Origin of the sequence: Deinococcus misasensis DSM 22328, assembly GCF_000745915.1 — a bacterium.
In the GTDB taxonomy this organism is placed as follows: domain Bacteria; phylum Deinococcota; class Deinococci; order Deinococcales; family Deinococcaceae; genus Deinococcus_C; species Deinococcus_C misasensis.
The window spans coordinates 83,181-137,844 of record NZ_KN050781.1 but is presented as its reverse complement, the minus strand read 5'-3'; the positions used below and the strand labels follow the sequence as shown (position 1 = coordinate 137,844).

Below are 54,664 nucleotides of genomic sequence, written 5' to 3'. Positions count from 1 at the left end.
ACCGGAGCCCTGACCGGACAGGATGCCGAAGACCGCAAGGTCACCGAGCGCCTGCTCGCCCGCGTGGACACCACCCTCGGAGAACTCGGGAACCCCGCCCTCCCCAGTGGCGCACTGCCTGCAGAAGCCGCCTGGGAAAGCACCATCGAAGGTGTTGCTCAACAATCCAGTGCCCTCACCAACCAGCGTGCTGCTCTGGAAGCAGATCTTGCGCTGGCCCAGTCGTTTGACGAAGTGGTGAAGGCCCTGGCGGAAGTTGCCAACGGTCTTGATGCCTCCAAGCGCCTCAGTGTGATTCCTTTCACTCTGGACGCCAAACAGGATGCCGGACTGCTGCAACAAACCTTGCAAGGCGACCTCAAAGACCGCTTCGCAATGGATTTCAAACCGGTGGGCAACCTGCGTGCTGGCGTGGTTGTGGTGAAAAACCAGGACCGTGATCTGGCCCGTCAGTCCCTCTCCAAAGCCCGTGTGGGCGAACTTCGCCTTCCAGGTCGTTTTGATGGCATGCCCCTCAGCGAAGCTGCCTCTGAACTCAGCCGTGTGCGCCGCGATGCGCCCGGTCAACTTCAGGGCATTCGCGAACAGTTGCATGGCCTTGCACACCAGCACGGCAGCGTTCTGGGTGCCATCCGTGACGCTTTGCGCGACCGCGTGACCGCATTCGAGGTGCAAACCCAGAGTGCCCGTGGCAAGTACGGCATTGCCCTGCAAGGCTTTGTGCCTGCAGACCATGTCGGACAACTCGAAAGTGCCCTCAAGCAATTCGATGTCGCCATGGAAATGCAAGCTGCCGACGAGCACCACGCTGAAAATGTGCCTGTCAAACTCAACAACAACGGTTACGTTCAGAACTTTGAGTTTCTGCTCAACGTTTCTCAGCCTCCCCGTTACGGCACTTTCGATCCCAGCTGGATTGTCAGTGTGTTCTTCCCCCTGTTTTTCGGTTTCGTGATTGCCGACATCGGTCTGGGCTTGTTGTTCCTTGCGGTCTCCCTGTGGGCCATGGGGCAAGCCAAAGCCAACAAGAGCATCACCATCGGATTCATGGGTCTGGTGCTGGATCCCAAAACCCTCGGTCAAGTGGCCACCGTGCTGACCACCATGAGCGTCTGGGCACTGATCTGGGGCGTCCTCACCGGAGAATTCTTCGGCAACTTCTTTGAGCACCTTGGCATCTTCTACATCGATCCCGAGCTGATCAAGAACGTCTGGGGTGTCGCTGTGGCACACCACGCCGAAGCACACCACGCTGCCATTTCCTTCCCCATCCTGTACCCCCGGGTGGACTCTGGCTTCGCCAACACCGTCATGCTGCACACCCTCCTGATGGGCATCGTGTTCTTGCTCTGGAGCTGGGGCCTCAAAGCCCAACTCGGCTTCAAGCACAAGCACATGCACCACTTCTGGGAAGGCGTTGGCATGATCGGCGGTCTGATCGGTCTGATCATGATCGCCTGGATCTCCGAAGCTGGCAAAAACCTTGGTGCCATCGGTGATTTCAGCGACTGGCGCGCTCTGGTGATGGCTGCAGGCTTTGGGGTGTTCATTCTGGGCGTGATCATGTCCAAGATGGGCATGATGACCATCGAACTGCTGTCTCAGGGCGGAAACATCATCAGCTTCAGCCGTCTTTTCGCTGTGGGTCTGGCCTCGGCCATTCTGGCCAACCTCGCCACCGACCTCGGCTGGGGACTGTATGAAAGCATGGGCGTGATCGGTGCCTTGATCGGCATCGTGCTGGCCCTGCTGGTGCATGCTTTCGCCATTGCCCTCACCATCATCGGTCACGTGATGCAACCCTTGCGTTTGAATTACGTGGAATTCCTGAACCCCACCGGCTTCTACACCGAAACCGGTCCCCGCTACAACCCGCTGAAAAAACTCAGCAAACAAAAGTAATTTCCGGAGGAAACACATGAAGAAACTGGCTACTGTACTCGCTGCTTTTGCTCTCGCAAGTGTCGCATTCGCTCAAGAAGCTGGCAACAGTGACGTTCTGGTCGCTGGCCTGAAAGCCATCGGCGCAGGTCTGGCTCTGGGTCTGGGTGCCATTGGTACCGGTATTGCCCAAGGCCGCATCGGTGCTGCTGCTGCCGGTGTGACCGCCGAAAGCCCCGAGAAGTTCGGTCAGATGCTGATCTGGTTCGTGATTCCCGAAACCCTGGTGATCTTCGGTTTCGTGGGCCTGTTCCTCCTCCGTTAAGGTCAGGAATTCATGTCAAACCTTGCATCGATTCTCGAAACAGAAGTCCGCGAGGAAATCGCGCAGATCAAGCGGCAATCCCAGGAGAATGCTGCCTTGATCGTGAACCAGGCCAAAGAGCAGGCCCAGGGCTTGCTCGAAAGCCGCAAGCGTGCCCTCGAAGGTGAATTTAATGCGGGAATCGTGCGGGCCAAGAGTGCTGCAAGCCTTGAAGTTGCAGCACTCCGACTCTCAGCAGCGGACAGCGTGCAGAAGCGCGCGTTCGTCGAGGCAGAACAAAAAATTCGTGACCTCGCGAACAGCCAGACTGCTGAGTACCGCACGATCCTCGGGAAGCTCATCGAGGAAGCCAGAGGGGCCATCGCTGAACCCGAAGCCATCGAAGTGAACCCTGCCGACCTGCTGCTGGCCCAAGACGTGCTGGCAGACCTCGGCATTGTGGCTGCGGTGCGTGGCAATGAGCAGGTTCAGACCGGTGTGCGTCTGGTGGCCAAAGGTGGACGCACCAGCGTGCAGAACACCCTCCTCGGACGTCTCGCTCAGACCCGCGACAGCCTTGCTTCTCAGGTGGCCCGCGTTCTCGCCCAGTAAGGAGCAGACGTGGCAGACGATTACGGATACATCAATGCACGCGTGAAAATGATGCGTGGAGCCCTGCTGGAAAACCGCCACCTTGATGAGGCGGTTTCTGCAGCGACCTACGCGGAATACCTGCGTGTGCTCAGTGAAACCCCCATCCGGGAAGACCTCGGAGAGGCCACCGCTCAGGGTGCCGGTTTGAACGAACTGGACGCTGCCCTGTCCAAAAACCTCTTCCGGGTGGTCCGCAAAGTGCAGGGTCTCGCCAGTGGCGAAGCCAAAAAGGAAGTGGATGTCTTGGTGGCCCGTTGGGACCTCCTCAACATCAAAACCCTGGTGCGCGGTGTGGTCACCGGACGTTCTTCTCAGGACATTCTGGCCGGTCTGATTCCTGCAGGCACCATCAAATGGGGCGTGCTGCAGGCCGCCGCCAACAGCACCGATCTGGCCAGTCTGGCCCAGACCCTCTCCATCGGAGGCGGATTCTTGGGTCGCACCCTGCGCGCTGCAGTGTCTGGTGGCTCAAACGAACTGCTGGACATTGAAGTGGCTCTGGATCAGGACTACTTCAAAGCGGCCCTCTCTGCTGCCCGTGGCAACAACCTCAGACGCTACCTGTCCCGCGAAGTGGACGTGCGCAACATCCTGACCGCCCTGCAACTGCGGGGTGGAACGGCCAACGCCCGTTACTTTGTGCCCGGCGGTTCTCTGAATGAAGGCGATTTCCTGCGCATTGCTGGCGGAGACAACACCGTTTCTGACCCCGATTTGCAGCGCCTTCTGGAAGCTGGCAGTCTGGACCGTGCAGAAACCATCAGCAGAAGCTTGCTGGATCAGGCCGCCAGAGGCGTCGCCATGACCGACGTGCTCGGTCCGGGCGTGGTGCTGGACTTCCTGCGCCGCAAGGAAATCGAAATTGCCAAACTCCGTTTGATCGGACGCGGCAAGTTCTACGGTGTCCCCGGCGAAAACATCAGACAGGAGCTCGGAAATGCATAAGGTTGTGGTTTTGGCAGATTCAGAAACCGCCACCGGCTACCGCCTGGCAGGTGTGGAAGTCGTGGAAGCCAGCAGCGAAACTGCTGTGAAAGCCCTCGAACAACTGATTGTGCAGGGCGATTACGGTCTGGTGGCTGTGGACTCCGGTCTGATTGCAGACCCTGCAAAAGCTGCAGAACGGGCCATGCGTGGACGGGACCTTCCCATCCTGCTGCCCATTCCCAGCCTCAAAGACGCCTTCAGCACCGACACCGTCGACGCCAAAGCCTACATGGGCAAACTGGTGCGCGACACCATCGGCTTCGACATCAAGCTTTAAGCTTTAAGCTATAGCTATCAGCCATCAGCTGTCAGCCATCAGCCCAACTCAGCACAATCCAAGCTGAAACCTGACCGCTGACCGCTGACCGCTCTTCAAGGAGGAACATGAGCACCAAAACTGGTGTAATCCTGAAAATTGCTGGTCCTGCGGTGATTGCCGGGGGCATGTACGGCGCCAAGATGTATGACATCGTGCGCGTCGGTACCGAACGCCTCGTGGGTGAGATCATCCGTCTGGACGGCGACACTGCATTCGTGCAGGTGTACGAAGACACCTCCGGTCTGACTGTGGGCGAGCCCGTGGTCACCACCGGTCTTCCCCTGTCCGTGGAGCTTGGCCCCGGGATGCTCAACGGCATCTACGACGGCATTCAGCGCCCTCTGGACAAGATCCGTGAAGCCTCTGGCGACTTCATTGCCCGTGGCATCGACGTGTCTGCCCTGAACCGCACCCAGAAATGGGCCTTCACCCCCAGCGTCAAAGCCGGCGACACCGTGAGCGGCTCCAGCATTCTGGGCACCGTGCCCGAGTTCACCTTCACCCACAAAATCCTGACCCCTCCCAACGTGAGCGGCGTCCTGAAAAGCGTGGTTGCTGCTGGTGAATACACCATCGACGACGTCATCGCCGAACTGGAAGACGGCACCAAACTGCGTCTGGCCCACTACTGGCCTGTGCGTCAACCCCGTCCTGTCGCCAAGAAGAAAGACCCCAGTCTGCCCTTCTTGACCGGCATGCGCATTCTGGACGTGCTGTTCCCTCTGGTGATGGGTGGAGCCGCCGCGATCCCCGGTCCTTTCGGATCCGGCAAAACCGTGACCCAGCAGTCCGTGGCCAAGTACGGCAACGCCGACATCGTGGTTTACGTGGGATGCGGCGAGCGTGGCAACGAGATGACCGACGTTTTGATCGAGTTCCCCGAACTCGAAGACCCCAAAACCGGCAACCCACTCATGCAGCGCACCATCCTGATCGCCAACACCTCCAATATGCCTGTGGCTGCCCGTGAAGCCTCCGTGTACACCGGCATCACCCTCGCTGAGTACTTCCGCGACCAGGGTTACGGTGTCTCCCTCATGGCAGACTCCACCAGCCGCTGGGCCGAAGCGCTCCGTGAAATCTCCTCCCGTCTGGAAGAGATGCCCGCAGAAGAGGGTTACCCCCCTTACCTCGCCGCCAAGCTGGCCGCTTTCTACGAGCGCGCCGGTGCCGTGGTGACTCTGGCTGGCGACGATGGCGCTGTTTCCGTGATCGGTGCAGTTTCCCCCGCAGGTGGAGACATGTCCGAGCCTGTGACCCAGGCCACCCTGCGTATTACCGGCGCTTTCTGGCGTCTGGATGCAGGTCTGGCCCGTCGCCGTCACTTCCCCGCCATCAACTGGAACGGTTCTTACTCCCTGTTCACCCCCATTCTGGACAGCTGGTACCGCGAAAACGTCGGTCCCGACTTCCCAGAGCTTCGTGGCCGCATCTCCAAGATCCTTCAGGAAGAAGCCAAGCTGCAAGAAGTGGTGCAACTGGTGGGTCCAGACGCCCTGCAAGACACCGAGCGTCTGATCATTGAATCGGGCCGCATGCTCCGTCAGGACTTCCTGCAACAAAACGGTTTCGACCCCGTCGACGCCAGCGCCTCCATGCCCAAAAACTACGGCCTGATGCGCATGATGCTGAAGTACTACGAGAAAGCTTCCGAAGCCGTTCGCAAAGGTGCCACCATCGACGAGATTCTGGCCAGCCCTGTGAACGAGAAGCTGTCCCGTGCCCGTTACGTGCCCGAGGGTGAGTTTGCCAACTACACCACCACCGTGCTGAACGAACTCGACACCGCCTTCGCCGTGAAAGCGTAAGAGGAGTAGAACCCGATGCTCAAAAAAGAGTACACCGATGTCAGCTACATCTCAGGTCCGCTGCTGTTCGTGAACGCAGCGTCTGACCTGAACTACGGCGCCATCGTGGAAATCAAAGACGCCAAAAACCGCATCCGTGGTGGACAGGTGATCGAAGTTTCCAGCGAATACGCCGTGATCCAGATCTTCGAAGAAACCTCCGGACTGGACCTGGCCACCGCCAGCGTCAGCCTCGTGGAAGACGTGGCCCGTCTGGGCGTGTCCAAAGAGATGATCGGTCGCCGCTTCAGCGGTCTGGGCCGTCCCATCGACGGACTGCCCCCCGTGGTCGCCGAGCAGCGCCTCTCCATCAACGGTCAGGCCATGAACCCCGCTGCCCGTGACAAGCCCGAGGAGTTCATCCAGACCGGCATCTCCACCATCGACGTCAACACCAGCCTGATCCGTGGACAGAAGCTGCCCATCTTCTCGGGCTCCGGTCTGCCCCACAACGAACTGGCTGCCCAGATTGCCCGTCAGGCCAAAGTGCCCGGACACGAAGGGGACTTCGCCGTGGTGTTCGCAGCGATGGGTCTGACCCAGCGTGAAGTGAGCTTCTTCACCCAGGAATTCGAAAGAACCGGCGCTCTGGCCCGTTCGATCCTCTTCCTGAACAAGGCAGACGACCCTGCCGTGGAACGACTGCTCACCCCCCGCATGGCCCTCACCGCCGCCGAGTACCTTGCTTTCGAGCATGACTACCACGTGCTGGTGATCCTCACTGACCTGACCAACTACTGCGAAGCCCTCCGTGAAATCGGTGGTGCCCGTGAAGAGATTCCCGGACGCCGTGGCTTCCCTGGTTACATGTACACCGACCTTGCCAACCTTTACGAGCGCGCAGGTGTGATTCAGGGCAAGAAGGGCTCTGTGACCCAGATCCCCATTCTGTCCATGCCCGACGATGACATCACCCACCCCATCCCTGACCTCACCGGTTACATCACCGAAGGCCAGATCGTGGTGGACCGCACCCTGAACCGCAAAGGCGTGTACCCCCCCATCAACCCCCTGCCCTCCCTGAGCCGTCTGATGGGCAACGGGATCGGCAAGGGCAAAACCCGTGCAGACCACAAGAACGTGTCGGACCAGCTGTTCGCTGCGTACTCCAACGGTCTGGACTTGCGCAAACTGGTGGCCATCACCGGTGAAGACGCCCTCACCGAGAACGACAAACTGTACCTGCGCTTCGCAGATGACTTCGAGGAGTACTTCCTGAACCAAGGGGATCAGGACCGCTCCATCGAAGACAGCCTGACCGTGGCCTGGGCACTGCTCTCCAAACTTCCCAAGAGCGAGCTGACCCGTATCGGCAAGGATTCCATCGACAAATACTACGGTGAGAAACTTGACGACATGTGGCGCGGCGGCCGCAACATGGGCATCTAAAGAAGCTATCAGCCCACAGCTGTCAGCCATCAGCCAGGACCCAAAGCACCAAAAGTACTATCGGGACCAATAAAAAACCCGAGTTCACAGTACAATAAGCATTTGAGAACTCAAGTGCGGAGCCGAAAGCAACACAAGCTGATCGCTGACAGCTGACCGCTGACAGCTCCTGAAAAGGAGAACCATGGCCGGACAAATCAGCCCCACCCGCACTGCACTGCTCGCCAGCAAGGCCCAGAAAAAACTGGCCAGCGACGGTGCAGACCTGCTCAAAAGAAAAAGAGACGCCCTGATCGGCGAATTCTTTGCGCTGGTCAGAGATGCTCTGGCTGCCCGTGAAGAACTCTCCTCCGTGTCCAAGGGTGCCTACTTAAGCCTCTTCACCGCCAAAGCCTGGGACAGCCCCGAAGCTGTGGAAAGCCTTGCCCTCGCTCGCCCGAGCGAACTGCAAGTCGATCTGCAGGTGGAGAGCGTCTACGGCGTGAAGGTCCCCAAAATCGACCTCCCCAAGTTCTCCACGGACGTGCCCTTCTCACCCATCGGTGTGGGTGCACGCACCATGAGCGCTGCGCAGGATTTCCAGAAGGTGCTGGCCGCCATCATCAAAGTGGCCGCCACCGAAACCAAACTGCGCCGCATCGGGGAAGAGATCAAAAAGACCTCCCGTCGTGTGAACGCTCTGGAACAGATCGTGATTCCCGGTGTGGAAGACGACATCCGTTTCATCCGTGGTGTTCTGGACCAGCGTGAACGTGAAGAGTCGTTCCGTCTGAAGAAAATCAAGGCCAAACTGGAGCGCGAAGAAGAAAACGCGCAAAAAGAGGCCCGCGAAGCGCAACAAGCAGCGGATTGAATCCCCCTGTGAAAAAAGGGCGCAGCACGCTGCGCCCCTACAGAATTGGACAGGTCCCTCAGAACACTCTGGGGGATCTTTTTTGTTGTTTGTGAGGACTGAGCGGTCAAGGCATGCCTCGCCCGGTTGAGTCTCAACGCACCACCAGACCAGAGTCCTGCCCCTGCCACATCTCATCCACGGTCACAAAATCAAATTCCCGAGCTTTCAGTTCAGGCAGCAGGGCATCGGTGATTCTGGCCACCCTCGGACCAGTGGGTTGGCCTTCGTGGAGATCCAGAATCATGCCTCCTCGGGCGTGCTGCATCACCTGTTTGACGGTGGTCTGGACGCTTTGAATCCAGTGCAAAGGGATGCTGCTGACCAGCACGGTGCGGTAGCCCCAGTGTTTCAGGCTGCGCAGGGTGGCAGGCACCACTGCGCCATAAGGAGGGCGCACATCCTTCAAGTCCTCCAAAGCAATTCCAGAGATGTCAGAGAGCAACTGGCGGGTTTGGCTCAGATCCTGTTCCAGTTGCTTCAAGGAAAGCAAAGGATAGGGGAGATGGGTCCAGCCGTGCAAAGCCAGCTGGTGCCCTGCCAGAGCAGCTTGCTGGACCAATGCTGCATTTTTTTCGAGGTGCTCTCCAAGCCAGAAAAAAGTGGCTTTGACCTGATGCCTGTCCAGCACTTCCAGAAGTTGCAGGGTGTCGATGGGGTGGGGGCCATCGTCAAAAGTCAGGGCAAATTGGGGGTGGCTCTGGCCCATCCAGAGGATCTCTGGGAACCATTTTTGCATGCGGGGGTACACGGCCAGACGGGAGGTCCGGGCATCTTTGAGGTGGGTCACTGTGGACCAGTGTACCGTGCCGGGTCTTTCTGGACTCTGTCAGGATGGGTGAAGGGGCCTTAATGGTTGTTCCTGCCTTGATCCGTGAAACAGGAGGATTCGTTTGAATCCTGTTCAAAACACCTCCCCAGATAGTGACTCTTTTTTTCTTTCCAGTGCTTTAAAATGCATCTGAAATGCTGTTCAGATTCGAGTCAGACCAGCGTCAGCCTTGTTTGCTTAAATGGGCCAACTACCCACCCACACGAACCTCAGGCAATCGGGCCTGGGGTTCTTTTTGGTCGGGGTTTCCGTCCCTTGTCGGTCGTGCACCTCTGGGTTAAAATTTGGACAGTTGCGGGTGTAGCTCAGTCGGTAGAGCGTCAGCTTCCCAAGCTGAAAGTCACGGGTTCGAGTCCCGTTACCCGCTCCAGAGAAACCCCACCAGAGAACTTGTCTGGTGGGGTTCTTTTTTCATGGGCCTGAAAACTCAAAGTTTTTCGTAAGCCTCATGGATCGAGTCTGCAATGCTGTTGGCCCATTCTGTGCTGACCCCTTCTGCCAGCATGAATTCCAGCTCATCCAGCGCTTCCTGTGTGAATGCCCGGGCTTCGGTGGCGTGCCTCTGGTACTGGCTGAAGGTCAGCAGTTTGGGTTTCAACGGATCGTGCTGAACACCAGACGTTTGGGTCAGGGTGTACGGGCGGATCAAGTCATGGGCAGTATGCAGGTGGTGCACAAGGTGGTTGTGGGCCTGCGCCGAGGGAGATTTTTTGAGGATCTCGGTGGCTGCCAACAGTTCAGCATGGGCTTTTTCAAGGGGTGTCATGCTTCAGTGTACCGACCTGAGCCCATACAATTGTCCATTTCTGGTCCTTGATGTTTTCTCAAAAGACAGGGGGATCTGTCTGGGGCTCTGGATCATCCACTGGGGCGGGCGGTTCTGGTGTGAATCCGGGCAGGGTGGGTTTTTCAGGCTGGGCAGGGTATTCGTTGATGTCGGGATGCTCGGGTTTCTCGGGTGTTTTGGGATCTTCCAGCATGCTGACCTCCTTGTGGGTTGAGGAGGTCAGTTTAGGCTTTGGGCCAGTAAATCACTGCTGGATTTCTGGCAATCCATTTTGCTCGCGGGCCTTTCGGGCTGCAACACGGTCTCTGGTGAACAGGTACAGGTGGGTCATCCAGAGAAATTTTCTCAGGCTGTAAAGCATGCACAGCAAAACCACCAGCAATGCAGAAGTGCAAGACCACCAAGTCAGCGGAGTGTTCCAGAGCAGCAAACCTGCCACACACAGCACCAGCAGGGCCACCTGCCAGAGCAGCATCACCAGTTGGGTGGTGCAATAAACCATCAATCGGTCAGGTTGTTCGCTGAGCAGGAGGGCAAAATCCACATCGGCGGTGTCGTCCACCACTTTGCGTGAACGGTGACTCGGGTGGGTTTGGGCAAGGGTGAAGTGGGTTTTCATCAGGGTGCCTTGCACAAGGAGCACAAGCAAAACCAGCAGAACAGGCCAGAGGACATCCATGGGAACAGGTTATGCAATGTTCGGCTCACACACGCTTTTTCAATCACTGCATTTCTGTGCTGGGGCATGATGTGAATGGAATGAAGGACAGCATTAAGTTTTTCTGAATTGTGATTTCAGTCAAGTTTCAGGGATATCCCTTAGCATGAGGTCAATTCAAAGTTTGTGAAGTTCACATTCACCTGATTGTTCCTTGAGTGTCCCCACCCTTTTGCCCGAGGGTGGGATTTTCATGTGCAAACAAAAAATCCCTCCTGTATGGAGGGACCAGAAATGCACAAAGGTCAGTCTTTGGCGTTCTTTTCTGCGTGATCGGCTTTGGTGTCGTGGATGGCTGCTTTTGCGCGGTCTTCCAGCTCTTCTTTTTTGTGGTGGGCTTTTTCAGCGAGGCTGTCGCTGTTTTCTGCAGCCACACGGTGGCCTTCTGCACGCAAGTTGGCAGCACCCTGATTGATGCGTTCTTTGACTGTTTCGGCAGCGTCGGTCAGGCGGTCTCCCAGATTTTTCTCGCTCATACGGTTCTCCTTGTTCAATGAATGTGTTACCACTCTAGGATTTGAATGCAGCAAGGGTTGTAGGGAAACACACATCCCGACCAGGCAGACCCCAAAAAAAGGTCCCTCTGGCAGGATTTTCTTATGCCAGAGGGGATTTTAGGGTTTCAATGGACTTCTTTCAGCTTTCTTATTTTCGGAATTGTGAACGCCGTTTGCGGTTGAAGGGTGAAGTGGTCCAGTTTCGCAATTCCTGACGGCTCCGGTAAATCACTGGCCAGACCACCAGATTGGTCAGGACCAGCAGCAATGAAATGATGTCCATAAGCCCAATATAAAAATGAACAGGTCACCTCAAGGTTACCAGAGGGTTGTTTTCAGGAGTCCTGATTGGTGGGCACAATTTTCAAGGAGGTGTTTTGCTGTCCGGGCACTTCAATCACCAGATGCGTGAGTTCGCCATTGCGCACCGAGACCAGCACCTCCTCCCAGTGTGCTTGAAGCCCCTGAGCCAGATCCTGCAGATCGGCAAGAACGACAGATGGAGCAGCCTCGTGCCCTGTCCGGAGGGTGCTGGCTTCCATGCCAGGCAACTGAACCGTGATGGTTTGATGGGGATGGTCTTTCAGGTATGCAGCAAAAGCCTGCTGCAAGCGTTCAATGGCTGGGGAAGTGTGTTGGCTCATGGGTTCAGTTTGCAGGCAAAAGCAGTCCAGCACAGTGAAGCTTTTTGCTGTTTTTGATCTGGAGATGGATCAAGAAAATGCAGAAGGAAGGTTTTGACCTTCCTTCTGCATTGGGTAGTGGGTAGTAGGGTTGGAGGGGGTGACCGGAGAACAGAGGAGTGTGCGCCTTGTGCCCGGCCTCTGGCCCAGCTGGTTGGATCAACAAGGAGGTGCCATTTGCCAGCCCATGCTTACAGCATACTCCTTTCAGCAAGGACTCAGTTCAAACTCAAGTTGTCCCCATGATCCAGTTGGGAAACTGCAGTCAAAGTGTGCACAATCAAAAACCTCTGGAACATGCCAGAGGTCAAAAGGGGTGCAGGTCAAGGTGAAGTCAGGCCACACGGATGCTGGAGATCAACAGTTCATCCACCTGGTTCACGGCATCTTCCAACCGTCCGGTGTGCTGTCCTGTGACCCGGGCGTACCCCAGAGCAGCATTGAACTCTTTGCGGGCAGCGATCAGCAATTTGCGGGCCAGATGGGGTTGGTGGGAAAGGTAAAGCTTGGCTTCTTCGAGGAAACGCTGGGCAGCGCGGATCGAAGTGTGAACGCCTTCAAAGTCAGAACGGGGGGAGACACTTTGCATTTTTGACCTCTCTGCCAGGGGATGTGACACATTTAACCCTCAGGGGCTGAAGCAGGTCTGAAAGTATGAGTTTTTTGGTCTCCAGACCCCTTGAGCGTTTGATCAGCTCTGGTTCAGGCTAACAGTCATTTGGCCCAGTACTTCAAGTGCATGTCAATGAACAGCAGCAAGGACCGGCTGATGCTCTCGGGGGTTTCCACTTCCCAGTCGATGGTGCCGTTCAAGTCGCTGAGCAAGGAGCCAAAATCCACCCCGTGCACGGTGCGGTGCAAAAGACGGGTGTTCGGATCGAAACTGTACCTCAGTTCTGCACGTTCCTGCCTTTCCCGTGGAGAAATGCTGATCTGGATGGAGGGGAACTCGGGATCTCCCACCTGCACAGAAACGGGGTAATGTTTTTCGGCCAGACGGGTGGCGCAGCCCTGAAAAATCGGTTGCACACTCTGGGTGATGAACAGGCTGACCCTTTCCATTTGCAAGGCCCGTTCGCGTTGCTGTCGTTCCATTTCATCCAGTCGGGCCTGCTCAAGGCTTTCGGTTTCTTCCAGAATCAGGTCCAATTTGTCGAGAAAAGCATCATTCATGGGTCCATCATAGAAACTGTGTTTGCCTGTTGGATGCAGTTGGGATTGAGCATCAATTTACTGATTTTGGCCTGAAGACCAGAGATGGGTTGACTGCGTTGATTCGTGGAACAGATGGAGTCGTCCTCTCAGAGAGACAACCTCTTGTTCTTCTGTCAAATGCTCTTCTGTCAAATGCTCTAAACTGAAAACCAATGAAAAAACTGTTGATGCTTGCTTTCAGTGTCCTTTCCGTGGCCCACGCTGCCGAATGGGACGTGATGGATTTGTTGAACAACCTCAAACGCCAGAGCAAAATTGCCGATGCACAGGTGGCCCCTCTGCGGCAGGTCAACCAGAAACAGCAAGCCACCTACCAGATCACCATGACCAAAGGGCAAGAAACCAACCGGTTTCAGATCATCGGCACCACTGGAGTGAACAGCAAAACCTTCCAGAGGTTTGAGTTTCAGGTGAAAAACTTTCTGAAACCGGGTGTCACACAGGGTTTTTCAAGCCAAGCGGGTTATGTGCAGGGGCTGACCCTCGCCCTTTCGCAGGTGTGTTTTTCCCTGACCGATCAGGACCATGCCACCTTGCAGAAGTTCTTCATGGACCAACTGAACCGGGCGGTCAACATTCAATCTGTGGTGAATGTCAGCAAGGGTTTCACCCGCATGCAGGCCGCCATCAGCATCGGACCCGAGAACATCCGTTTCAGCATTGAGAACCGCTCCAGAAGCACCCAAGACCAGTGCACTCTGGAGTGAGGTTAAAGCTTTCACTGCACGGTCACTTCACGGGCAATGGTGTTGCCTGCTTCATCGGTCAGCACGATTTGCACCTGAGGGGTGTCTTGCATGAAAGGGATCCGTAGGGTGCTTCCATCTGGAGTCAGGGTGTAACCCAGCACCTGCAAGGTCACAGAGGTGCTGTCTTGCACCCTCAGGTCCAGCAAAAGCCAGCTTCCTTCTTTGCGGGCTTCGAGCAGCAGGACCTCGGGTGGTGTGCTGTCGATGCGCACCGTCTGGGCCAGAGCAAACTCGCTGTTGTCCCGGTTGACCCTCAGGGTGAAGGTGTGTTCACCATCGGCAAGGTCCATGGGGACAGAGAATTTTCCTTCTGCATCCAGAGGCAGAATCAGGGTGCGTTCGCCCTCCTCGTAGCGCAGGGTTCCTGCTGGGTCGGTCTGTCCTGAGAGCACCAGTTTCGAAAGCACTTTGCTGGCAAAAGGGGCCAGTTCAATTTGCAGTTCAACAGGGTCAGGAGCAGGCGGAGGAGGCACCACTTCCGCCTCGACTTTGAAGGGCACTGCAGGTTGCAACTGCACTGCTGTGACAGGTGGAGGGACCACGGCAGGTTTTTCTTTTTCAAGCTGCACACTCTGGTTCAGAATCACGTTCTGGTTGTTGCGTTCAGCGACCAGAGCGAAAGTGTGCAGCCCTTCTGGAAGCTCAAGGGCCAGTGAGAAGCGTCCATCGTCGTCCACATCCAGAGGGAGGGTCTGGCCTTCGGTGACATACTGCAGGTCCGTTCCGGGCAAAGTGGTCCCTGAGATGGCAAAAGTGCGCAGTGGTCCGGCGGGCAGCGGGTCAAGCTGGATGGTGAGCGGTTGGTTCCTGAGGGCGTCCAACCTCTGGTTGAAGCGGTCTTTGGCATCCAGCTTGAGGGTTTCTGGACCTGTGGCAGGGTTGAACTGCTGGTTGGCCTGAACAGGAAGGCTCTGGTCGTTCTGGCTGGCGGCCACGGTGCCTTCAAAGACCTTGAGGGTGTCGTCGGAATCCAGACGGAAAGTGGTGCCCCGCACCCCGGCCACCAGAGTGGCAGTTCGGAACTGGTAGCCCCCTTTGCCTTTCTGAACCACGTTCCATGCGGTTCCGGCTTCCAGTTTCAGGGTGACCCTGCGTTTCCCACTGGACAGTTTCTCGATGGACTCTACGCGCACCTGGCTTTTTTCGTTCAGGCGGAAGTAACTGCCATCTTCAAAGACAAATTCTGCCCAACTGTTGAGGCTGGTTTTCACCACCTGATCCTGCCCGAGGGTGTTTTTGACTTTCAGTTTCTGCCACTGCTGGCTTTTCTGCACTTCGACAGTGCCCCTGAGGGCAGCCACCTGCAGGGTGCCGGTGCCCACCAGGTCGTTGTCATACCATGCGTCGTCTTCCTGAAAGTCGGTGATGGTGTCTCTGTTGAGGATGTAGGCTTTTTTCTCTGGGACGTACAGGATGCCTTTTTGAGGCACCGAAAGGCGGGCTTTGCCTTCCAGAACACTGATGGTTGCTCCTGTGGGGGTGATGTCCACTCTGGCTCGACCATCGATGTACACGTGTGCTGTGCCCAGAAAGAAAGGAAATTGCCCTTCCACGTAACCCTGACCGTTCAGCAATTGTACTTCGCCGTTGCGGGGTTGGGCTTCAGAGTTGCTGCCCAGCAAAAAGCGCCCCTGAGGAACGGTGATTTCAACCCGTCCCAGCAGGGTTCGAATCGGATTTTGCAGGGTGCTTTTTTCAGCAAGGGGTTGCCAGTTGCTCAGGCGAACCTCGGCCTGTCCTTGAATGCTTTGAACCTGTTGTGCGTGGGTCATTCCGGCACACAAAAGCACCAGAGCCGACCAGAGGGGGAGTCGCATAACTGAAGTTTAACTGATGTTCACTGGTCAAATCTGTGGTCGGTGGGCAAAGCGGCACCTTCCTGCACCGCTTGAGCCACTTTCAGGGCCAGAGGCAAGGTCATGGCGTGGTACCAGCCTTCTTCCATGCCCTGTTCGGTTTTGCGGTAGCAGGCCAGCACAGGACCATGGCTGCAAGCCCCCAGACACCCACTGACGGTGTAACGGATGCTCCCTCCAGACTTGTAGTACATCAGGTGATGCTGCTCCAGTGCGCGGGTCAGGGCCAGATGGAGCACATCCGATCCTTTCTGGCGGCAACTGTTGTTCTGGCACAGCATCAGGTGACCGTTGGTCTTGAAGAATTTGGGCTTTGGAAGGGGACTATTCACGCAGGACCACCACCTGTCTGCCCTGATGGTTCAGGACATCCACCTTGACCCCGTAGGTGCTCTGGAGCGTTTCAGGGGTGAGGGTTTCAGTGGGCAGACCCTGCTGGATGACTTTCCCGGCTTGCATCAGGGTGACGTGGTCGGCCAGAGAAGCCAGATTCAGGTCGTGCAGCACCAGAATGACCGTGAGCCCTTTGGACACTTCCCGTTTGAGCAAGCGGATCAGGTCTGCCTGATAGGCGATGTCCATGTGGTTGGTGGGCTCGTCCAGCAGGAGCACCTGAGGACGGGCAGCAAGGGCACGGGCCAGCAACACACGCTGTTTTTCTCCGCCAGAGAGTTCCCCAACCATGCGGTCTTTGAACCTGAAGGTGTCGGTGCGGTGCATCGCCCACTCGACGGCTTCCTGATCCTGCTGGGTGGTTCCGCCGATGGGGTTGGGCAGCATGCCCCACAGCCAGCGTTCGGTCTGGGGCCGTCCAAGGCTGATCAGTTGCGACACCAGCAAATCCTCCGGGAGGGTCTGGGTCTGGTCCAGATAAGCCAGCGTTTGCGCCCTTTCCCTTCTGGGGTACTGGGAGAGCGGTTTCCCGAGCAGGTTCACTTCTCCTCTGGTGGGTTTGAGCCAGCCGAGGAGGGCTTTCAGCAAGGTGCTTTTGCCTGCCCCGTTGGCCCCCAGAATGGCGCACAACTGACCCGCAGGAAAAACCGCCTGCACCTCCTGCAAGATGGTTTTGTTGCCGATCTGGACAGAAAGGCTCTGGACTTCAAAAGCGTCTGGCATCTTCATGCATTTTTCCTCAAAAGGTACAGGAAGAAAATGCCTCCCACCACGGTCATCACGATGCCCACCGGCAGTTCGGAAGGCCGGATCAGGGTGCGGGCCAGCAGGTCTGCCACCACCAGCAAAACCCCTCCCAACAGGGCGCTCATGGGAATCAAAACCGGATAGTGGGATCCCACCAACCTCCGCATGATGTGGGGCGCAATCAGGCCCACAAACCCGATGATGCCCACGTAACTGACGGCCACCGCGGTCACCAGACTGCTGGCAACGATCAACAACCACTTCAGGCGGTCCACCGGAACCCCGAGACTGTAAGCAGTGGGTTCACCCAGTTGCAAGGTGTTCAAGGGGCGGGCCAGACTTTGCAAGAACAGGCCACCCAGCAACAGGTAAGGGAGCATCGTCTGGATGTTTTGCCAGCTTGCGAAAGCCAGATTGCCCAGCGTCCAGAAGAACACCTGCCGCACATCGTCTTTGTGGTTCAGCATCAGGTAGGTGCTGATGGCCGTGCTGAGGCTTCCCACCACCACGCCGGTCAGGATCAGGTTGGTGGTTTTCAGTACCTTGCCCTGCGCAGACAAAGTCAGGATCAGGGCCACACTCAGGAGGGAAGACCCCAGAGCCAGCGCAGGCAACCATGCATTCGGCACACCCATCACCAGACCGATGGTGGCCCCCAGCGAAGCGCCAGAAGCCACCCCCATCAGGTAAGGATCGGCCAGAGGGTTGCGGAACAGCCCCTGATAGGTGGCCCCACTCATGGCGAGGCACCCACCGACCAGCATCCCCATCAGGACCCTCGGGAAACGCACATCCCACACGATCACTTCCAGACCGTCTCTGGCCTGCCCGGTGATCCCTTTGAAGAGGGCACTCAGGGTGGTGAGGACCGGAATGTTGATGCTGCCCAGACTGACCGCCAGCACCACACACAGCACCAGTGCGCCCACCGTGAACGTCAGGGTGGGATACACGCGCCGTTTGAGGGGCAGGGAGCGTTGCATGGCTTACTTCTTGGCCAGCTCGGGGTGAAGGAGTTTGACCAGACCCTTGAGGGCCTCACCGATGCGTGGACCGGGACGGCCCAGCATTTCATTGAGTTCCCAGGGGATCTCGATGACTTTTTTGTTCTTGACCGCATCGATGCTGCTCCAACCGGGACGTTTCTGGGCATCTGCAAGGCTGAGGCCCAGCATCACCTGAGGGTTTTTCTCGATGACCAGTTCCGGGCTGATTTTCGGGAAATCCCCGAGTTCCGCAGGAATGATGTTTTGTGCCCCGGCTTTGGTCAGGATCACACCCATGAAAGAGTTGGGACCAATGGAGTAAGGGGTGGGGTCAATCTCGAAGTACACTTTGGGGGTTTTGACGGTTTTCGCCAGAATCTCGTACTTTTTGACTTCGGCCTGCACCTTGATGTTCAGGGCTTTGGCTTGGCTTTCCTTGTTCAGCACCTTCCCGAGCAGGGTGGTCTTTCTGAAGATGTCCTGATAGGTCTCAGGGTTGACGGCAATCACGGGAATTCCGGCTTGCTGGAGGCGCTCGGAAAGCTTGCCGTATTTGCTGGCAATCACCAGATCGGGTTTGGCGGCAATCATGCCTTCCACGTTGGGGTTGTAAAGGCCACCGAAAGCCTGCACTTTCTCCACGCTTTTGGGAAAGTTGCTGTAATCGTCGCGCCCAATCAGGCGGTCACAGGCCCCCAGAGCGCAGAGGGTTTCGGTGTTGCTGGGCAGCATGCTGATGATCCGCATGGGCTCTTTTTTGATGACCACGGTGTTGCCCAGATCGTCTTTGATGGTGAGGGGATACTGGGTGGCAAAGGCACTGCCCAGCAGCAACATGGCACTGAAAACAAAACGTTTCACTTGAACTCCTGTTCTTCTCGGGATCAAAAAACCGCCATGCATGGCGGGCGTCTTTGGCAAAACAGGGTTTTGCGCAAAGCCCCCTTCTCCGCGAGAGGTGCTTGCATTCGGGTATTCGGACTTCCTGTGACAGGTTACCGTTGCGCGACAGTCCCGGATTTTCACCGGCGTTCCCCCGGGTTGCTTTCGCAACCGTGTCTCAGCCTACGCTCTTGAGGGGCAGAAATCAAGAACGGACTTGACTGTTTTTGATTCGACACCACCCGAGCTTTTCATCAACGGGTAAGGAAAATGAGCGTAAACTGAAGTGAAACAACATGAAACGGACTGCCCTGACCCTGCTTCTGGCCCTGAGTTCCATCGGCTTTGCCCTGCAAATCAATGTTTCTTACCAGACCATCGGGGCCAGCCGTGCTCCAGCGGTGGTTCAGTTTGCCCTGCAAGCGGATCAAGCCCTCCCAGAGGGAAGCCGTTTCACCTGGGATTTTGGAGATGGAACCTCCAGCACAGACACCAGCCCCAGACACACCTACTACAAACCCGGCAGCTACAAAGCCAGCGTCAAAATTGAGATTCCGGGCAAGAAAGCCAGTCGCATGGAGTTGAACGTCAAAATCGATGGGGAACAGGAAAAAGCGGGATTTGTGGTGCTGTTTGCCCTCGACAACACCGCAGAACTGGTGAATGCCAGCCGCATTTACAAACCCAACCCTGTGGCCAAATGGGTGGTCAATGGCAATGCGGTGCAGGGAGAGCGCATCTTCCTGAAATCCAGTGGCAAAAACAGCAAAGAGAAAGTCCAGTTCAGCATTGAAGGCAGCAAAGGCCGGTACAGCGTGTCCAGTGAATTCAAGCTCGGGAATTACACCAGCAGTTCGGCGTTTGAGGCTGCTGTGCTGGTCCTCACCAACGACCTGAGGGTCAAAGGCTGGAACTGCGACACACAGGATTTTACGGGCACCCCCAAATCCTTGCTGCGCAAGAATGCCTCTCTGGACCGGGCTGCTCTGGCCCAGTCGGTGGGCATGGCGGCCAACCAGTACTTTGACCACAAATCCCCCAGAGACAACTCGCAGCCCATGGACCGTGCCATTGCGGCAGGCTTCAACGCACAGGCGGTTGGAGAAAACATCGCCAGAGGCCAGAAAACCCCGGAAGAGGTGGTGGATGCATGGGCCCACAGCCACGGGCACTGCGTCAACATCATGGGGGATTTTGCAGAACTCGGGGTGGCCTACGTGAACTCTGGAGACAAAACCTTCAAGCACTACTGGACGCAGGTCTTTGGAACCCCGTTTGAAGGTGAGTGAGCAGGAAGTTCACAGTTCCCAGAGGACAGTTCACAGCAAGAAGGCAGGGCAGAATGGGCTCTGCTCAAGTCCACACCTTGGTCCAAACAGCATGAAGTCTGTTCAGTCGGATTCCAGAGGGTAGTATTTGCTGGCGTACACGGCCATGTTGATCAGGACCAGATAGAACAGGACCACCATCAACACAATGATCCAGCCATGGATGTTGCCGACGTGGTACAGCTCCAGGTACTCACTGAAAGCGTACTTTTCGCCTTTGAGGCGTCCGGTGTCCACTTTGGTGATCCACACGATCAGGATGCCTGCATACAGCCAGAGGTAATTTCGGCGCAACCTCCAGCCCATGGCGTCAATGCGGCGCATCGGGCTCATGGGTTTGGCCAGTTCACCGAGCAACACCTGATGCCAGCTGCCGTCTACCGGATCTCCCAGCATGGCCGGATAAAAGAAGCGCTCCATGATGCGCACCCGGTGGTGGGCAATTTCGTATTGCCTGAACCGTCTGGATTCGAGGTGCAGAAAAAAGTAATTCATGAACATGGCGAACAGAAACACCGCGTGGGTCACTTCGTTGGAAAAAGCAAACGAAGCAATACCTGCACTGGTCACCACCGCCCAGTTGGTGGTCATGTCGAGGCGCTGTCGGTAGGCGGTCATGCGGCCCACCTCGGCTCGGTACAGGTGGATCAGTGCGTTGGCAGAGTTGCTGCTGTAACTGCTGTCGGTTTTCTTGTCGCTGAGCACCGTCACCCCCTGATTATACGGTCCTGCCCATCACAGAAAGCCCACATGAAGGTTTCGACAGGACAAATTGCAATTCCGAAAAGGGTTTCCTCTGGCTTGCTTCTCTATACTGGTCCAGTGCAAGAGCAGCTTCTTTCCTGGTACCACCAGAACGCCCGGGACCTCCCCTGGAGGCGCACCCGCGATCCTTACAAAATCTGGGTCTCGGAGGTGATCCTCCAGCAAACGCAGGTGGTCACCGGGACGGTCTATTACGAACGCTTTGTTGAACGTTTCCCCACCGTGCAAGATCTGGCAAAAGCCCCTCTGGAAGAGGTGCTGCAAGCATGGGAAGGCTGTGGATACTACGCCAGAGCCCGCAACCTCCATGCGGCTGCAAAGCAAGTGGCAGACTTGCCCTTTCCAGAGACCTACGAAGGTTTGCTGGCTTTAAAAGGGGTGGGGCCTTACACCGCTGCCGCAGTCAGCAGCATCGCCTTCAACTTTCCCAAAGCCGTGGTGGATGGGAACGTCCGCAGGGTGCTGGCCCGCTGGTTTGCCGTTGAGCAGCCTTCCGATGGGTGGCTTCAAGACAAAGCCGATGAACTGCTGTTCCAAAAAGACGCCAGCAGTTGGAATCAGGCGGTGATGGAACTCGGGGCCACGGTGTGCACCCCCAAAGCCCCCAAATGCCCTGCCTGTCCGGTTCGGGATTTCTGTCAGGCGTATGCTTCCGGGCAGCCCACTGCTTTCCCTGCGCCCAAAGTGCGTGCAGAAATCAAAGAAGTGCAGGCTGTGGCGGTTCTGATTGGAAATCCACAAGCCCTGTTCATCGAAAAACGGCCAGAGAAAGGCCTGCTGGGAGGGCTCAGTGGACCGCCTCTGGAACAGGTCCAAAAAGGGGAAGAAGCCGAAGATGCCCTGAAGCGCCTTCTGGACCGACTGAATGCCAGAGGTGCCAAATTTCTTGGAACGGTGGAGCACACCATGACCCACCGCCATTTTGTGGTTCAGGTTCATCAGGCAGAGGCGGATGTGGCTCTGGCTTCCACCACCGCAGCCATGTCCAAACTGGACCGCAAAATTCTGGCCCAGTTGCAGGAAAAACAGGGGATGCTTTTCCTTTGAGGTTGCGCTCCTGTTGATGTTGCCCGAACCCCGGCATTGCGCTTTTTTTGCTCTTTCCATGGGCACCACAAAGTCCGACTTTTGGCAGGCCAACTGAAAAAGCGGTCAGCCGTCAGCTCTCAGCATTCAGCAAAAAGCTCACCAAAAGGCTGTTGCTTTTGACAACATCCAGACACAAAGACGAAAATGAAAGCCAATCAGCTTTGAAGCTTGAAAGGCAGCAAGAGAACTTTCCTTCTGGCTGACCGCTGATGGCTGACGGCTGATAGGTCTTTGGGTTTGCATTGCCCGAACCCCGGCATTGCGCTTCTTTTGCTCCTTCCCATCATCACTTGCCTTTCAGACAACAGTGCTAAACTGGACCGGATGCACTGTCCCAGAGTTGCACTCTGGCGCAGCGTTCACACTTATGAGAGAAGCCAGCGTTCCGCCCGTGAACTTTAAAAAAGCCTTCCATTTCCTTGAAGACCTCCAGAAACCCCTGTACTGGTGGTACGAAAGGCGCGTTCTGAAAGCGGTGAAGGCCCACGGAAAAATGCCCCGTCACCTTGGCATCATTCTGGACGGCAACCGCCGGTTTGCCCGCAGCCTGAACAAGGAAATCAAAGCCGGACACGAAATCGGGGCGCACAAAGCCTACGAAGTGCTGGAATGGTGCCTTGCTTTGGGCATCCCCCACGTGACCCTGTGGGTGTTCTCCTCGGACAACAAAAGCCGGGATCCCAAAGAAGTCACCGATCTGCTGGAGCTTTTCACCCGTGAAGCGGCCAAGATGGTGCATGACCCACGCATCCACGCCAACAAGGTCAGGATCAAACTGATCGGCCAGATCGATGAATTCCCCGAGCAGACCCGTGAAGCCCTCAAGCAACTGGAGGACGCCACCAAAGACTATCAGGGATTGCTCTTGCACATCGCCATTGGTTACGGTGGCCGCGAGGAAATCGTGGGTGCCGTCAAACGCCTGATGGCCGACAAAGTCAAAGAAGGCAAAACCCTTGCAGAACTTGCGGAATCTCTGGACGTGAGCCACATCGGCAATTATCTGGAAACCGCAGGGGCACCCGATCCCGACTTCATCATCCGCACCTCTGGAGAGATCCGCCTGTCCGGGTTTTTGCTCTGGCAGAGCGCATACAGCGAGTATTACTTCTGTGATGCCTACTGGCCTTCTTTCCGCAGGGTGGACTTTCTGCGGGCCATCCGCAGTTTTCAGGACCGGGAACGCCGTTTCGGCAAGTGATTTTTGCCAAGTTCCAGTAGAATCAGAAACAACGCATCTCCCCTCAAGGGGAGATTTTGAATGTGAGGACATGTTTTGAAACAGGCCAGACTGCAAAAAATCCAGAGGGTGCTCTCTTTGCGGCAACCCACCCTGACGGTGCTTCTTGAAGAAGTGCACAAACCCCACAACCTTTCGGCCATCCTGCGTTCCTGCGATGCCGTGGGGGCCATGGAAGCCCATGCCATTGTGCCCAGAGGGGGCATGCCCACCTACAACGCCACCTCTGGCAGTGCCGAGAAATGGGTGCCCCTGCACACTTACCGCGAAGTGTTGCCCACCATCGAGGGGTTGCAGCAAAAAGGCTATCAGGTGCTGGCCACCCACCTTTCAGAACGGGCTGTGGACTACCGGGATGTGGATTACACCCGTCCCACCTGCATTTTGCTCGGGGCAGAGAAGTGGGGCGTGTCCGAAGGGGCCGCCAGAGCCGCTGACCAGAACATCATCATCCCTATGATGGGCATGGTCCAGAGCCTCAACGTTTCTGTGGCCGCTGCCACCATCCTGTTTGAAGCCCAGAGGCAACGTCAGGTGGCCGGGATGTACAAAGCCCCTCAGGTGGACCCAGAAACCCTCAAAACGCTCACCTTCGAGTGGCTGTACCCGGACCTCGCGGAAATTTACCGCAACAAAGGCGAGCCTTACCCTGACATCGATGAAGAGGGCATGATTGTGCAGGGCAGCCATCAGCCATCAGCCGTCAGCGAACAGATCGACTGATCATTGCGATGTGTTTTTGACCTGCTGGGTGTCCAGCAGGTTTTCTTTTGCAGATTTTTCTTCTGTTTCCCCGATTCCAGTGTCTTGCAGAACCTTTCACCGGAGGACTTCAAGGGTCAGCCTTGCCGGAATTTTCTTTTCCTCCACAAAAGGGAACAGGGGTGGAACACGCCGATTGCTCTGGTGAACAAACCGCTTTTGAACAAGTGTTCAAACCTTTTGACCTGTTGCTCAAGGTCTTCTACTCTGAAATAAAAAGGCCAATTGCGCCCGGACCGTGACAGATCAAACAGCACCCCTGCAACAACCCCTGCACAGTGGTAAAGATGGAGGCCCAGCATGAACCGGAAAAACGTACTCAACAGACTCAACGACACTTTTGATGTGATCGTGATTGGAGGAGGAGCCACCGGACTGGGTTCCGCCGTGGACGCGGCAGCCAGAGGGTACAAAACCCTGTTGATCGAAGCCCACGATTTTGCCAAAGGCACCTCCAGCCGAAGCACCAAACTGGTGCACGGAGGGGTGCGCTATCTGGCACAGGGCAACGTCTCTCTGGTGCGTGAAGCCCTCCATGAACGGGGCCTCCTGAGCCGCAATGCCCCCCATCTGGTGCGCAGCCTCGGGTTTGTGATTCCTGCCTATGACTGGTGGTCCCGTCCGTTTTACGGCATCGGGCTGAAAATGTACGACCTGCTGGCCGGACGCCTGAACATCGGAAGCAGCAAGGTGCTCAGTCAGCAAGAGGTGCTGGACTCCATCCCCACCATCCAGAAAAAACGCCTGCAAGGGGGCATCCTTTACTACGATGGACAGTTCGACGATGCCCGACTGGCCATCACCCTGATGCGCACCCTGCACGACCTCGGGGGGGTTTCCCTGAATTACGCGCCGGTGGTGGGTCTGCTCAAAGAAAAAGACCGGGTTTCTGGGGTCAAGCTGCGCGACAGCGAAACCGGAACCGAATACGAAGTGCGTGGCAAAGCCATCATCAATGCAACAGGTGTGTTCGTGGATGCCGTGCGCCAGATGGACGAACCTGCCGTCAAACCGATGCTGTCTCCCAGTCAGGGGGTTCATATCGTTCTGGACAAAGAGTTCTTGCCCGGAGACCGTGCCCTGATGATCCCCAGAACCGACGACGGACGGGTGCTTTTCGGGGTGCCCTGGCACGGCAAAGTGGTGGTTGGCACCACCGACACCGCTGTGCCTGATGTCAGTCTGGAACCCCACGCCCTGCCTCAGGAAGTGGAATTCATCCTGAAAACCGCCCGACGTTACCTCGGGAAACAACCCTCTGAAAGCGACATCCGCAGCATCTTTGTGGGATTGCGCCCTCTGGTCAAAGCTGAAGGGGCCTCCTCGACGGCAGCCCTCTCCAGAGACCACACCATCCGGGTCTCTGGAAGTGGCCTGATCACCATCACCGGCGGAAAATGGACCACCTACCGCCGCATGGGTCAGGACGCCATTGACCGGGCCATCGAAGTGACGGGCCTGCGGGACACCCCCCACCGCACCGAAACCCTCAAACTGCACGGTCACACCACCGAGCAGATGGATGAACCCCTCAAGGTGTACGGCACGGACGCCTCGAAAGTGTTGACTCTGGATGGGGCAGACCGCAAACTCCACCCCGAGTTGCCTTATCTTGAGTCCGAGGTGCGCTTCGCTGCCCGCTACGAAATGGCCCGCACCGTGGAAGATGTGCTTTCCAGACGCACCCGTGCCATCCTGCTGAATGCCCGCGCAGCCACCGAAGCAGCCCCCAGAGTTGCTGAAATCCTGCGCGAAGAACTGCAAGCTTCCGAGCAAACGGTGAGCCGCCAACTGGAGCACTTCCGCACCGTCACCGAGCAGTACCAGCACATTTGAGAAGGGAGCAGGTGGAGGGTCAGCCTAAAGTCTGACCTCTGGCAGTCCAACTGAAAAAGCGATCAGCCGTCAGCCCTCAGCTTTCAGCAAAAAGCCCACCTTGAGGCTTGTACGTTCGAAAACAGCAAGACCAAACGGCAAATCTTCACTCCAGTCATCCAAGCTCAAAGGGCATCAAGAAGACTTTCCTTCTGGTTGACGGCTGATCGCTGATGGCTCTCTCTGTTTGCATCGCCCGAACAGTGATTTTGTGCTTCTCCTGCTTGGCGTGCCCTCTGTCCTCCCGGCTCTGGTCTTGGCTTGGATATACTGAACAAATGGCGGAAGTCCTCAAAATTGACGAATCATGGTACCAGAGGGTCACGCAGGTCAAAGACCGCACCTCGGCAGGAGGGGTGGTGGCCCGTCTGGAACGGGGACGCATTTACATTGCGGTGGCACAGGAAGTGGGTGGGCAATGGGCTTTGCCCAAAGGCGGAGTGGAACGCGGTGAGAGCCTTCTGCAAGCCGCCATCCGCGAAATTGGTGAGGAAACCGGGCTGACCGAACTGGTGCCTCTGGGCAAACTCGGGGTCAAAGAACGTTATGGTCTGAAAAAAGGCATCTGGATCACCCAGCATTTTTTCCTGTTCCTGACCCGCCAGAAAACCGGGGTCCCCACCGATCCGCGCCACCGGCATGGTGTGCGCTGGTTTGTCCTCGAAGATTTCCCGGAGCTGTTCTGGCCCGAGCAAACCGCTCTGGTGCGCGAATCTGCCCGGACCATTGAAGGTCGGGTGCGCGCTTACCGCCCTGCCAAGTGACGCATTTCAAGGCCAGAGGATGTGTCTCTGGCCCTTTTATTTCCTGACCTCGCGCCAGTCCCTGAGCAGACGTTCCACGGTTCGGCGGTTGCGGGACTCGATTTCGGCTTTTCTGGGGATCTCGACGGCATCGTCCCACCAGTGGGAAGGCAAAGGGTCTTCCTGAGGATCAGGGGCCGTCCACTTTGCCCGCCAGCTTTCCGGGAGCATTTCAGGGGTGGGCTGTCCAGAGAGCGCGAGGTACAACAGTGCCCACGCTCTGGGGGCCACATTGTAAGTGGCATAGCCTCCGCCTCCTGTGGCCACAATGCGTCCAGAGCAGTGTTCATCGGCATAACGGATGATGCGCTCGTACACGTGGGACAGGCCCTGTGTGGTCAGGCACAGGTCGGCCAGAGGGTCTTGCTGGTGCGGGTCGCATCCGGCTTGCAGGAGCAGCACATCTGGCTTGAACCACTCGAAAGCCTCTGGGATGAGGCCGTCCATCACTTCCAGAAAACTGTGGTCCTGTGTGTAAGGTTCAAGGGGCACATTCAGGCTGTATCCGCTGCCATCTCCCTGCCCGAGTTCATAGGTGCTGCCGGTGCCGGGCCACAGGTAACGGCCATTTTCGTGGAGGCTGATGGTCAGCACGTGTTTGTCGTGGTAGTGCAGCATTTGCACCCCATCTCCGTGGTGGGCATCGATGTCGAGGTAGGCCACCCGGTATCCGGCCATGCTCAGGCGTTTGGCAGCCACAGAAAGGTCGTTGTAAACGCAGAACCCGGCGGCCATGCGGTGCTGGGCGTGGTGGAGACCTCCTCCCACATTGAAGGCCCGTTTGTACTGACCGGACATCACCAGTTCAGCGGCCTTGACCGTTCCGCCCACAATGGAAAGGGTCGCTTCGTGCATGCCGGGGAAGGTGGGGGTGTCGGAGGTGTCCAGACCGAACTCTCTGGCCCGTTCCACCGGTTCACCCAGAGAAGCCTGCCGCACCACGTTCACGTAGTCTCTGGCGTGGGTGAGCATCAGTTCTGCGTCGGTGATCTCCAGAGGCAAGTGGATGTCCTCTTCACGGATGGCCCCGAGTTCTTGCAGCAAAGACAGGGTCAGTTCCCCACGCACACTTTTGAAAGGATGGTCCGGCCCGAGGTTGTACCTCTGGAACTCAGGCGAGTAAATCAAAGCGGTGGGTGTGATGGGGTTCATTGTGGGTAAACCACCTGAAATCCGGCTTCGCGCAACTTGTGGGCAGCCACCCTCGGGTTCATGGTCTGGATGCGGAACAGAAACCGCTGGTGCTGGTCATCGGTGTGACTGGTCAGCACCGACACGATGTTCACCCCGAGGTCGGCCATGAGCTGGCTCACGCGGGCCAGTTCGCCGGGTTCGCTTTTCAACTCGACTTCCAGCCTGCTGCTGGGCTGGTGCACCCCGGTCAAATTGATGATGGCGTCCAGCAAATCAATGCCGGTCACGATGCCCACCACCTCGTCCATGTCGTTCAGGACCATCAGAGAGCCCACCTTGTGGGTCCGCATGATGCGGGCCGCTTCTTCAATGGGCTGGTCTTCGTCCACGGTCATGACTGGACGCACCATCAGTTTTTCGATGGTCTGGTTTTGCAGCTCTTTGACATCCGGGGTCACGAACGCCGACACCACCCACCGGATGTCCCGGTTGGACACCATCCCGAGCAGTTTGCCGTCTTGCATGATCGGCAGGTGGCGGATCTGGTTTTCCTGCATCACCAGAAAGGCATCGTGGATGCTGGCCTCTGGACCAACAAACAGGGGGTTTTTGGTCATGATGTCCCGAACAAGCATGGCTTCCTCCAGAGATCCCATCTGGTGTGGTCAAGTGGGATGAGAACGTGGGATTTGGACACAGCCTGCTGCTGCCAGCAGACTGCAATTCAAGGCAAACACCTCAAAACAGCACAGCAAACGTCACAACCGGGCTTCGAAATCCAGCCCGCGGGTCTGCCTCAAGAATCTTAACCGCTCAAACTCTGCCCGTAAATCTTCAGGAATGCGGCTGCCGATCCGCACCATCAGGGCATTGCCGGGGTAAGAGATGATCTCGGGATCGTCGGTTTTGACCACCTCGAAACCCACCCTTGAGTACAGCTTTTCCAGCAGACGGCGGTAAGCGTAGGTGGAAAGTCCGGTGTTCTCCAGATCGTAATGCCAGTGGTACAGGGTGGCAATCAGGATGTTCTCCTGAAAGCTTTCAGGGGGAACCATCACATCCAGCAAACGCCTTGCCAGACGCTGGGAACGGTACTCTGGCGCACTTTCCACAGCCCCGAGCTCCAGAAACCCTTCCAGGGTGCTTTCTCCAAAACGCTGGTACTTGTCTGGTGGATGCAGGGTGGCATAACACACCACCTGCCCTTCACAAAGCACCGTCCCCACACTCCCAGAGGGAATCCCGGTGATTCCAATCAACGCTGCGTGCTGCTTGTAAGCTGGCCTGAACACATTCAGGTGTGGATGCAGAGGGTGCTGCTCCAGCACTTCAGTGGGGGTGGGGTACATGAATTGGAACTCGGGCATCATGTTTCATTGTGACGGTTGGCCCGGAGCTTGAGTAGTGACATTTATCCAAAGCCGAGGGCCAAGCGCCGAGGGCCATGGAAAGCATCAGCAAATGCTTTTGGATCAGCCATGTTGTGGCCCATTTGCATCTTGAAAACGGGCTCTTGGCTCTCGGCCCTCGGCAGTCAAAAACCTCCTGGTTTTGAACGGTAAGATCCATTGCAGGTGCAAGCCTTCCCCTGTGGCCTTCTCTCATTTGGCCTTGCTAGAATCCTTGTCGTGGTTCTTAAATTCACCCGTTATCTGCTGCGCGAAGTCCTTCCTTTGTATCTGGTGGGTTTCGTGGTTTTCACCATCTTGATGACCACAGATTTGTTGAGTTCTACGGTCGGTGTGATGATTCGCAACAACACCCCTCTGGATCAGGCTTTATTGATGTTTGCCTTGCGAATGCCCGACTTCATTTCCAAAGCATTGCCTGTAGCTGTTCCTTTCGCGATCCTGATGGGATTGGGAAGACTGGCCAAAGACAGCGAATTGAAAGTGCTGTTCACCTCTGGCATCACCCCGAGCCGCCTGCTGGCCCCTCTGCTGGTGATGGGGGCTGTCGTGAGCGCCATCCTGTTTGTGCTGGATGCCAATGTCCGACCCATGGCGAATGCCCGCTGGTGGGACACCATCAACATTGTTTACAACGGTGCCCCTCCACCCAGAGAGGAGCAACTGTTCACGCAGATTCAGAATGGTGTGCTGTTCAGTGCAGGCAGCATCCGCCAGAACACCGACAACACCGCACAGATGTCTGGCGTGATGGTCCGCACCCCCGAGGCCACGTACACCGCAATGGGCGGACAGTGGGACTCGCAAGCCCAGACGTGGGAACTGTTCAGTGTCTGGAAGGTCACTTCAGAAGGCAGCCCTCCGGTGTTCGAACCGCGCAGAGCGTTTGCTTACCGGGGTCAGCTGGTGGAGTTCACCCCTTTGCCAGAGTACCTGTCCATCCCTCAAATCGAACAGCGTCTGGCAGCCGGGAACCTGCTCCCTGAAAACGAGCGTTCTTTGCGCTTCGAATTGCAACGGCGTTTTGCTGAACCCCTTGCCGCTTTGTGTTTCGCTTTTGCTGCTGCAGCTCTGGGGCTTTTGCTCAGGGACCGCTCTTGGGCCTTCATTGCCGTGATTTTGCTGATTTTCACCTATTACGTGTTGTGGTCTTACACCCCTGAGTTGGCCAAAGTGGGCGCTTTGCCGGTCTGGTTGGCGGCATGGTTGCCGGACCTGGTGTTTGTGCTGCTCGGGGCAGGACTGCTCAGGAGGCTCAGATGAACCGTCGCATCGACCAGTACGTCATCAAAGAAGTTCTGCCGCTCCTGATGGCCGGGATGCTGGTGGTGGTTCTGCTGCTCTTGATTGCGGTGTTCATTGAGGTGCTCGGCCCCATTCTGGCCAAGGGGGCCAATCCTTTGCTGGTGGGCAAACTCATCGCTTACAGCATTCCTGAGGCGGTGGGCAGGGGCCTTCCGATTGCTTTGCTTTTTGCGGTCCTGATCGCCATGACCCGTCTGGCTGCCGACAGCGAGATCAAAAGTGCTCTGGCTGGAGGGATTGCCCCCAATCGCCTGATGACCCCTGTGATGGTGCTCAGTGTGGTGGTGGCTCTGGTGAGTTTCATCAACATGGCCCTTTTTGTGCCCCAGAGTGCCCAGAAGGTGTTGCAAACCCAGCGGGACATCCTGCTGGACAACCCGCGTGTGCTGGTCAAAGAGGGCACGGTGTTCAAGGATTCCCTGAACCGCGCCATCTACATCGATGAAATTCTGCCCGGAAATGCTTTGCGTGGGGTGCAGGTGATTCAACTCAATGCTTCAGAGCCCCCCAGAGAACTGATCACCGCCAATGAAGGCAAACTGGAAAGCGACACCGGAACCATCGTGCTTTACAACGGTCAGCGCATCACCTACCGGGATGCCAAGCCGGTCACCATTGCCAATTTCACGGAGGCCCGTTTGCCTGTGCAGGACCTGCAGGCCACATTCACAGGGGGCATCAAAGATTCGCTGGTCAACATGCCCTTGCGGGACCTCTGGGCGCAAGTCAAAGAGGCCAGAGAGCGTGGCTTCCCGGCCTACCCTGAAAACACGGCCTTGCAACGCAAGTTTGCAGAGCCTGCTGCGGCCATCGCTTTTGGTTTCTTTGCCGTGACGCTGGCGCTTTATTCTTTCCGTTCTGGAACCAGCGTGGGTCTGGTGTGGGTGCTCAGCCTGACCTTCTTGTACTACGCCACCTGGAGTGTTTTCCGGGTGATGGGTGAAAACGGGGCTCTGCCTCCCGTGGTCGCCGCATGGGCACCAGATGCCCTGTACGTGCTGGCCGGGTTGGTGCTCCTCACCATCACAGCGAGGCGCTGAATGGACCTGCTTTCCCACCTCACCGACGAGGTGCAGAGCGGTGAAGCTCTGGCGGAGCAATTTGGCGTGAGCCGTGTGGCCATCTGGAAGCAGGTTCAAAAGCTGCAACAAGAAGGGTATCCGGTCCTTTCAGAGAAGCCCAGAGGCTACCGTTTGCTGCCGGGAACGCCTACCCCCCAGCAGGTGTCAGCACGGCTTAAAGGGCAGTTGGGGCGCAATTACCATTACCATGGCACGGTCAGCAGCACACAGGATGTTGCCCGACAACTGGCCACCGAAGGGGCACCCCACGGCACTGTGGTCCTTGCAGAAAAGCAAACCAGAGGCCGGGGTCGTCGGGGAAAAGTTTGGAACACCCCTGTCGGTGCAGGGCTGTACTTCACCATCATTCTCAAACCGCAGTTTGCTGTGTCAGAGCTGTCTTTGCTTCCCTTGATGGCCGGAGTGGCGGTCCGTGAAGCTTGTGGTGTGGGCCTGTTGAAATGGCCCAACGACCTGATCACCGAAAAAGGCAAAATGTCCGGCATGCTCCTTGAGGCCGATGTGCGCGCTGAAGAAGTGCACCATGTGCTGCTGGGCATCGGAATCAACGTGGTTCCAGAGGGCCTGCCAGAAGGGGCCGTGGGTCTGGGTTCTTTCGTTCCAGAGGTCAACCGTGCTGTGTTGTTTGCAGAGGTGATGCACCAGTTGGAACTCTGGATGGGCATGACCGAAATGGCGGTCCTGCAGGCATGGCGCAAACACAGTGGCACCCTGGGCCGTGAAGTGCAGGTGCAGACCCCCAGAGGCATGGTGCAGGGGCGTGCTGTGGATCTGGATGCCAGAGGGCTCTGGGTTGAAACCCCGGAGGGCAGAACCTGTGTGACGGCTGGGGATGTCAGTCTGGTGGGAACGGTTTAGGACAAGTGGGCAGAAGGCAGAAGACAATGGGGCTGCACTGTTCCAGAGATCAGCCAGCAGGAACGTTTTCTGGCTGCCTTTTGACCTGAAAGTCTGAGGGGCTTTCATTTTGCGTCTTTGGGGCTGGCTGTTTTTCAAAGCCAAAGCCTCTGGAGAAGCTTTTTGCTGAAAGCTGAAGGCTGACTGCTGAACGCTTTTTCAAGTGACATGCCAGAGGTCAGACTTTGCGCTTAACCTGCCACATTCATCTGCACCACAGTTGACATTCAGCTGAAATTCGGTATACTAACAAAGCTCTATGCAGACCCCTGCATATGCCGTCCACACACCTTGTGGATAACCTGAAAAGTTTTCCACAGGCACCCTGTGGATATTCAGAATTAGTGAATAAGCGGGACCCAAGTTTTGCTGTCCTGCACCACCAAAACAGAGAATAAAAAAGTTATCCACAGGTTTGCCAAAACCTGTGGATAACTGTGGATAACTTGTGGATAACGTTCTGGATGGAAAGAAGCTTCAGGCCCTTGTCAGCCTGACGAACGAACGTTTTGCATAAATGCCCGCATTCGCGCAGGGTCTTTGATGCCCGGTGCAGATTCCAGATGGGTGACGGCATCCACGCCCACAGGCAAATGCCCTTTGACGGCTTCCAGAGCAGCTTTGACATTCTGGGGTCCCAGACCTCCGGCCAGCCACCAGCGTTTCGGGGGTTTCAGGCGGGGCAACAAAGACCAATCAAAAGCCTGACCAGAGCCGGGCTCGCTGCCATCCAGCAAAACCGTGAAATCCTGCCACTCTGAAAGGTCCAGTGTGTCGTCTTTGACCTTGAAGGCCCGGATCACGGGATAAAATTCAGCCACTCTGGAGGCGTACTCTGGGCTTTCATTCCCATGCAATTGGATGGCCGTCAGGCGGGCTGTGTCTGCGGTTTTCAGCAGTTCGTCCAGAGGGGCATCCACAAAAACCCCCACCCTGGAAGGGAGCACCGACAAACTGAGGCTGATTTTGCGGGCCTGTTCTGGGGTCACGTACCGTTTGCTGAAAGACGCAAAAATCAATCCAATGGCATCCACGCCCAGTTTTTCGGCCAGCACGGCATCTTCAACGCGGGTCATTCCGCACATTTTGACTCTCATGGGGATGGGCAAAACCTCCTTGGGTTTTTTCTGGGGTTTGGGTCTGAGGTCCGTGCCATTGAATTTTTGCTGGGCCACATCCAGACCATGCTCGGCCCAACTGGTAGCCGCTTGCACGCCCAGATCCACCAACTGCACAAGGTCCGGTTGCTCCTCGGGTTTGAATTTGGAGAGCACCCACGCAGGCACATCGTACTTGGGTGGAGGACGGTCAATGCCCACTTTCAGGCGGGTGAATTCATCGGTTCCAAGCAGTTGTGCGATGTGTTTGATGCCCCTCTGGCCCCCTGAATTCCCACCATGCCGGAATTTCATCATGCGAAAAGGCATGTCCAGATCATCCTGCACCACCAAAAGGTCTTCTGGGCGCAACTTGTAAAAGCGCATCACAGGAACCACCGCCTGACCCGAGAGGTTCATGTAGGTCAGGGGTTTCAGCAAGATCACTTTTTCGGTGCCGACTCTGGCTTCTGCGATTTCGGCGTTGCCTTTTTTGGAAAAGCGCACCCCGAGTTTCTCCGCGAGGCGGTCCAGCACCATGAAGCCCACATTGTGACGCGTCTGGGCATACTCCAATCCGGGATTGCCCAGCCCAACCATGATTTTCAATTCAGTGTCCCCTCGATCAGGGCGCGCCAGCGGGCCTCTGCAAACTTCACATCCGAGAAGTCACGGAAACGCTGGTACTCTTTGCGGAAATCCACAAAACTGGTGTCCAGAGGGCTGAACAGCATCGCCAGCGCCTTGTGCACATCCATCACGTTCTGCTCTGTGAGGGGACCTTTGGTGTCGATCACCTCATCGAGGGTGCCCATCAGGCCAGAGAGGGGCCTGAGCCAGCTGAAATGCGGATGGGACACCACCAGTTGCCAGTAGGCAAACGGCGAGGCAATGGGTTCATGCTTGAGTTCATATTCGCGTTTGGAATGCTCCAGCAGCACACTGTGAAACTGTCTCAGGGCTTTGGAGAGGTCAATCAACTGATCACGGACCGTCATGACAGGTATTGTACTGCGAAGTGTTTCCGGGCATGGTTGCAAGGTTTGCAGTTTCAGGGTCGGCTTAAAGTTGCTGGTCGGGCAATGCAAGCAGAGAGAGCGATCAGCGGTCAGCAAGAAGGAAAGTTTTCTTGCTGACCCTTTGAGTTGGCAAAACCTGAAGAGACTTTGCCTTTTGCTTTTGATTCTGTTCTTTTCGACAGCAAAAGCCTCTGGGTGTGCTTTTCGCTGACTGCTGATGGCTGACCGCTGATCGCTTTCTCTGTTGGCCTGCCAAACTTCAGACTTTGTGCTGATGCTGGCCTGACCCACCTTCCCGTTTTTGCCCACCAATCGGGTAAAGTAAGAATCGCCAGAGGAGACCATGCCACGCCACACCGACACCAAACACATTCTGCTGGACATTGCCCGTGAACTGTTTGCCGAACAGGGTTACCGGGTGACCACCCTGGAGCAGATTGCTGCACGGGCAGGCATCACCAAGCCTGCGGTGTACCGGCATTACGCCAGCAAACAGGCCATTCTGGAAGCGTTGCTGGCACAGGCAGCCCATCAGGAGCAGGAGATTTTTGCAGCAGATGCCTCTTTGCCTTTGCGTGAACGCCTGATTCAGGTGGCCCACCTGTACACCGGAGGGTTCAACCCACTGATGGCCGTGATCACCGGAGCCAGTGACAAACGCGAACAGGTTGCCGAAGCCGAAATGCATGCCAGAAAGCACATGCGCCAGACCCTTGCCCGCCTGACCGAGCTTTTTGACCGGGAAATCCAGAGGGGCACCGTCTCTGGAGATCCGCAAATTCTGGCGGTGATGTTCAGCAGTGTGATCCACGGCTCACAAATGCACCTGAGCAGGAATCCCATCCTGCAAGAAAAACAGCTTCTGGAAACCTCCATTGATGTGTTTTTGCACGGTTGCCTCTGGGACAATGAGACAACGCAGTCATGGTAATTTACAGTCATGCGCTACCGTGCTTTTACCGATCAGGATTACGATGCCCTTGTGACGCTGGAGCGAACCGTCCTGCTTCAGGAAGACCCCGCGTTTGATGCCCTTCCCGAGAAGGAAAAGGAAGGCCGCATCCGCACCACCATTGCTTCGTTGCGCTTCTTTCAACGCACCGAGCACTCTTTTGTGGCAGAAGCCGATGACGTTCTGTACGGTGCTGTCTTTGCCCAGAGCGTCTGGCATGGAGACAAACCCACCGTGTGGATTTCCCGGATCATGATGCACCCAGACGCTCCTGAAACCGCTCTGGCAGGTTTGCTCAAGGCCTGCTCCAAGAGCGCCTACGACACCGCCATTTACGAAGTGCATGCTTGCTTTACCCCAGAGCAGGTGTCTTCCGCAGAGGGTTTCCGTGCTCAGGGCATTTATGCGGTTCGTCACCTTGGCTCCAGAAGCGAGACCGCACAGGGCGATAAACTGGCCTGATGCTCGGGTACATTGGCACCTACACCTGCACCTTGGAAACCACATGGGTGCGTTCTTTGAAAGAGAAACGCGCCCTGATCAAACCGGTCACCGAAAAACTCAAAGCCCGCTATCCGGTCACGGTGGCAAGGCTGGACGGTCTGGACGCCCACGACTGGGAAACCATCGGTGTGGTGACCCTTTCCAATGACCACCAGTGGGTGCAAGACACCCTGCGCATGGTCTCCGAAGTCATGCACACCTCTGGCTGTGAGGTCACGAACGAGCACACCAGCATTGTGCCTCTGGAAGAAGTCATGGACGTTCCTGAAGACCCAGAGGAACCTGAGGAATAAAAAACACCGGGCTTGCCCCGGTGTTTGATGCTTTGAATGATGGATTTCTTACTCGATGGCTTTGAAGCCGTCAGGACGCTGCAAGAGGCGCAGGTTCAACTGCCAGTCGCCAGAGAGTTGAACGCGGTTTTTCTCGGCTTCTCTGGAAACAGCAGGAGCGTTGCAGTCAAATTTGGCATCGGCCTTGCGAATGAAGGGCCAGACAATCAATGCCGCCCGCCCAGCGATGTCTTTCATGGGGATGGTGCCCATGATGCGGCTGTCTTCGCTGCCACCTGGGGAACGGTTGTCTCCCATCACAAAATATTCACCCTCTGGCACCGTGATTTCTTCGGTGAGGGTGGTTTGCTGGTTCTGCGCGTTGCGCAGGGCAGCTGCATGGTTGGCTTCTTCGGTCTGGGTGTCCCAGCATCCTTGTTCCTGCCAGAACGCAGTGATGTTGCCCTGATTCACTTGCTTGCCATTCACAAAGACCTCTCCAGCAGAGACACGCACTTTGTCTCCGGGCACGGCAACCAGACGTTTGATGAAGAAAGGACGGTAGTTCCAGAGGCCCAGAAAGGACATCTGGGAACCGGGAGAGTCCAGAGGGGGTTTGACCACCAGAATGTCTCCACGTTGAAAGTCTCCCACACCGAAACGGTGCAGCCAGCTTTCGTATTTGGGAATGACCACCCGTTCGCCCCAGCGCAAATTGGGCATCATGCTGTTTCCGTCCACACCCACCATGGAAACCAGAAAAGTGGTGATGACCCATGCAAAGAGGATCGCTTCACCCCATGGGCGGATGACATCGTCCCACAGCGACCTCATGAAACTTTTTTTCGGTTTGTTTGACATGCACGTCCTTTCTCAATTCAGCGCCCTGAGGGGCGTTCAACACAACATCTCACAGAATACTTGTGAAACAGATGAAAATCATCACAGGCCCAGCAGCTCACGGATGCGGGGTTCTTGCAAGAGGGTGGCTTCCTCCCCGAGTTTGACGGCTTCATCCAGTTTCCAGAAGTTTTCGGTGTCGATGGTGGGCAGCACACTTGGGCGGATCAGGAGGTCGGGTTTGTACAGGGCCAGACGCATTTCGGTCATCTGGGATTGCATCACGATGATGCTGCGTCTTGCTGCAGGCAACAGACCCACCCGTTTGTCTTTCAGAAAATGCCCTTTGGGAGGGCTGGTTTCCCCCTCATACTCGGGGCCATTCACGAAGGTCACGTCTACAGCGATGATGGGCCGCACCCCCATGAACATCACCGCGTCCACGGGCACCTCGTTCAGGATGCCCCCATCTGCCAGCAATTGATCGCCCATCCAGAGCGGATCGATCAGGCCGGGGTAGGCCACGGTGCAGCGCAACGCCTGCGCCAGAGACCCCTGCCTGAAATACACAGAATTTCCACTGATCAGGTCTGTGCTGGTGATGGTCATGGGAATTTTGAGGTCTTCGAAGCGCTCTGGGAGGTACTGTTTCAGAAAAGCTTCAAAGGCAACATTGTTCAGCAGTCCCGAGCCAATCCCGATTTTCAGCAAACGCAGCACGGGAGCGGTGGCTGCGATTTTGCGGATCTCTGAGGCAGAATACCCTGCAGCATAAAAGGATCCCAGCAGGGCTCCCATGCTGGTTCCTGCAATGCATTTGGGTTTCACTTCGAGGCGGTCCAGCACGTTGAACACCCCGATGTGCGCGAATCCTCTGGCTCCGCCTCCTCCAAGGGCCAGTCCGAAAGGTTTGTGGGTGGTGGTCATGGTGCTTTCAATCTAACCCGACAGGTGTGGGCCATGTGCGTTGTGGACTCAGGGAGAGGGAGGGCTTGAAAAATACTAAGCAAACATATAATATGTAAACATATCAAAGGAGACACCATGTGGATGATTCAAGTCAGTGAACACACCCGTGCCAGCGCAGAACAGGTCTGGTCCCTGTACACCAACGTGACAGGATGGCCCAAATGGGACAGCGAACTCGATGCCTGCACCCTTTCAGGACCATTTGAAGCAGGCACCTCTGGCACCCTCACCCCAAAAGGGATGACCGCCATTCCCTTCACCCTTTTGCACGTCGATCCCCTCAAAGGCTTCTCGGATGAAACGCATTTGCCCGGAGCCGTGCTGAAATTCCAGCACAGCATCGAACCCACTCCAGAGGGCCTCAAGATCACGCACACCATTCACCTGACCGGACCGAATTATGACCGGTACACCCCCACCATCGGTGCCAGTATTGCGGCCCACCTGCCTCCAGCCCTCAAAAAACTGTCCTCACTTGCCGAAGCGGTGCCGGTCTGATGTGTGTCCTCAAATCACGGTAAGCTGAAACAGCATGCTTGAGGATTTTCCCACCGAATTTGACACCCCACAGGACAACCCGGGGTTTTTGCTCTGGACCGTCACCAGCAGATGGCAACGGCAGGTCCGGCAGGTGCTGGACCCCCTGAATTTGACCCATGCCCAGTTTGTGCTGCTGGCCAGTCTGGGCTGGCTTTGCACCCGAGAAGACCACATCACCCAGATCCGGCTTGCGGACCACGCCCAGATGGACCCCATGACCACCTCTCAGGTGCTCAGGACCCTGGAGCAAAAAGGCTGGATCACCCGGCTTCCCCATCCCAGAGACACCCGTGCCAAAGTCTTGCAGGTGACCCCGGAAGGCCATGCCATGATCGAGCAAAGCATCCCTCTGGTGGAAGCCGTGGACCGTGCTTTTTTTGCAGATCTGGCCCCACAAGCCGTTGCCCTGTTCAAGACGCTCGACAGCCGTTCTTCTGATTGAAAACGCCTGCAGTCCTGTGCTTTTCAGCAGATGTGCATTTCTGCAGGCTTCTGCACAATGGTGGGCATGGACATCCTGACAACCCTCACCCATCAACTGGTGCAAGAAGGAGCAGATGCTGTGGTCTTGCTGGGCAGTGTGGCCCGCCAGGAAGATGTGGCTTACTCAGACCTGGACATTCACGCCCTTTTTGAAAACCCACCCCAGGACCACCAGAGGATTTTTTACCTTGCAGACCGTCTGGTGACCATCAGTTTCGTGCGCTGGGACCACAAAGAACAGGCTTTCAGGGACCCACAAACGGCACTGTGGAACATTGCAGGCATCCGGCAATCCCGCATCTTGCATGATCCAGAGGGGCGTTTTGCTGCATTGCAGGAAAGGGCTTTTGTTTTTGACTGGTCCACCTTGCAAGAGCAATGTTTCAGCAGCATGGGAAGCCGCTTTTACAACCTGATTGAGGAGTGCCACAAGATCATGGGTGGTCTCATCACCCACAACCCCGAGAAATGCTTCTTTGCCCTCGAAGGACTCAAATGGTCTCTGGCCGAAATGGGCGCTCTGGCTTCGGGCGTCCTGATCGAGACCGAAAACCGGTATTTCAGCAGCATTCGGGATGCCCATCCTGACCCAGAGTGGCGACATCACTTTGATGTTACCGTGGGGGTGACTGGAATGGACCCTTTTGATCGGGGTGTGGCTGGATTGAAACTGTACCTTCGCAGCTTCGAGCTGTATGGACACCACATGGAGGAGGCCCATCAAAACACTGTGTTGCAAGCCGTTCAAACGGTGCGTGATTTTCTCTGGAATCCGGGTGTTGACAAAAAGCCAGAGGACTGATATTCTTACTCTCGCTTTCGGGGCTGTGGCGCAGTTGGGAGCGCGTCTGAATGGCATTCAGAAGGTCAGGGGTTCGAATCCCCTCAGCTCCACCAAAAAGAGAGATCCGCTGGAAACAGCGGGTCTTTTTTTGTTTCTCAAATTTTGGTAATCCCCTTTATTTTCTCTGCGTCCAGGCTCAGGGATGATGGCCAGTATGTCCCTCACTGCTGCCAGAGCCCACCTCCTCCACGATCCGCACCTTGCACCTTTGCTGGAAAAATACACCTTTCCGGCCTCCTTCAAAGGACCGTTTGACGCTTTCTCGGGCCTTTGCAGCATTGTGATCGGGCAGCAGGTGAGTGTGCGTTCTGCTGTGGCTGTGGAGAACCGTGTGCTGAACCATCTAAGTGGTTTCACCCCTGAAAAGCTGTTGGATGCACCAGAGGACACCCTCGGCAAACTGGGCCTGACCCGCAACAAAATCAAAACCCTCAAAGGCCTGTCTTCAAGGGTTTTGGCAGGTCTGGATCTGGACCTCTTGCGGCACGAACCAGACCACAAAGTGCGCGAGGTTTTGCTGGAAATGTGGGGCATCGGGAACTGGTCCACCGACATGTTCTTGATGTTCTGCCTCGGGCATGAGGATGTGTTCCCATGGGGAGATGTGGCCCTCAGGCGCGGTTTTTACAAAGTCCTTGGTCAGGATGCCCTTCCAGAGGTTTCTGAGAAGTGGCATCCCTTCCGTTCTTATGCTGCATGGCTGCTCTGGCAGGAATCGGAGACCGATCTTTCCATCCAGCCTCTGTTCTGGGTGCATGTTTGAGAAGCTTCTGTGGATCTGCCGAGGGCCAAGGGCAAAAAAAGCTTTGGCTGTAGCAATGAAGGGCACAGCACGCTGTCTTGTACAAAACAGGAGACCACATGCTGGTCTCCTTGTCCGCTGCGCCCCTACACATCTCCTTGAACATTTATTGTGCGTGTAGCACGATGCTCTCGGCTCTCGGCTCTCGGCTCTCGGCTCTCGGCTCTCGGCTCTCGGCTCTCGGCTCTCGGCTCTCGGCCTTCTTCAAGCCCGCTGAACTCTGGCCTCTGGACGGTGGTTCATCCAGAGCCAGCTCAGGATTCCGGTGCTGATCAGGGCCAGAACCGTCCATCCCACCCCGATCCGCAGGAAATCTCCTGCTGCCCACTGGCCAATCAGGGAGCCCAGCAGCCCTGCCCCTGCACTGCTGATGAAGCCGATGATGCTGCTGGCAAAGCCTGCAATGTTGCCCAGAGGTTCCAGTGCAGCGCTGTTGGCATTTGGAAAAGTGATGCTCATGAACAGCAGCACCAGACTGAGGTGGAGCCACACCCCAATCACGTGCTGGTCCAGAAGGGCGTGGGGCACCATCAGCAGACTGAGTCCACAGATGACCCACACTGCATAACGGATGAGTTTGTGCAAGCCCAGACGCATCACCAGAGCACCATTCAGGAAGGCCCCCACCGTTTGGGCGATCCCTGTGGCCCCAAAAGCCAGTGCAAACTGGGTGTTGTTGAGGTTCAGAAAGTCTTTGTAGAGCTGGGGTGCACTCATCAGGTAGGTGTACAGGATGCCGAAAATGAAGGTCAGCATCAGGGTGTAGGCCACGCTCTGGGGGGTTTTCAGCACTTGCACCGTGGCCTTCTGGAGGTTGGCAAAGCTCTGGACTTTGCGTCGTTCCGCGGGCAGGGTTTCGCGCAGCCTGAGGCCAGCCCAGACCATCAGGATGCCCGTCAGTGCAGCAATGAACACGAAAATGGCGTGCCATCCCCATTGCAGGAACACCGTTCCGATGCTCGGGGCGATCACAGGGGCAATCAGGAAAACCATCATGGCAAAGGACATGATGCGGGCCATTTCGGCACCAGAGTACTGGTCGCGGATCAGTGCAGTGGGAACAATCCGCATTCCTGCGCCCAGCAAGCCTTGCAATGCACGCAGAGCCAGCAAGACAGTGAAATCCTGTGTGAACAGGATGCCAATGGTGGTCAGCAGGTACAGGCCCAGAGCACCCATCAAAACGGGTTTCCTGCCGTACTGGTCGCTGAGGGGGCCGTGAATCAGTTGACCTGCTGCAAAGCCAAAAAAGTAAATGCCCACAATCAATTGGGCTCGGGTTTCGGTCACTCCGAAATCCTGACTCATGGTGCTCAGGGCGGGCAGCATGATGTCGATGGTGAAAGCACTGATGGCTTGCAAGAGGCCAACCATCAAAATGATTTCCATTTTGGAATTGGGTCTGGAATTTTGGGGAGGTGGGGAAGAGGTCACGGCACAATCTAACAGTTTAAAAAACATATTGAAAACCAGAGGTGCGTACAAAAACACCGTTCATTTGCAAAAAAAGCCTGAAAACGCTCGTTGCAAGCCGAATTCAGGCTGAGAAAATCAAAAGGTCAGGAGGCGTCTTCGATTTCGACCACCAACACAGATCCGGGACCTTGCAGTTCTTCTTCGTATTCATACAGTTCGCGGAACAGCACGTCGGTGCCCTCCAGATGGGTGGATTCCCCCACCTGAAACACGGCTTTTTCGAAGACCACCGCTTTGAGCAGGAGGGTGAACACCTCCAGCACATCCTGAGCCTGTCCGTCTTGTGCCAGAACAGCAAAGTTGGGGCACTTGAAACGCTCGAAGCCACGGGTGGCATACCAGACCAGTCCATCTGGACGCTGAACTTTCATCAGGCTGGTCCAGAAAGCGGTGGGAATTTCTTTTTTCAGGAGGTGACGGTCCACGCCCAGAGCCACCTCTTTGACAATGCGTGTGGGATGGGCCACGTGGGCCACCTCATCGAGCACGCCCAGCAAATCCAGAGGACCAAAAGCCGCGGCCACCTGATACAGGGTCAGCATCTGTTGCAAAGGGCTGTCGTTTTCACCGGTGTAGGTGCAAATCAGGTGAGCACGGTGGTTTTGCAACTGGTCTTTGATGCTTTTGGGCAGGTTGCTGGCCCCGATGGTGCGGTTTTGCACCTCTCTGGAGAGGGTGTGGTCGATGCCCGTGACCTGCACTTCGTGGCCAATCATCTGAAAAATTCCAGCTTCCTGACTTTCCAGGCGCTGAAAATGAATGTTGGGATCTTGCAAAAGTTGCCGGAGGCTGATGATGCCCCGGTTCAGGTCCGGCAGCATCTTGAACAGCAGAATGATGCTGTTGCCCGAGGGGAGCGTGGTCTGTCCTGTGGGAACAGAGCCATCGTCCGGCAAGTTTAAAAATTTCCTCAGGAAACCCATTTGTCTCATCATAGCGGGTTTTTGACACAAATCTCTTACCAGCAGAATATTTAAATGCTGTACGTTCAGCGAAGATTATGCTATGTTGGGTTCAGGAGATCCACATGACCCAGACCAACAAAAAAGTGCTTGCTGCCGAAAAGAGCAAACATCTGATTCTGGAAGCAGCAGAAGTCCTTTTCTCAGAGCGGGGTTTTGAGAAAACCAGCCTGCAAGACATTTGCGATCTGGCTGGGGTGGCCCGTGGAACCCCCGGTTATTTCTTCGGCTCCAAAGAAGGGCTGTATCGTGCTGTGCTGGACCGTGCTTTTGAAGATTCACTGGCTCTGGTGCACCAACTGCAAACCATGGTCCAGAGTTCTGAGGTTCAGCCCCGCTTTTTGTTGCAATTTGCCATCGAACAGTTCTTTGATTTTCAAATCCAGCATCCCCGTTTTGTGCGCCTCACCGAATGGGAGACCCTGAATGGCGGGGCACACCTCAGCACCCTCCCCAGCCAATTGGAGGTGTTCCGTGAAGCCCTCACCCTCCTGAAAGCCCAGACCGATTTTCACGGAGAACCCGAGCAATTCATCATTGACCTGACGGCCCTGTGCTGGTTTCCAGTGGCACACGCCCAGACGTTCCTCAAACCTCTGGGCATCCACATGGAGGAAGAAGACGTCCGTGCAAAACGCAAACAACATGTGGTTCAGTTCCTGCTGAACCAGTACCTCCCTGAAAGGAGCAAACCATGACCCGAATTCTTGTCACAGGTGGAACCGGAGTCCTGGGCAGGCAGGTGGTGAAAGTCCTGCAAGCCAGAGGGATCACTCCACGGGTGCTCAGCCGTCAGGAAGCATCTTCCAGCCCAACAGCGGTGTTCTTCAAAGGGGATTTGACCACAGGTCATGGCCTCAAAGAAGCTCTGGAGGGGGTGGATGTGGTGGTCCACTGTGCCCACAACCCAGAGCAACCTCAAAAGCACATGCTGGGCACCCAGAATCTTCTGGCAGCCATGCAGCAAGCAAACGTGAAGCATGTGGTCCTGATCAGCATTCTCGGGATTGATCGGCTGTCCCTTTACCCCTATTACCGTGCCAAGCTGCAAGAGGAAAAGATGGTGCAGGCCAGTGGGATTCCCTGCACCATCTTGAGGGCTGCCCAGTTCCATGATTTTCTGGGCTTCCTGATCGAAATGCTGGTGCGCCTTCCAGTGGTCCTGTTGCCCCGTGACCTGCGTTTTCAGCCTGTACAGGTGGAAACAGTGGCTCAGGAACTGGCCCAACTGGCCTTGCAACCTCCTGCTGGACAGCTGAAAGATCTGGCCGGACCAGAGGTGCTCTCTCTGGACAGTCTCGTGCAAAGCTGGATGCTCAGGAAAGGCATCAACAAGCGCATCTACACTTTTCCTTTGCCTCTTCCTTTCATGCAAACCTTCAGGGAGCTCGCAGTCAAAGAAGTCACCCGCAAAGGGGAGACATGGGGACAGTGGCTCTCTGGACAGCAGACCTCCAGCAACGCTTACCAGAAAGCCAGAGGTTGACCATGCAGCGTTCCCTCAATGAGAAAATCAGCCTCTGGTATCTGGCCCTCAACTTTCTGATTCCTGGCGTGTGGGCCTTGTTCCATCCACAGGGGTTTTATCAGAACTTCCCGTTGCCCGGTCATGCATGGGTCGCCTCGGATGGTCCCTACAACGAACACCTGCTTCGGGACTTTGGAGGGCTGCAACTGGGTCTGGCGGTGCTGGTGCTCTTTTGCCTGTTTCGCCCTCAAGAGGTGGGTGTGCGCGTGACTGCGGTGGTGCTGTTGTGCTTCGGGGTGCCCCACCTGATTTACCACATCGGCCATGTGGAGGCATTTGGGCAACCTCTGGACATGGTTGCAGCGATTCTGTTGCTGGCCTTGCAGGTGATGGTTCCGTTGCTCTTGCTGGTGCATGCCCAACCCTCAAACAAGCCTGACAAACAAGCCTGAAACCAGAGCACCCGACCCACCGGATGTGTGAAAGGGGGACGGGATCTCTGGTTTTGCCTGAAAGCCTCTTGGAATGTGGTTGGATGGCCCCGGAATGCATCGAAGAAAAACAGGTTTTCCGGGTGCCTTCAGGTTAAACAAAGGCATCCAAAACCTCAAATCGAAAGCCCCACTCTGGCAGCGTTTCCAGTTTGCAAACTTTTGCCCATTCTGGCAAAAGAAAAGCAGATTCAAGGGTGCTCTGGCTTTTTGCCCTCGGCTCTCGGCCCTCAGCCCTCGGCTCTCACTTCTGCCTTCTGCGCCTTCAACCCTCAGGTTGGCCTCTCACACCTCCCTTTGTATAATCCTAGGGATGACCACCAAGCTGAGCACGAACGAAATCCGCCAGAGATACCTCTCGTTTTTTGAGAGCAAAGGCCACTTGCGCCTGCCTTCACATTCCACGGTGGCCCCTGATCCCACCACCCTGTTCACTGTCGCTGGAATGCAGCCTTTCAAACCCCAATTCCTTGGAGGGGCCGCGACCTTCCCCGGCGTGGAGGGAGAGCACCGCAGAATCACCACCGCTCAAAAGTGCGTGCGTCTGGGCGACATCGAGAATGTGGGCCGCACCCGTCGCCACCTGAGCCTCTTTGAGATGCTCGGGAACTTCAGCTTTGGGGATTACTTCAAGAAAGAAGCCATCGAGTGGGCCTGGGAACTGCTGACCAGCGAACAGTGGTTTGCACTGGACAAAACCAAGCTCTACATCACCATCTACAAAGACGATGACGAAGCTTTCCAGTACTGGACCGCTCTGGGCGTGGACCCGAGCCACATCCACCGTTTCGATGCCGACGAGAACTTCTGGCCTGCCGATGCACCCGCCAAAGGCCCCAACGGTCCTTGCGGTCCCTGCTCGGAAATCTATTACGACCGTGGCCCAGAGTTCGGCGAGGACAGCTGGGAAGATTACGCCACCACCCGTGAAAGCGCCCGCTTTCTGGAAATCTGGAACCTCGTGTTCCCCGAGTTTGACCGTCAGGATGGCGGCGTTTTGGATCCCCTGCCGTTCAAAAACATCGACACTGGCATGGGTCTGGAGCGCATGGCCAGCATCCTGCAAGATGTCTTTGATTTCTACAGCACCGACACCTTCCGCCCGATCATCGACAAGGTCACGGAACTCTCGGGCAAGGTTTACGAAGGCGAGAAGTCCGTTTCCCACCGTGTGATTTCCGAGCACCTGCGCAGCGTCACCATGGTGCTGGCAGACGGAACCCTCCCGAGCAACACCGGACGGGGCTACGTGGTGCGCAAAGTGCTGCGCCGTGCCATCCGCCATGCTTACCTGTTGGGCTTCCGCGAGCCTGTGCTGTACACCCTGGTGCCTCTGGTGGTGCAGGCCATGGGCGATGCCTACCCTGAACTCAAGCAGGAAGAATCCCGCATCCAGAGCGTCATGAAGACCGAAGAGGTCAGCTTCTTGAAGACCCTTGCAGATGGCATCAAGCGACTGGACGGTTTGCTTTCTGACCTCGCTGAAGGTGCTGTGCTCAATGGTCAAGATGCGTTCACCCTCTATGACACTTATGGTTTCCCCCTCGACCTGACCATTGAAATTGCTGAAGAGCGGGGTCTGGCTGTGGATCAGGAGGGCTTCAAAGCCGCTTACAAAGAACAACAGGACCGCGCCCGTGAAGCCGGAAAACTGGGCAAGCAGGAACTGTTCGGTGTGGTCGCTGAGGTCCTTGACGATGTGGCCCGTGAGCATGGAGCCACCGAATTCGTGGGTTACGATGCCACCGAATGCCATGCCCGTGTGCTGGCTGTGATTGTGGAGCATCAGGCCCAGAAAATCATCACGGTGGGACAGACCGCTCAGGTGATCCTGAGCACCACCCCTTTCTATGCAGAGGGGGGCGGTCAAATTGGGGACAGCGGCATGCTGGAATGGACCGGAGGCTGGGGCATGGTCACCACCACCCAGAAAACCCCTCAGGGCATCTTCCTGCACACTTTAGAGGTCAAAGAAGGGTCTCTGGAGGATGGGGCAGAGGTGCGTGCTGTGGTCGGTCCCAAACGCAAGGCCACCGAGCGCCATCACACTGCCACCCACCTGCTGCAAGCCGCCATGCGGACCGTTCTGGGAAGCACCGTGCGTCAGGCCGGAAGCCTTGTGACCCCCGAGCGCCTGCGTTTCGACTACACGCACAACGAAGCCCTGAACAGCGACCAGATCCGCGAAATCGAAGTGCTGGTCAACCGCTGGATCCAGTCGGACTTTGCTGTGAATTACGCCTACATGGGCATTGAAGAGGCCCGTGCCACCGGAGCCATGGCCCTCTTCGGCGAGAAGTACGGCGATGTGGTGCGCGTGGTCAGCGTGGAAGGCGGAGTCGTTCGTGACATCACCAACGAAACGGTGTCCAGCAAAGAGCTCTGCGGTGGCACCCACGTTGGACGCACCGGCGAAATTGGCACTTTTGTGATCGTCTCAGATGAAAATCTTGCTGCTGGTGTGCGCCGCATTGAAGCCCTTTGTGGTGAAGTCGCCAACCAGTACATCCGTCAGCAATTTGATGTGCTGTCCCGTGCTGCTGGCTTGCTGAACACCGGAACCTCTGCTCTGCCAGAGCGCGTCCAGCAGGTGCAAGCCCAGATCAAAGACCTGAACCACACCATCGACAACCTGAAAAGGGATCTGGCCCGTGCACAGGTCTCTGGAGGAGCAGGCCAGAACGTGCAGGAACTGGGCGGTTTCAAAGTGGCCAGCCTGAAAGTGGTGGGCTTGGAGTCCGGTGCTTTGCGTGGTGCTGCCGATTCCCTGATGGAAGCCTCTCAGGCCGATGTGGTGGTGGTGGCTTCGGATGCTGGTCTGGTGGTCAAGGCCAGCAAAGATGCTGTAACCAGAGGAGCCAACGCAGGCAAAATCATCGGGGTGCTGGCACAGGCTGCTGGTGGCCGTGGTGGTGGCCGTCCTGACATGGCTCAGGCTGGCATCAAGGATGCCGATGCTGCCCTTGCTGCTCTGGAACAGGCTTTCTGATTTTCAAATTTTTACTGTGAAACCTTCGAAATGCACTGGTCTCTGGCCGGTGCATTTTGTGTTTTATCCGACAGTGGCCGGACAATTGTAATGTTAGACAGCAGTGTAAGGCAGACGTACACCTTTGATTAAGGTGCAGATGAAAGGGCCTTTTTTGATGTTCTGGAGAAGCCTCTTGCTTTTCTGAACTTCAGCGGAGAAGGTCAATTGTCACCTGAAGCCGGGCTGAATGTTGCGTTACAATTGACTTCAGAGTACCTTTAGAACAAGAGCCACGGCAAAGGGCCACCCTTGCCAAATGGGCATTGAAAGGGGTGAACGCGAAACTGGAGGGAGACGAGGCTGTGATATTCTTGTGATCTTCAGGATCATAGAATGAGACCGTGCTCTACAACGCAGACGTTTGATTTTGTTAAGACGCCTGTGATAGTTTTTTAATACACAGTCTCCAGAGCACAGCACGTAAGAGATCACGTTTGCTGCGCAAAGTAAGCGGTCTAAGTCCCTCTTGTCGCGAGGAATACTATGGCAGTAACAGGAAGTTTTGCAGACATCCCACTCACCGAAGTCTTGGCCACCATCTCCAGAAGGTCCGGCAAACTCTTCATCGCCGATAACGACTCCAAGCAGAGCTACGAACTGCACTTCATGCAGGGCATGCTTTGTGCCTTCTTCATTGGCAAGGAGCCCGTTAAGGACGTGTCACAGATCCGTGACTACCTCAAAGCCCTCTCCCGTCGTGGCAGCTGCACTTTCGAATTCGCCAAAACAGAACCCACTGAACTGGTGAACAACTTCCTGCTGCCCATCGAGCGTCTGGGCCGTTCCATGGCCTCTGAAGACATCAAAGAACAGGTGGAAAGGGACCGTGAACGCTTCGCTCACCCTGACACCCGCTTCATTCTGCTCAAACCCACAGAGTTCTGGGCACATGAAGGCCTTGAGTTGTTCTTCCAGAGCGCCCTGCACCTGCTGTCCCAGCCCAATGGGGTCAGTGCACGTGAATTGATTCAGAAACTGGACCTCCCCATTTCCATGGAAGTGGCCCAATTGTACCTGTACCAGCTTCGTTCCCACGGAGCCATTGCCCCTGTGCGTGCTTTCGAATCCGAAACCCAGTACGTGCAAAGTCAGCAAGTGGTCCAGCAAGTTGTGGCTAAAGGCGGCAAAGGTGGCATCTTCGGAGCCTTCCGCAACCTCTTCAGCCGTCTGTTCAAGGCGAGGACATCTCAATGATCAAGCCCCTCAAGATTGTCGTTTCAGGCCCAGTCGGCGCCGGAAAAACCACCTTCATTCGGAGCCTTTCCGAAACAGAAGTGGTGGACACCGATGCAGACGCCACCGAGGACATCGGCAAGGCCAAAACCACCATCGCTCTGGACTTCGGGACCATGACCGTAGACGACAACCCGATCTACCTGTTCGGTACCCCCGGTCAGGACCGCTTCGACTTCATGTGGGAAGTGGTGTGTGAAGGTGCACTGGGTCTGATCATGCTGGTCTCTGGCACCCGTCCCGGTGATTTGGGTCGTGCCCGTGCCATTCTGGAGTTCATCACCTCCCGAATCCCTGTGCCTTTTGTGATTGGTGTGACCCACCAGGATTTGCCCAAAGTCTGGCGTCCAGACGATGTGGCAGATTACTTCCAGCTCCCCTACGACCGTGTGTTCGGGGTCAATGCCACCGACGGCGACACTTGCATGGACGTGATCACTTCCATCATCGAGCTGGCCAATGAAGCCCGCAACGGCAACCCCGTTGTTCAACCCTAACCTCAAATCTGTATTCAACGTCCCCGGAGGCCCAAAAACGCATGAGCAAGCAGGAACAGCTTCAAGAAGCGATTGATCGTTTACGCACAGCGATTCCCGAGTTGCAAGGTGCATTGGTGGCCTCTACGGACGGGTTGCCCATTGCATACTCAATGGGCGGAAACACGGATCCCGTGCGCATTGCAGCCATGGCTGCCACAGCCCTCGGGTTGGGTAAGCGCATTGGGGAAACCCTCAGTGCAGGTCAACTGGCTGAGACCAGCGTCACAGGCAGCAATGCCCAGATTTTGATTTACGCCGCTGGAACCAAAGGTGTGCTGGCTGTGATTGCACCCACTTGGTCCAGTGTGGGTCTGATTCACCTTGAAGCCCGCGATGTCAGCCGCAAAATTGCGGAAATGTTGTAAAAAGGCTTCTTGAAATCAGGATTTTGCAAATTCTGATTTTCAGATCCGTTCAAAAAGGCAACAACAGAATCAACCCTCTGGATGCTTTGCCAGAGGGTTTTTTGGTGTCGGTGTGCAGGCCCCTTGACTTTCTGCATGCCGACATGCCGAAATGGATCATGCCTGCTTACGTGATTGTGAACACCCAGGTCTCTGATCCGGTCAAAATCCAGCAGTATCGGGACCTTGCCCAGCAGTCGGTGCATCTGTACGGTGGCCGTTATCTTGTGCGAGGGGGACCTCTGGCTGTTCTGGAAGGAGATTACCATCCAGAGCGTCTGGTGGTGCTGGAATTTGATTCTCTGGAACAGGTTCGGGGCTGGTATGCCTCTGAAGCTTACCAGCAAGCCAAAGCTGCCCGAGAAGGCATTGCCCAGTTTGACATGATCGCTGTGGAAGGGTTGGCAGTGCCTTTGTGAAGGCCGCTGAGCCCATGTTGCTGATTCTGGACCTCGATGAGACCCTGATGCATGCTTCGCAGGGCTTGCAGGGAGAACCTGATTTCAACATGTGGGATTACCAGGTGAAGGTCCGACCTCACCTGCAACGGTTTTTGGAGGTGGCTTTTGAGCATTTCGATGTGGCGGTCTGGAGCTCTTCCAGCGCAGATTATGCTGCGCTTGCGGTGGAGCACCTGTTTCCAGAGCCAGCCAAATTGAAGTTTCTCTGGGCCAGAGAACGCTGCACCTACTGCTGGGACGCAGAAGTTCAGGACTTTGTCTGGGCCAAACGGCTCTACAAAGTCAAAAGGTTGGGGTATGGGCTGGAACGGGTTCTTGTGATTGATGATTCTCCAGAGAAATTCCGTACCGCTTACGGAAACCTGATTCGGGTGTCTCCTTTTTATGGCGATCCACACGATCAGGAATTGATCAGGCTGGCCTGTTATCTTGAGAAAATCACAAACGTCCAAAATGTGCGTAAAGTAGAGAAAAGGCACTGGTACAGTCTCGTAGAGCCACCACCCCAGATTTGACCTGTTTGCCCTGACAGGATCCAAAGGAGCGACCATGACCCTCCGGCCCCTGATCATTCTGGATCTGGACGAAACCCTGATCCACTCGACGGTAAGCCGCTCCCGTGTGCCTCATCCTGACTTTGTGATTGACGGTCTGCACGTGAAAATCCGACCCCATGCTTTGGACCTCCTCAAAGTGTGTTTCGACCACTTCGATGTGGCGGTTTGGACCTCATCTGCGTGGGACTATGCGCAGGTGGTGGTGAAAGGGGTTTTCCGCAAACCCTATGCAGATCGTCTGAAATTTGTGTGGGCCAGAGAGCACTGCATCCGCGAATTTGATGAGGTGCTCAAAGAAGAACTCTGGGCCAAGCACCTTTCGCGGATTGAGCAGGAGATCGGGTATGCACAGGACCGTGTGTATCTGATTGATGATTCACCAGAGAAATTCAGGGGCACTCCGGGCAAAATCATTCGGGTCAAGCCTTTTTTTGGAGATGAAAGCGACATCGAGTTGCTGGAACTGGCCGGTTACCTTGCCAGACTGGCCCAGAGTGCACCTCAAGAGCAAAAGTATGGACGGCGTTAGCTTGCCTTTTGAATGCTGGCTCTGGACAGGCTTTTGATGCCTTTCAGTTTGGCGATCAAGACAAAACTCAGGATCACCAGCAAGGACCAGCTGCTGATTTTGCTGTAGTGCACCCGTTGCCAGATTTCGGTCTGGTTGGGGTACTGCCATGCACCATAAAAGGTGCTGATGTTTTCTGCGAGCCAGATGAACAGGCCAATCAGCAAGAAAGACAGGGTGAGGGGCATCTGGTAATCCCTCTGGTTGATGTTGAAGTGGACCCGGGTGTTCCACATCATCACCACCAGAGCCACCGCCAGACCCCACCTCTGGTCTTCGATGTAATGGTTGGTGAAGAAATTCAGGTACAGCAGGATTGCAAACAGGTTGGCAGTCCAGTGCGGATATTCACTGAAACGCAGACCAAACCTGCGCCACGCTTGACAGATGTAACTGGCCACACTGGCGTACATGAAACCCGAGTAAATCGGGACATCCCAGATCTTGCTGTAGGCGAACTCTGGATAGGCCCATGAGCCGTGGTGCACTTTCCAGAGTTCAAGGGCCAGTCCGAACACGTGAAACAGGCAGATCACTTTCAGTTCATCAAGGGTTTCCAGTTTGCTGAGCACCATCACCGCTTGCATGATCAGGCACACGATCAGCATGAAGTCGTACCTTGGGATGGGCAGGTCGATGTATTTGCTGAGGGCCAGAGACAGCATGATCACCGCTGGAAAAATGCAGCAGAGGGCCTCAAGATAAACGAAAGTCACAAAATCATGCAGTCTGGCAGGCAGTTTGAGAGGGGTTAAACCCATGTTCATGGTGTTCCTACTGTAATGGGAATGTAAGGTCAAGGGGTGCTGAAATTGTGAGTATGTTGTGTAATATGCTCAAATCACTCAAAATTGTCGGGTGTAGGTCAACCACATGGGTTCAATGGCATAACCCAGCCTGCGGTTCACTTTGAGCATGCCCAGATTGACCACTGCACCTCCTGTGCTGGCCTGCACAAAACCTGCTGTTTTGGCCCATTGAAAAGCATGGGCTTTGACCAACGTGGACAGCCCACGGTGTCGAAATTTGCGGGCGGTCAGGGTGATCTCACTCTGGACGGTGGTCTGGTCTTTTTCCAGCAGGGTCAGGGCCACGATCTGCCCTCTGTACCACACGCTGAACCACTCGAAGCGGTCCTGCCAGTAATCCTGCTCAAAGGCTTCACGGGTCTGGAGGGTCCAGCGTGTGGCTGGCACCTGAGGCACATCTTCAAATCCTTCCATGTAAAGCTGAAAGAGGGCATCCGAAGGTTGAGGGTGGCCTCGCTGGACTTCAAAACCCTCAATGAACAGCCTTTCTTCCAGACCCTGAAAAGGGGAAAAATCAAATGCCTGCAAATCCAGATGGGCCCCATAACTCTGGAAGGTGTTCTGAAATCCAGCATCCTCTAAAAACTGGCGTGCAGCGGTGTAATCTTCCCTGAGGGTGCTTTCCAGAGCCAGTTTGCCGGGATGGGTGCGGCGCACGGCCTGCAGCAAAGCGAAACGGGCTTCTGGATGCTCTGGATGGGCGTAAAATCGCACATGGAGCACACCAGAGGTTTCTGCTGGAACGGCGTAAGCGTAGCCGATCACTTGCCCTTTCTGCTCGGCGACCAGACGGCATGTGTCCGGGTTTCGCTGAATCTGGTGGGTCAGATCCTCTGGATTCCAGCTCCACTGGTGCAGATAATGTTGTTCTTGCAATTCAATGATGGTTTTGGCGTCTTCGGGTTTTGCAGATCGAATGTGCATGCGAACAGTGTAGGATGGGGCTTTTCAGACCACAAATGTGCTCGATAAGTCAAAATGCTTACTGAAATCTTAATGTACTTTTACCAAGCATATTCTCAGGACAAAAGCCCACCCTGAAATCCCTACCCTGAAACCATGCAAGCTGCCCTGACCCCCAACAAAAACCTGATCAAAAGCGTCGCTGTGCCCACCGAACACGGAGGCTGGGGTTTCACCATGGAACCGGTGCTCCTTGGATTGCTGGTGGCCCACGATGCAGCAGGCTGGGGTCTGGGTTTGCTGGCCCTGATGGGCTTCATGGGAAGACACCCCATCAAACTTTTGCTCTCTGACCTCCGGCGCAAAAAAATGTTCCCGAGGACCCGCTACGCCTTGATGTTTGCTGCCCTGTACGTGACCCTTGGAGCAGTGGGTTTCTGGCTGGCCGTTTCGCAGGCAGACCAGAATTTCTGGCTGCCTCTGTTCTCGGTGGTCCCCCTGATGGCCGTGCAACTGTTCTTTGATGCCCAGAACAAAGGCCGCAACCTGCTCCCAGAGCTGTGCGGAGCCGTGGCCATGGGCTCTGTTGCCACAGCCATTGCTCTGGCAGGAGGTGAGAGCGCAGAAGTGGCTTACGCCCTCTGGATGGTGCTGGCCGTGCGCTCGGTGACCTCCATTTACTTTGCCCGCACACAGGTCCTCAGGGCCAGAAAACAGGAAGCCAAGCCTCAGACCAGTGTGCTGGTGGGCCTCCTCGGGTGGTTCGCATTGGCCTTGCTGGGAAGCTGGCAAATCACCCCGATGACCGCAGTGGTTGCGATGACCTTGCTGCTCGGGTATCAGGTGTATGCCTTCCAGAGGCCACCTGTGCCTGCCAAAGTGGTGGGATGGGGCCAGATGGCGTTTGGTCTCTTGTTTGTGGGATGTGCGGTGGTGGGTGTGCAGACGGGGATTTAGGGGTGCGCCCTGCCGAGGGCAAAGAAGAATGCCGAGGGCCCAGAGCCGAGGGCTAAAAATGCTTTGGCGAAAGCATACAGGGCGCAGCACGCTGTGCCCCTACAGACATGTGCCTTGACGTTTTCTGCTGTGTTGGACACGATGCTCTCGGCTCTCGGCTCTCGGCTCTCGGCTCT

62 protein-coding genes, 2 tRNA genes and 1 riboswitch (1 of these 65 running past the window's edge) are annotated in these 54,664 nt (G+C 56.1%); of the genes, 38 read left to right on the top strand and 26 right to left on the bottom strand.

Annotation, left to right across the window (positions count from 1 at the left end; all coding sequences use genetic code 11):
- The 8 genes from Q371_RS24025 to Q371_RS23990 form a co-directional block, all read left to right on the top strand.
- A protein-coding gene (locus tag Q371_RS24025; RefSeq protein ID WP_245618450.1) for a V-type ATP synthase subunit I crosses the window boundary here: on the top strand, positions 1-1,902 show its 3' portion. The gene continues 123 nt to the left of window position 1, outside the view; the window shows 1,902 of its 2,025 coding nt (coding positions 124-2,025); the start codon falls outside the window, past its left edge; its stop codon occupies positions 1,900-1,902.
- A gap of 16 nt (positions 1,903-1,918) precedes the next feature.
- The gene (locus tag Q371_RS24020; RefSeq protein ID WP_034345780.1) at positions 1,919-2,206 is read left to right on the top strand and encodes an ATP synthase subunit K; all 288 of its coding nucleotides are present in this window, start codon (positions 1,919-1,921) and stop codon (positions 2,204-2,206) included.
- 12 nt (positions 2,207-2,218) lie between these two features.
- Positions 2,219-2,797, top strand: coding sequence for a V-type ATP synthase subunit E (locus tag Q371_RS24015; RefSeq protein ID WP_034345778.1), 579 nt, complete (start codon positions 2,219-2,221; stop codon positions 2,795-2,797).
- A 9-nt stretch (positions 2,798-2,806) separates the two neighbouring features.
- Positions 2,807-3,784 carry a V-type ATPase subunit gene (locus Q371_RS24010; RefSeq protein WP_034345776.1) on the top strand — a complete coding sequence of 326 codons (978 nt, stop codon included), beginning with the start codon at positions 2,807-2,809 and terminating at the stop codon, positions 3,782-3,784.
- On the top strand, positions 3,777-4,103 hold the full coding sequence (locus Q371_RS24005) for a V-type ATP synthase subunit F (protein WP_034345774.1): 327 nt from the start codon (positions 3,777-3,779) through the stop codon (positions 4,101-4,103). Before Q371_RS24010 ends, Q371_RS24005 begins: the two co-directional genes overlap by 8 nt.
- Positions 4,104-4,210: 107 nt before the next feature.
- The gene (locus tag Q371_RS24000; protein ID WP_034345771.1) at positions 4,211-5,953 is read left to right on the top strand and encodes a V-type ATP synthase subunit A; all 1,743 of its coding nucleotides are present in this window, start codon (positions 4,211-4,213) and stop codon (positions 5,951-5,953) included.
- A gap of 15 nt (positions 5,954-5,968) precedes the next feature.
- A complete protein-coding gene (locus Q371_RS23995; protein ID WP_034345769.1) occupies positions 5,969-7,381 on the top strand; it encodes a V-type ATP synthase subunit B in 1,413 nt (470 codons plus the stop codon).
- Between the two features lie 184 nt (positions 7,382-7,565).
- On the top strand, positions 7,566-8,234 hold the full coding sequence (locus Q371_RS23990) for a V-type ATP synthase subunit D (protein WP_034345766.1): 669 nt from the start codon (positions 7,566-7,568) through the stop codon (positions 8,232-8,234).
- A gap of 133 nt (positions 8,235-8,367) precedes the next feature.
- Here the strand turns inward: Q371_RS23990 and Q371_RS23985 are convergent, their stop codons facing one another.
- Positions 8,368-9,063 (bottom strand): polysaccharide deacetylase family protein, encoded by a 696-nt coding sequence (locus Q371_RS23985; RefSeq protein ID WP_051965179.1) that lies wholly within the window; start codon positions 9,061-9,063, stop codon positions 8,368-8,370.
- A 336-nt stretch (positions 9,064-9,399) separates the two neighbouring features.
- Between Q371_RS23985 and Q371_RS23980 the strand changes: the two genes are divergently transcribed.
- A tRNA-Gly gene (locus tag Q371_RS23980) sits at positions 9,400-9,475 on the top strand.
- Between the two features lie 57 nt (positions 9,476-9,532).
- Here the strand turns inward: Q371_RS23980 and Q371_RS23975 are convergent.
- The 8 genes from Q371_RS23975 to Q371_RS23950 form a co-directional block, all read right to left on the bottom strand.
- Positions 9,533-9,871 carry a hypothetical protein gene (locus Q371_RS23975; protein WP_034345764.1) on the bottom strand — a complete coding sequence of 113 codons (339 nt, stop codon included), beginning with the start codon at positions 9,869-9,871 and terminating at the stop codon, positions 9,533-9,535.
- Positions 9,872-9,929: 58 nt separating this feature from the next.
- Positions 9,930-10,085, bottom strand: coding sequence for a hypothetical protein (locus Q371_RS27440; RefSeq protein WP_157442926.1), 156 nt, complete (start codon positions 10,083-10,085; stop codon positions 9,930-9,932).
- A 51-nt stretch (positions 10,086-10,136) separates the two neighbouring features.
- Positions 10,137-10,571, bottom strand: a complete 435-nt coding sequence (locus Q371_RS23970) for a hypothetical protein (protein ID WP_034345761.1) — start codon at positions 10,569-10,571, stop codon at positions 10,137-10,139.
- A gap of 284 nt (positions 10,572-10,855) precedes the next feature.
- Positions 10,856-11,086 carry a hypothetical protein gene (locus tag Q371_RS23965; protein WP_034345759.1) on the bottom strand — a complete coding sequence of 77 codons (231 nt, stop codon included), beginning with the start codon at positions 11,084-11,086 and terminating at the stop codon, positions 10,856-10,858.
- A gap of 169 nt (positions 11,087-11,255) precedes the next feature.
- Positions 11,256-11,390, bottom strand: a complete 135-nt coding sequence (locus Q371_RS28160) for a hypothetical protein (RefSeq protein ID WP_281174339.1) — start codon at positions 11,388-11,390, stop codon at positions 11,256-11,258.
- A 52-nt stretch (positions 11,391-11,442) separates the two neighbouring features.
- On the bottom strand, positions 11,443-11,751 hold the full coding sequence (locus Q371_RS23960) for a hypothetical protein (protein WP_034345756.1): 309 nt from the start codon (positions 11,749-11,751) through the stop codon (positions 11,443-11,445).
- A 373-nt stretch (positions 11,752-12,124) separates the two neighbouring features.
- Positions 12,125-12,379: a hypothetical protein gene (locus tag Q371_RS23955; protein WP_034345754.1), complete on the bottom strand. Its 255-nt coding sequence runs from the start codon at positions 12,377-12,379 to the stop codon at positions 12,125-12,127.
- A 125-nt stretch (positions 12,380-12,504) separates the two neighbouring features.
- On the bottom strand, positions 12,505-12,963 hold the full coding sequence (locus tag Q371_RS23950) for a hypothetical protein (RefSeq protein WP_034345752.1): 459 nt from the start codon (positions 12,961-12,963) through the stop codon (positions 12,505-12,507).
- Between the two features lie 194 nt (positions 12,964-13,157).
- Between Q371_RS23950 and Q371_RS23945 the strand changes: the two genes are divergently transcribed.
- Entirely contained in the window at positions 13,158-13,712 is a 555-nt protein-coding gene (locus Q371_RS23945; protein WP_034345750.1) for a hypothetical protein, read from the top strand.
- An 11-nt stretch (positions 13,713-13,723) separates the two neighbouring features.
- On the opposite strand, the gene Q371_RS23940 is transcribed toward Q371_RS23945, so the two are convergent.
- Genes Q371_RS23940 through Q371_RS23920 form a run of 5 tightly spaced genes read right to left on the bottom strand, consistent with a single transcriptional unit; the run spans position 13,724 to position 18,597 of the window.
- Positions 13,724-15,571, bottom strand: coding sequence for a FecR family protein (locus Q371_RS23940; protein ID WP_084571639.1), 1,848 nt, complete (start codon positions 15,569-15,571; stop codon positions 13,724-13,726).
- A 20-nt stretch (positions 15,572-15,591) separates the two neighbouring features.
- Positions 15,592-15,942 carry an NAD(P)H-dependent oxidoreductase subunit E gene (locus Q371_RS23935; protein ID WP_034345744.1) on the bottom strand — a complete coding sequence of 117 codons (351 nt, stop codon included), beginning with the start codon at positions 15,940-15,942 and terminating at the stop codon, positions 15,592-15,594.
- Positions 15,935-16,732, bottom strand: a complete 798-nt coding sequence (locus Q371_RS23930) for an ABC transporter ATP-binding protein (protein ID WP_034345741.1) — start codon at positions 16,730-16,732, stop codon at positions 15,935-15,937. The genes Q371_RS23935 and Q371_RS23930 overlap by 8 nt, the downstream gene beginning before the upstream one ends.
- Positions 16,729-17,733 (bottom strand): FecCD family ABC transporter permease, encoded by a 1,005-nt coding sequence (locus Q371_RS23925; RefSeq protein ID WP_084571638.1) that lies wholly within the window; start codon positions 17,731-17,733, stop codon positions 16,729-16,731. The genes Q371_RS23930 and Q371_RS23925 overlap by 4 nt, the downstream gene beginning before the upstream one ends.
- Before the next feature lie 3 nt (positions 17,734-17,736).
- Positions 17,737-18,597 (bottom strand): ABC transporter substrate-binding protein, encoded by an 861-nt coding sequence (locus Q371_RS23920; protein ID WP_034345739.1) that lies wholly within the window; start codon positions 18,595-18,597, stop codon positions 17,737-17,739.
- 101 nt (positions 18,598-18,698) lie between these two features.
- A riboswitch (adenosylcobalamin-variant (AdoCbl-variant) riboswitch) is annotated at positions 18,699-18,789 on the bottom strand.
- Positions 18,790-18,914: 125 nt separating this feature from the next.
- On the opposite strand from Q371_RS23920, the gene Q371_RS26310 reads away from it, so the two are divergent.
- Positions 18,915-19,907: a CAP domain-containing protein gene (locus tag Q371_RS26310; protein WP_051965178.1), complete on the top strand. Its 993-nt coding sequence runs from the start codon at positions 18,915-18,917 to the stop codon at positions 19,905-19,907.
- 102 nt (positions 19,908-20,009) lie between these two features.
- Here the strand turns inward: Q371_RS26310 and Q371_RS23910 are convergent, their stop codons facing one another.
- Positions 20,010-20,657, bottom strand: a complete 648-nt coding sequence (locus tag Q371_RS23910) for a DUF2270 domain-containing protein (protein WP_034345735.1) — start codon at positions 20,655-20,657, stop codon at positions 20,010-20,012.
- 111 nt (positions 20,658-20,768) lie between these two features.
- Between Q371_RS23910 and mutY the strand changes: the two genes are divergently transcribed.
- From mutY to Q371_RS26305, 5 genes are all read left to right on the top strand, one after another.
- The gene (gene mutY / locus Q371_RS23905) at positions 20,769-21,758 is read left to right on the top strand and encodes an A/G-specific adenine glycosylase (RefSeq protein ID WP_245618448.1); all 990 of its coding nucleotides are present in this window, start codon (positions 20,769-20,771) and stop codon (positions 21,756-21,758) included.
- Positions 21,759-22,191: 433 nt separating this feature from the next.
- Positions 22,192-23,001 carry an isoprenyl transferase gene (locus tag Q371_RS23900; RefSeq protein WP_245618447.1) on the top strand — a complete coding sequence of 270 codons (810 nt, stop codon included), beginning with the start codon at positions 22,192-22,194 and terminating at the stop codon, positions 22,999-23,001.
- A gap of 75 nt (positions 23,002-23,076) precedes the next feature.
- The gene (trmH, locus tag Q371_RS23895) at positions 23,077-23,763 is read left to right on the top strand and encodes a tRNA (guanosine(18)-2'-O)-methyltransferase TrmH (protein ID WP_034345730.1); all 687 of its coding nucleotides are present in this window, start codon (positions 23,077-23,079) and stop codon (positions 23,761-23,763) included.
- Positions 23,764-24,102: 339 nt separating this feature from the next.
- The gene (locus Q371_RS23885; RefSeq protein WP_034345725.1) at positions 24,103-25,638 is read left to right on the top strand and encodes a glycerol-3-phosphate dehydrogenase/oxidase; all 1,536 of its coding nucleotides are present in this window, start codon (positions 24,103-24,105) and stop codon (positions 25,636-25,638) included.
- A gap of 317 nt (positions 25,639-25,955) precedes the next feature.
- Complete coding sequence (locus tag Q371_RS26305; protein WP_051965176.1) at positions 25,956-26,441, top strand: NUDIX domain-containing protein; 486 nt, start codon at positions 25,956-25,958, stop codon at positions 26,439-26,441.
- 36 nt (positions 26,442-26,477) lie between these two features.
- On the opposite strand, the gene Q371_RS23875 is transcribed toward Q371_RS26305, so the two are convergent.
- The 3 genes from Q371_RS23875 to Q371_RS23865 form a co-directional block, all read right to left on the bottom strand.
- A complete protein-coding gene (locus Q371_RS23875; RefSeq protein ID WP_034345722.1) occupies positions 26,478-27,632 on the bottom strand; it encodes an acetoin utilization protein AcuC in 1,155 nt (384 codons plus the stop codon).
- Positions 27,629-28,249 carry a CBS and ACT domain-containing protein gene (locus Q371_RS23870; RefSeq protein ID WP_034345720.1) on the bottom strand — a complete coding sequence of 207 codons (621 nt, stop codon included), beginning with the start codon at positions 28,247-28,249 and terminating at the stop codon, positions 27,629-27,631. The genes Q371_RS23875 and Q371_RS23870 overlap by 4 nt, the downstream gene beginning before the upstream one ends.
- Before the next feature lie 123 nt (positions 28,250-28,372).
- A complete protein-coding gene (locus tag Q371_RS23865; protein WP_157442924.1) occupies positions 28,373-28,984 on the bottom strand; it encodes an N-acetyltransferase in 612 nt (203 codons plus the stop codon).
- A gap of 258 nt (positions 28,985-29,242) precedes the next feature.
- On the opposite strand from Q371_RS23865, the gene Q371_RS23860 reads away from it, so the two are divergent.
- The 3 genes from Q371_RS23860 to Q371_RS23850 are packed head-to-tail and all read left to right on the top strand — an operon-like array spanning position 29,243 to position 32,268.
- Positions 29,243-30,286, top strand: a complete 1,044-nt coding sequence (locus tag Q371_RS23860; protein WP_034345717.1) for an LptF/LptG family permease — start codon at positions 29,243-29,245, stop codon at positions 30,284-30,286.
- Positions 30,283-31,368, top strand: a complete 1,086-nt coding sequence (locus Q371_RS23855) for an LptF/LptG family permease (RefSeq protein WP_034345714.1) — start codon at positions 30,283-30,285, stop codon at positions 31,366-31,368. The genes Q371_RS23860 and Q371_RS23855 overlap by 4 nt, the downstream gene beginning before the upstream one ends.
- On the top strand, positions 31,369-32,268 hold the full coding sequence (locus Q371_RS23850) for a biotin--[acetyl-CoA-carboxylase] ligase (protein WP_034345712.1): 900 nt from the start codon (positions 31,369-31,371) through the stop codon (positions 32,266-32,268).
- Between the two features lie 527 nt (positions 32,269-32,795).
- Here Q371_RS23850 and pth read toward each other — a convergent pair.
- Both pth and Q371_RS23840 read right to left on the bottom strand, forming a co-directional pair.
- On the bottom strand, positions 32,796-34,004 hold the full coding sequence (gene pth, locus Q371_RS28180; RefSeq protein ID WP_342668541.1) for an aminoacyl-tRNA hydrolase: 1,209 nt from the start codon (positions 34,002-34,004) through the stop codon (positions 32,796-32,798).
- Positions 34,005-34,009: 5 nt separating this feature from the next.
- Entirely contained in the window at positions 34,010-34,402 is a 393-nt protein-coding gene (locus tag Q371_RS23840) for a hypothetical protein (protein WP_034345960.1), read from the bottom strand.
- A 364-nt stretch (positions 34,403-34,766) separates the two neighbouring features.
- Here Q371_RS23840 and Q371_RS26300 point away from each other — a divergent pair, with 364 nt between their 5' ends.
- From Q371_RS26300 to Q371_RS23825, 3 genes are read left to right on the top strand one after another with little or no spacing between them, the layout of a single operon-like run.
- Positions 34,767-35,354, top strand: coding sequence for a TetR/AcrR family transcriptional regulator (locus tag Q371_RS26300; protein ID WP_051965174.1), 588 nt, complete (start codon positions 34,767-34,769; stop codon positions 35,352-35,354).
- A gap of 9 nt (positions 35,355-35,363) precedes the next feature.
- Entirely contained in the window at positions 35,364-35,837 is a 474-nt protein-coding gene (locus Q371_RS23830; protein WP_034345709.1) for a DUF1999 domain-containing protein, read from the top strand.
- Entirely contained in the window at positions 35,834-36,172 is a 339-nt protein-coding gene (locus Q371_RS23825) for a DUF503 domain-containing protein (protein WP_034345707.1), read from the top strand. The genes Q371_RS23830 and Q371_RS23825 overlap by 4 nt, the downstream gene beginning before the upstream one ends.
- A 48-nt stretch (positions 36,173-36,220) precedes the next feature.
- Here the strand turns inward: Q371_RS23825 and lepB are convergent, their stop codons facing one another.
- Together lepB and Q371_RS23815 are read right to left on the bottom strand one after the other, a co-directional pair.
- A complete protein-coding gene (gene lepB, locus Q371_RS23820) occupies positions 36,221-36,985 on the bottom strand; it encodes a signal peptidase I (RefSeq protein WP_245618445.1) in 765 nt (254 codons plus the stop codon).
- Positions 36,986-37,093: 108 nt separating this feature from the next.
- Positions 37,094-37,918, bottom strand: coding sequence for a patatin-like phospholipase family protein (locus Q371_RS23815; RefSeq protein ID WP_034345702.1), 825 nt, complete (start codon positions 37,916-37,918; stop codon positions 37,094-37,096).
- Between the two features lie 117 nt (positions 37,919-38,035).
- On the opposite strand from Q371_RS23815, the gene Q371_RS23810 reads away from it, so the two are divergent.
- From Q371_RS23810 to Q371_RS23790, 5 genes are all read left to right on the top strand, one after another.
- Entirely contained in the window at positions 38,036-38,458 is a 423-nt protein-coding gene (locus Q371_RS23810; protein WP_034345699.1) for an SRPBCC family protein, read from the top strand.
- Positions 38,459-38,492: 34 nt separating this feature from the next.
- The gene (locus Q371_RS23805; protein WP_034345697.1) at positions 38,493-38,942 is read left to right on the top strand and encodes a MarR family winged helix-turn-helix transcriptional regulator; all 450 of its coding nucleotides are present in this window, start codon (positions 38,493-38,495) and stop codon (positions 38,940-38,942) included.
- 66 nt (positions 38,943-39,008) lie between these two features.
- Positions 39,009-39,785, top strand: coding sequence for a hypothetical protein (locus Q371_RS23800; RefSeq protein WP_157442923.1), 777 nt, complete (start codon positions 39,009-39,011; stop codon positions 39,783-39,785).
- Positions 39,786-39,804: 19 nt separating this feature from the next.
- Positions 39,805-39,880 (top strand) — tRNA-Ala (locus Q371_RS23795).
- Positions 39,881-39,981: 101 nt separating this feature from the next.
- Positions 39,982-40,590, top strand: a complete 609-nt coding sequence (locus Q371_RS23790; protein WP_051965171.1) for a DNA-3-methyladenine glycosylase family protein — start codon at positions 39,982-39,984, stop codon at positions 40,588-40,590.
- A gap of 243 nt (positions 40,591-40,833) precedes the next feature.
- Here Q371_RS23790 and Q371_RS23785 read toward each other — a convergent pair whose 3' ends face one another.
- Together Q371_RS23785 and Q371_RS23780 are read right to left on the bottom strand one after the other, a co-directional pair.
- Positions 40,834-42,018 (bottom strand): multidrug effflux MFS transporter, encoded by a 1,185-nt coding sequence (locus Q371_RS23785; RefSeq protein ID WP_169743921.1) that lies wholly within the window; start codon positions 42,016-42,018, stop codon positions 40,834-40,836.
- Positions 42,019-42,188: 170 nt separating this feature from the next.
- Positions 42,189-43,028, bottom strand: a complete 840-nt coding sequence (locus Q371_RS23780; RefSeq protein WP_034345692.1) for a hypothetical protein — start codon at positions 43,026-43,028, stop codon at positions 42,189-42,191.
- A gap of 104 nt (positions 43,029-43,132) precedes the next feature.
- Here Q371_RS23780 and Q371_RS26295 point away from each other — a divergent pair, with 104 nt between their 5' ends.
- The 10 genes from Q371_RS26295 (at position 43,133) to Q371_RS23730 (ending at position 51,780) form a co-directional block, all read left to right on the top strand.
- A complete protein-coding gene (locus tag Q371_RS26295; protein WP_051965169.1) occupies positions 43,133-43,765 on the top strand; it encodes a TetR/AcrR family transcriptional regulator in 633 nt (210 codons plus the stop codon).
- On the top strand, positions 43,762-44,553 hold the full coding sequence (locus Q371_RS23770; RefSeq protein WP_051965168.1) for an SDR family oxidoreductase: 792 nt from the start codon (positions 43,762-43,764) through the stop codon (positions 44,551-44,553). Before Q371_RS26295 ends, Q371_RS23770 begins: the two co-directional genes overlap by 4 nt.
- Positions 44,554-44,555: 2 nt before the next feature.
- Positions 44,556-44,987 (top strand): DUF4345 family protein, encoded by a 432-nt coding sequence (locus Q371_RS23765; protein WP_034345689.1) that lies wholly within the window; start codon positions 44,556-44,558, stop codon positions 44,985-44,987.
- Between the two features lie 352 nt (positions 44,988-45,339).
- Positions 45,340-48,015: an alanine--tRNA ligase gene (alaS, locus tag Q371_RS23760; protein WP_157442921.1), complete on the top strand. Its 2,676-nt coding sequence runs from the start codon at positions 45,340-45,342 to the stop codon at positions 48,013-48,015.
- Positions 48,016-48,540: 525 nt separating this feature from the next.
- Complete coding sequence (locus tag Q371_RS23755; protein WP_034345686.1) at positions 48,541-49,251, top strand: DUF4388 domain-containing protein; 711 nt, start codon at positions 48,541-48,543, stop codon at positions 49,249-49,251.
- On the top strand, positions 49,248-49,787 hold the full coding sequence (locus tag Q371_RS23750; RefSeq protein WP_034345684.1) for a GTP-binding protein: 540 nt from the start codon (positions 49,248-49,250) through the stop codon (positions 49,785-49,787). The genes Q371_RS23755 and Q371_RS23750 overlap by 4 nt, the downstream gene beginning before the upstream one ends.
- A 41-nt stretch (positions 49,788-49,828) precedes the next feature.
- Positions 49,829-50,194 (top strand): roadblock/LC7 domain-containing protein, encoded by a 366-nt coding sequence (locus Q371_RS23745; protein ID WP_034345681.1) that lies wholly within the window; start codon positions 49,829-49,831, stop codon positions 50,192-50,194.
- A gap of 23 nt (positions 50,195-50,217) precedes the next feature.
- Positions 50,218-50,652 carry a DUF1330 domain-containing protein gene (locus Q371_RS23740; RefSeq protein WP_245618443.1) on the top strand — a complete coding sequence of 145 codons (435 nt, stop codon included), beginning with the start codon at positions 50,218-50,220 and terminating at the stop codon, positions 50,650-50,652.
- 14 nt (positions 50,653-50,666) lie between these two features.
- Positions 50,667-51,209, top strand: coding sequence for an HAD family hydrolase (locus Q371_RS23735; RefSeq protein WP_034345678.1), 543 nt, complete (start codon positions 50,667-50,669; stop codon positions 51,207-51,209).
- Positions 51,210-51,243: 34 nt separating this feature from the next.
- On the top strand, positions 51,244-51,780 hold the full coding sequence (locus tag Q371_RS23730) for an HAD family hydrolase (RefSeq protein WP_034345675.1): 537 nt from the start codon (positions 51,244-51,246) through the stop codon (positions 51,778-51,780).
- On the opposite strand, the gene Q371_RS23725 is transcribed toward Q371_RS23730, so the two are convergent.
- Both Q371_RS23725 and Q371_RS23720 read right to left on the bottom strand, forming a co-directional pair.
- A complete protein-coding gene (locus Q371_RS23725) occupies positions 51,777-52,580 on the bottom strand; it encodes a DUF817 domain-containing protein (protein WP_051965206.1) in 804 nt (267 codons plus the stop codon). The two genes, Q371_RS23730 and Q371_RS23725, sit on opposite strands and share 4 nt — an antisense overlap.
- Before the next feature lie 84 nt (positions 52,581-52,664).
- A complete protein-coding gene (locus tag Q371_RS23720) occupies positions 52,665-53,552 on the bottom strand; it encodes a GNAT family N-acetyltransferase (protein WP_051965167.1) in 888 nt (295 codons plus the stop codon).
- Between the two features lie 135 nt (positions 53,553-53,687).
- Here Q371_RS23720 and Q371_RS23715 point away from each other — a divergent pair, with 135 nt between their 5' ends.
- The gene (locus tag Q371_RS23715; RefSeq protein WP_034345672.1) at positions 53,688-54,488 is read left to right on the top strand and encodes a YwiC-like family protein; all 801 of its coding nucleotides are present in this window, start codon (positions 53,688-53,690) and stop codon (positions 54,486-54,488) included.
- Positions 54,489-54,664 lie beyond the last annotated feature (176 nt).

Excerpts from the sequence above, each read along its gene's own strand:
- Q371_RS24020 (WP_034345780.1), top strand. The coding sequence starts at position 1,919 with ATGAAGAAACTGGCTACTGTACTCGCTGCTTTTGCTCTCGCAAGTGTC.
- Q371_RS24015 (WP_034345778.1), top strand. The coding sequence starts at position 2,219 with ATGTCAAACCTTGCATCGATTCTCGAAACAGAAGTCCGCGAGGAAATC.
- Q371_RS24005 (WP_034345774.1), top strand. The coding sequence starts at position 3,777 with ATGCATAAGGTTGTGGTTTTGGCAGATTCAGAAACCGCCACCGGCTAC.
- Q371_RS24000 (WP_034345771.1), top strand. The coding sequence starts at position 4,211 with ATGAGCACCAAAACTGGTGTAATCCTGAAAATTGCTGGTCCTGCGGTG.
- Q371_RS23995 (WP_034345769.1), top strand. The coding sequence starts at position 5,969 with ATGCTCAAAAAAGAGTACACCGATGTCAGCTACATCTCAGGTCCGCTG.
- Q371_RS23990 (WP_034345766.1), top strand. The coding sequence starts at position 7,566 with ATGGCCGGACAAATCAGCCCCACCCGCACTGCACTGCTCGCCAGCAAG.
- Q371_RS23975 (WP_034345764.1), bottom strand. The coding sequence starts at position 9,871 with ATGACACCCCTTGAAAAAGCCCATGCTGAACTGTTGGCAGCCACCGAG.
- Q371_RS27440 (WP_157442926.1), bottom strand. The coding sequence starts at position 10,085 with ATGCTGGAAGATCCCAAAACACCCGAGAAACCCGAGCATCCCGACATC.
- Q371_RS23970 (WP_034345761.1), bottom strand. The coding sequence starts at position 10,571 with ATGGATGTCCTCTGGCCTGTTCTGCTGGTTTTGCTTGTGCTCCTTGTG.
- Q371_RS23965 (WP_034345759.1), bottom strand. The coding sequence starts at position 11,086 with ATGAGCGAGAAAAATCTGGGAGACCGCCTGACCGACGCTGCCGAAACA.
- Q371_RS28160 (WP_281174339.1), bottom strand. The coding sequence starts at position 11,390 with ATGGACATCATTTCATTGCTGCTGGTCCTGACCAATCTGGTGGTCTGG.
- Q371_RS23960 (WP_034345756.1), bottom strand. The coding sequence starts at position 11,751 with ATGAGCCAACACACTTCCCCAGCCATTGAACGCTTGCAGCAGGCTTTT.
- Q371_RS23955 (WP_034345754.1), bottom strand. The coding sequence starts at position 12,379 with ATGCAAAGTGTCTCCCCCCGTTCTGACTTTGAAGGCGTTCACACTTCG.
- Q371_RS23950 (WP_034345752.1), bottom strand. The coding sequence starts at position 12,963 with ATGAATGATGCTTTTCTCGACAAATTGGACCTGATTCTGGAAGAAACC.
- Q371_RS23945 (WP_034345750.1), top strand. The coding sequence starts at position 13,158 with ATGAAAAAACTGTTGATGCTTGCTTTCAGTGTCCTTTCCGTGGCCCAC.
- Q371_RS23940 (WP_084571639.1), bottom strand. The coding sequence starts at position 15,571 with ATGCGACTCCCCCTCTGGTCGGCTCTGGTGCTTTTGTGTGCCGGAATG.
- Q371_RS23930 (WP_034345741.1), bottom strand. The coding sequence starts at position 16,732 with ATGAAGATGCCAGACGCTTTTGAAGTCCAGAGCCTTTCTGTCCAGATC.
- Q371_RS23925 (WP_084571638.1), bottom strand. The coding sequence starts at position 17,733 with ATGCAACGCTCCCTGCCCCTCAAACGGCGCGTGTATCCCACCCTGACG.
- Q371_RS26310 (WP_051965178.1), top strand. The coding sequence starts at position 18,915 with ATGAAACGGACTGCCCTGACCCTGCTTCTGGCCCTGAGTTCCATCGGC.
- Q371_RS23885 (WP_034345725.1), top strand. The coding sequence starts at position 24,103 with ATGAACCGGAAAAACGTACTCAACAGACTCAACGACACTTTTGATGTG.
- Q371_RS26305 (WP_051965176.1), top strand. The coding sequence starts at position 25,956 with ATGGCGGAAGTCCTCAAAATTGACGAATCATGGTACCAGAGGGTCACG.
- Q371_RS23875 (WP_034345722.1), bottom strand. The coding sequence starts at position 27,632 with ATGAACCCCATCACACCCACCGCTTTGATTTACTCGCCTGAGTTCCAG.
- Q371_RS23870 (WP_034345720.1), bottom strand. The coding sequence starts at position 28,249 with ATGCTTGTTCGGGACATCATGACCAAAAACCCCCTGTTTGTTGGTCCA.
- Q371_RS23865 (WP_157442924.1), bottom strand. The coding sequence starts at position 28,984 with ATGATGCCCGAGTTCCAATTCATGTACCCCACCCCCACTGAAGTGCTG.
- Q371_RS23855 (WP_034345714.1), top strand. The coding sequence starts at position 30,283 with ATGAACCGTCGCATCGACCAGTACGTCATCAAAGAAGTTCTGCCGCTC.
- Q371_RS23850 (WP_034345712.1), top strand. The coding sequence starts at position 31,369 with ATGGACCTGCTTTCCCACCTCACCGACGAGGTGCAGAGCGGTGAAGCT.
- pth (WP_342668541.1), bottom strand. The coding sequence starts at position 34,004 with ATGGTTGGGCTGGGCAATCCCGGATTGGAGTATGCCCAGACGCGTCAC.
- Q371_RS23840 (WP_034345960.1), bottom strand. The coding sequence starts at position 34,402 with ATGACGGTCCGTGATCAGTTGATTGACCTCTCCAAAGCCCTGAGACAG.
- Q371_RS26300 (WP_051965174.1), top strand. The coding sequence starts at position 34,767 with ATGCCACGCCACACCGACACCAAACACATTCTGCTGGACATTGCCCGT.
- Q371_RS23830 (WP_034345709.1), top strand. The coding sequence starts at position 35,364 with ATGCGCTACCGTGCTTTTACCGATCAGGATTACGATGCCCTTGTGACG.
- lepB (WP_245618445.1), bottom strand. The coding sequence starts at position 36,985 with ATGAGGTCGCTGTGGGACGATGTCATCCGCCCATGGGGTGAAGCGATC.
- Q371_RS23815 (WP_034345702.1), bottom strand. The coding sequence starts at position 37,918 with ATGACCACCACCCACAAACCTTTCGGACTGGCCCTTGGAGGAGGCGGA.
- Q371_RS23810 (WP_034345699.1), top strand. The coding sequence starts at position 38,036 with ATGTGGATGATTCAAGTCAGTGAACACACCCGTGCCAGCGCAGAACAG.
- Q371_RS23805 (WP_034345697.1), top strand. The coding sequence starts at position 38,493 with ATGCTTGAGGATTTTCCCACCGAATTTGACACCCCACAGGACAACCCG.
- Q371_RS23800 (WP_157442923.1), top strand. The coding sequence starts at position 39,009 with ATGGACATCCTGACAACCCTCACCCATCAACTGGTGCAAGAAGGAGCA.
- Q371_RS23790 (WP_051965171.1), top strand. The coding sequence starts at position 39,982 with ATGTCCCTCACTGCTGCCAGAGCCCACCTCCTCCACGATCCGCACCTT.
- Q371_RS23785 (WP_169743921.1), bottom strand. The coding sequence starts at position 42,018 with ATGGAAATCATTTTGATGGTTGGCCTCTTGCAAGCCATCAGTGCTTTC.
- Q371_RS23780 (WP_034345692.1), bottom strand. The coding sequence starts at position 43,028 with ATGGGTTTCCTGAGGAAATTTTTAAACTTGCCGGACGATGGCTCTGTT.
- Q371_RS26295 (WP_051965169.1), top strand. The coding sequence starts at position 43,133 with ATGACCCAGACCAACAAAAAAGTGCTTGCTGCCGAAAAGAGCAAACAT.
- Q371_RS23770 (WP_051965168.1), top strand. The coding sequence starts at position 43,762 with ATGACCCGAATTCTTGTCACAGGTGGAACCGGAGTCCTGGGCAGGCAG.
- Q371_RS23765 (WP_034345689.1), top strand. The coding sequence starts at position 44,556 with ATGCAGCGTTCCCTCAATGAGAAAATCAGCCTCTGGTATCTGGCCCTC.
- alaS (WP_157442921.1), top strand. The coding sequence starts at position 45,340 with ATGACCACCAAGCTGAGCACGAACGAAATCCGCCAGAGATACCTCTCG.
- Q371_RS23755 (WP_034345686.1), top strand. The coding sequence starts at position 48,541 with ATGGCAGTAACAGGAAGTTTTGCAGACATCCCACTCACCGAAGTCTTG.
- Q371_RS23750 (WP_034345684.1), top strand. The coding sequence starts at position 49,248 with ATGATCAAGCCCCTCAAGATTGTCGTTTCAGGCCCAGTCGGCGCCGGA.
- Q371_RS23745 (WP_034345681.1), top strand. The coding sequence starts at position 49,829 with ATGAGCAAGCAGGAACAGCTTCAAGAAGCGATTGATCGTTTACGCACA.
- Q371_RS23735 (WP_034345678.1), top strand. The coding sequence starts at position 50,667 with ATGTTGCTGATTCTGGACCTCGATGAGACCCTGATGCATGCTTCGCAG.
- Q371_RS23730 (WP_034345675.1), top strand. The coding sequence starts at position 51,244 with ATGACCCTCCGGCCCCTGATCATTCTGGATCTGGACGAAACCCTGATC.
- Q371_RS23725 (WP_051965206.1), bottom strand. The coding sequence starts at position 52,580 with ATGGGTTTAACCCCTCTCAAACTGCCTGCCAGACTGCATGATTTTGTG.
- Q371_RS23720 (WP_051965167.1), bottom strand. The coding sequence starts at position 53,552 with ATGCACATTCGATCTGCAAAACCCGAAGACGCCAAAACCATCATTGAA.
- Q371_RS23715 (WP_034345672.1), top strand. The coding sequence starts at position 53,688 with ATGCAAGCTGCCCTGACCCCCAACAAAAACCTGATCAAAAGCGTCGCT.